Origin of the sequence: Rhizobium esperanzae (genome assembly GCF_014197615.1) — a bacterium.
In the GTDB taxonomy this organism is placed as follows: Bacteria; Pseudomonadota; Alphaproteobacteria; order Rhizobiales; family Rhizobiaceae; genus Rhizobium; species Rhizobium esperanzae_A.
This window is the reverse complement of record NZ_JACIFY010000008.1, coordinates 1-57671: the sequence shown is the minus strand read 5'-3', so window position 1 is coordinate 57671 and position 57671 is coordinate 1. Positions and strand designations below refer to the sequence as shown.

The window sequence follows — 57671 nt, the reverse complement described above, 5'->3', positions numbered from 1 at the left end:
AGGTTCTTGCCGAAGGCGGAACTGCGGCGCTCGGCCCGGGGGCAAGTGCCGCCGCTGCAGCCGGCATCGGCAACGACGGGTCGATTGGCCCGACGGGGCCGGGCTCTGACGATGGTACGCCCTTCGACGGAGCCGCGACGACTGCCGGTACGCTGAAGGTCTCCAATGGCGGAGCCAGCGACGACAGTTCGTCCTCGACGACGACGATCCTCAGTGTGAATGGGGCAGGACAGTCGTCTTCCGACACCGGTGGATCGACCAGTCCGAGCACGCCCGTCATACAATAGCTGGAATTGCCCTTAGATCTTAGCGCGCTTGACGCCTTTGTTGGAGATCGAAATTGCTATCGCCAGATAAACTTACGCCGCGTATCGACCCCTCCCGCGATACGGGAAACGAAGCTGATTTCATCGATTTCGACAAGCTCATCGCGATTGCCCGCCGACAGTGGCGAATGGTCGCGGCGAGCGCTTTCGCCTTCGCCATTCTCGGCATCGTCTATGTGGTGACATCGGTACCGGTCTATACCGCCGATACGAGCGTGCTGATCGATCGCAGCGACAATCAGGTGATCAACCAGTTGGCGGCTTTCGGCCAATTGGACGATGACGAAGGTACGGTCCTCAGCCAGGTCGAACTGTTGAAATCCGACACGATCGCCTATGCTGTCGTCGACAAGCTGAAGCTTGTCGACGATCCGGTGTTTAACGCACAGCAGAATTCGCTGTTTTCGGTCGCGACGTTGAAATCTCTGGTGAATTTCAAATCGTGGTTTGCCGATGACGCGGCCGTGGCGCCGGATCCGGACATGAAGCGGCGATACGCTGCCGAAACCGTCGCAGGCAATATCGATGTCGAACGCGTCGGCAAATCCTACGTTCTCGATGTCAGTTATACCTCGCAGTCGCCTGACATGGCGCGCCAGATCGCTGCCGCGATCGCCGACGTCTATATGGTCGACAAGCTCAATTCGAAATACGAGGCGACCCGCCGGGCCGGCCAATGGCTGCAGGAGCGTATCGAAGAACTGCGGCAGCAGGCGCTGGACACGGACCTTGCGGTTCAGAAATTCCGTAGCGAGCATGGGCTTGTCGAGGCCGGATCCGGGACGCTGCTCAGCGAACAGCAGCTTTCCGAGATAAACTCGCAATTGATCAACGCGCAGGCCGAGACGGCGAAGGCCGAGGCGAAATATGCGCGCGTCAAGTCGATCATCGACTCCAAGCAGACCGATGCGATCGTCACTGACGTGCTCGACAGCTCCATTTCGAACGATCTGCGCAAGAAATATCTGGAAGCTTCCAAGCTCGAAACTGAAATCGAGGCGCGACTCGGTCCCGACCACGTCCAGGCGGTCCGGCTTCGTGCGGAGATGGAAGAGTATAAGAGGCTCATGTTCGATGAGCTGAACCGCATCGCCGAGAGCTATCAGAGCGAGCTGCAGGTGGCAAAATCGCGGGAAAATTCGCTGCGCGACAGCGTGACGCAGGCGACGGGTGTTGCTGCCAGCGCCGGCGAAACGCAGGTGCAGCTTCGCGAACTCGAGCGCACGCGCGATACTTATAAGAATCTCTATCAGAGCTTCTTGACGCGCTACCAGGAAGCCATTCAGCAGCAAAGCTTTCCGATCACTGCCGCGCGTATCATCACGACGGCGGAGACTCCGACAAAGCCGAGTGCTCCGAAGAGAGCCCTCGTCGTCGCTTTTGCGATGTTCCTCGGATGTGCAGTCGGAAGCGGCATAGGAGCCTTCCGCGAATTCCGGGATCGGTTCTTCCGTACCGGCGACGATGTCCGGGAAGTACTCGATGTCGAGTCTCTCGGCGTCATGCCGCTGATTGAAAATAACGTCGACGATCCGGCGCTTGTTGATCCCAACAATCCGCGAAGCATCGCCAGAGGTGGGAAGACGACGACCTATGTCGAGGAACATCCCCTGTCGGCATTTGCGGAAACGCTTCGAAGCGCGAAAATCGCTATCGACATCAGCGCCGCCGATCAGCGCTGCAAGGTCATCGGCGTCGTATCGAGCCTGCCAGGAGAGGGCAAGTCGACGACATCCATCAATTTTGCCAAGCTTCTGGCAATGCAGGGTGCACGCTGCCTGCTGATCGACGGCGACATGCGCAATCCCGGTGCCACCCGGGCAATCGGCCGCCATGCCGAGGCGGGCTTGCTCGAGGCGATCGTCGACGGCCGTCCGCTCAAGGATCTGATCCTTCTCGATCCAAGGACAAAGCTTGCATTTCTGCCGACCGTGGCGCGGTATCGCGTTCCGCATTCGTCGGAGTTGCTGGCGTCACGCGGCATGGATCAGCTTCTTGAAACGGCGCGTCAAAGCTTCGATTATATTATCGTCGACCTGCCGCCCTTGGCGCCGGTTGTCGATGCGCGCGCCATCAATTCGAAGCTCGATGCGGTGGTGTTCGTTATCGAGTGGGGGAAGACATCGCGCAAGGTCGTGCAGTCGACCCTGCTGTCCGAACCGGAACTCTATGCAAAATGCGTCGGTGCCGTATTGACCAAGGTCGATCCGTCGCAGATGAAACTTTACCGGACATTCGGTTCGAGCGAATATTATTATAAGCGGTATTCGCGATACTATACCGAAAGCTGATGTTCGGCAGTCGTTCCGTTTCGGTTACCAGGGTCGTTTTTGTTGTCGTCACCGTCGCCTTCGCGGTGCTGGCTGGTCGGGAGCTATATGCGTCGATCAGAACGGCAAGCATCTCGATCGTCGCCGAAAGGATCGAGCGTGGCGGGACTGTCGCCGATGATGTCGTGGCTAAATATGCTTCGCGCAGTATCGAGGTTGTTGACGGGCATTATTGCCGATCCGACATTGTGGCGGCTGGCGTAACCCTCGTTCTGGCGCAACTCGATCGGCAGAACGTCAATGTCAACTATGACGCCTGGGCCGCTGCAGCATCGGGTGCGCGCCAATATCTTCGGTATGCGCTGTCGTGCATGCCGACGAATAGCAATTTTTGGCTTCGGCTTGCGGCCGTGCAGTCGACTATTGCGGAAGATCCGGTTTCGATTGCGGGAATGATGAAGCGCTCGGTGGTGCTGGCGCCCCACGACGAAATGATGGTTCTGACGCGGTTTTATTTCTGGAACGATTTCACCGATGCGACGCTTGCCGCGGCCAAGCGCGCGCTCGACAGCGATCTGACGACGATGCTGAAACTCGGCGATCGCTGCAGGGTCAACGCTGCGATAAAAGAGATCAGCCCTCAGCTTCGCCCAATCTTTGATCGAAGCTGGGCGAGCGTCGGAGACGGTGCGACAGCACGGTTTCGACAGCGTTGCAGCAGATAATTCGTCGACGCTTTGAAGGCTGGCGCAAAGCGGCACCGGGTTGCAGCCAAGCCGCTGTTCCGCTTTCTTTATCGAGCCCGAACCAAATATGAGAATGCCCGCCGTTTGCGCGGCGGGCATTGTCTGTTGATCGGCTATGGAACGATCAGACGCTGGCGCCCGAAACGAAATCCGTGCCGGTGATATTGAGCGTCAGAACGCCGACGTCCGTGTGGCCTTGGCCGTCCGAAATCTTGTAGTACTGGATGGTTTCCGTAACGTGATCGCCCGGGGCGATATCTGCTGCCAGATCATAGGTGAATGAGCCGTCCGACTTGACGTGGAACGTGCCGTAGGTGCCGGCGACGTCGGTTGTTGCGCTCGGATTGCCATTGACGCTCGTGGTGCCGAACTGACGGAGGAAGAGATGACCGTTGTCGCCGGGAATGTCGTTGTCGAGAGCGTTGCCGCCGATGGGGTTGCCTTCAATGAAGCTGTAGTGGTCGTCGACAGCGATCGGCTTGACCTGGGTTACACCCTGAATATTCAGAGTGAACAGGCCGACGTCGGTATGACCGCTACCGTCGGAGATCTTGTAGGAGACCTTCTCCTGAAGGAGTTCACCATTGGTGAAGTTGACCTTGGCAGCGGCGCTCAGAACATAGGTGTAGCTGCCGTCCGGCTTGACGAAGAAGGTGCCGTAGTCGCCCTGGATTTCGGTGACCTGGTTGTTGCCTTGCTTGGCGCCCACGCTCTGCTGATCGAAGGCGCGCAGGAACAGGTGGCCGTTGTCGGATGAATCGTTAGAAAGCAGATTCCCCGAGATGACGTCGGTTTCCAGGAATGTTGCAGTATCATCGGTTGCATGAATAGCCATTGAATTCTCTCCTTGAATTATTCTTCGCCGGCCGTCCCTGACCTTTGGCGAGCGGCCCGATTAAGGATTTCCTAATTCGGAGAGTCAAGAACATAATTAACAAAAAGTGAGCATTTCTGGGCGTAATGCTCAATATCGGCACACGTTAAATGTGCATAAGATAATGAAAGGTCTAGGTAATATTGCGTTAACAATAATTGAGAATGCGCGCTATGACATTTGCTTCCGTTTTTCTTCGAGCGACAAGAAATTTTATTGGCTGGCAATTTACAATAATACGGGATGTATCTTCTTCTGATTGTCATATTCCGGATAATCAGATTGAGCTATTGTTAAAATTTAAGTTTTTTATTGATTGTAGCATTATTGCAACTGAATTGTGCCTGGTGTTTGGTGCTGCGACTTCGGTGTCATCACCATTTACCAAGGAATTTAGGTATCGGCCTGAACTCCATTCTATCGAAATATCTTAGGTTGAGGGATGCGCTTGCGTTGCACGTATTACTGAGAGGTATACGTGAATTATGCGGTACAAATTTGCTGCGATGCAAAATATCTACCGTTGAAGCACGTCTTTTTCTTCAAAACCCAAGAATTATTGCAGGATGTCCGGCATTTTAGTGTTTCATTTTAGCTGGCGGAGAGAGGTCCACGCTTAAAAGATTTCCATTGGCGCGGGAGATCAGAGCATGACCGTCTACTACGTGAATTCAGCAACAGGGTCCGACCACAATAGCGGGACCGGCGAGAATTCAGCTTTTGCAACTTTGTCCGCTGTCGAAGCCTTGAAGCTCAATCCCGGCGACAGTGTGCTGCTGGCGGCCGGAAGCGTGTTCAACGAACAGCTCGACCTGAAATATTCGGGCAGTGTCTCCGCTCCCATCACGATCGGCAGCTATGGTGTCGGCGACGCACCGGTCATTCACAGCAGCAATGACGGTATTCACGGTTCCAAGGCGTCGAACATCGTCATCGAGAATATCAAGATTGCCGATACCGGGGCCAACGCGATCTATGCGGGGAATGTGTCGAACTGGACGGTGCGCAACGTCGAGGTGACAAATACCGGTCTTTCCGGAAAGGCCGGTTCAGTCAGCTTCCAAAGCAGCCAGAACATCACGATCGAGAACAGCACGCTGACCGGTGTGCATGCCGACGGCATCTGGATGGAAAAGGTCAACGGCGTCACTCTCATCAACAATACCGTCACCAACAGCCTCGGCAGCGCAGCCGACGCCATCCAGCTTAATGACAGCAGCAATATCCTGGTCAAGGACAATCATCTGGAGCAGACCGAGACCAATAGCGCCAAGGGCGTGCTGGTGCTGGTGCGCGCCACAAATGCGGTGGTCGAGGGTAATACGCTGGTCGGCGGCGGCTTTGGGTTGAGCGCTCAGGCGGGTACGAATATCTCGATCCACGACAACGATATTTCCGGATTTGGCGGCTACAAATGGTCCTACGGCATCGGCCTTGGTGATCAGGGCGATGCGAAGAACTACGACATCAGCGGAAACTATATTCACGACGGCGTGTGGGGCGTATCGATCAGTGCGGCGGGTTATCCAGATTATGTTCGCTCGAATATCGACGTCCATAACAATGTCTTTGACGATCTGACCTCGTCGGCGCTGAAGGTCGACAGGGCTGCAACCGGCTCTTTCCATGACAATATCGTCGACAGCCTGGTGTCGACGTCGACGATCGCTGCCGTCATTGCCGTCGCAAACACGTTCTCGGTCAGCGACACCAAGACGCTCGAACAAGCCCAGGCCGAGCTCGACAGCGCCGGCAATACATCGGGAAGTGTACAGACCCCCGCCACACCAGTTATCGAGCCGGTAATCGAAACGCACACGGCGCCCTCATCTCCGACCGTCGCTGCGAAAATTGTCGCGGTGCATGATACTCTGAAGATCTCGGCCGACACCGGCAGCGCCTATCATGGCAATCTTCTTGAAAACGATCATGCGGCTAACGGGATCGTGCTGCTTCGCCGCTTCGGTGATAGTGCGGTGGATAAACACGGTCTGACGCTGACCGGAAAATACGGTGTCATCCATATCGAGAGCGACGGCGACTATACCTACATGGTTGATGCGGCGAAAATCGCCGGCCTCAGCGGAAAGGTCAGCGAGTCCTTCCAGTACAAGATCTCCGATGGCGCTTCGCATATCGACACCGACAGCTTGAGCGTCGGCATCGATGTGGATGCATTCCATCACAGCCACATCTTGCTCTGAAGCAGACGGCTGCCGGGACGGCGTCAGCCGGCCCTTGCCGCCGACCGGTCCGTCTCGACATGTAAAGCGCGCCGCGATCGAGGATCTCTCCCCACGCTTCAGGTCCTGTTTGCGCATGTCGTTGCCGCAAAACCGCCACACAGTTTTCCGCGACATGCTTCAAACTCGGCGAAGCTGCCGTCGAAATCGACAGAGCGAAGGACGGCCAATGACAAAAATGTTCCGTCCCGCAAAAGCAAGAAAGATGTATGTTGAACCTATAGTTAATGCCCCAGTAGACATCGTGTCTATGCGCGGCCGGCGGCCAGCGCGTTGAGCCGTTATTGGGCGGTTTGGGATTTTCACTTGCTTAAACAGATATCTTTATCGTAGCGTTAAGCTAGAACCCCTAAACTGGCACGCAAAAATTGGAATTTTCGGCCATCTTTCGGTGCGATTCATATAATAAGTCGCGAGCTAGCAAGCGGAGACTCGGCGCCGATGCCGATGATCCAAATGCAACTATGTCATTGTCGGGCTTGATAGGCCCGTAACTGCGGAGCGCGCTGGCGTTTACCTGCGTGCGATGCGGTAAGAGAGGGATTACTTGGTGTTTCAGAGTTCAGCAGCGGACGTCAGCGAGCCATCCAAAGCCTTGCGAAAGTGCAAGGGAGGTCTTGTCTTCATTGGCATAGCCAGCGCGCTCATCAATATCCTCTATCTCACCAGTTCGTTTTTTATGCTTGAGGTGTATGACCGCGTCATTCCCGCCAAAAGCATACCGACGCTGGCTGCTCTGGCAATACTTGCGTTGGCCCTCTACGCTTTTCAGGGCGCGTTCGAAGTTCTCAGGAGCAGAATGCTCGTGCGCGTTGCCGGCTCGCTCGACGAGATGGTGAATGGACGCGTGTTCCGGGCGCTCATCAAGGCGCCGTTGAAGGTCAAGATCGGTGGGGACGGGCTGCAGCCGCTGCGCGACTTCGACCAGATCAGAACCTTCCTGTCCGGCATGGGGCCGACGGCGATGTTCGATCTGCCCTGGCTTCCCTTCTATGTCGTGATCTGTTTCCTGTTTCATCCGGCGATCGGATATATCGCGATCGGTGGATCGCTGGTTCTCGCCATCCTGACGTTCCTGACCAACCAGGGAACACGTACGCTGTCAAAACGGCAATCCGAAGCCGGCAATATGCGCAATGCCTTTGCGCAGACCTCGATCCGCAACTCCGAAGTCATTCACGCCATGGGCATGGCGGGCACCATGGCTGAAATCTGGGAACGCAAGAACGGCGAATACCGGAACATCACCCGGGAGGCATCGGATGTCGGGAACGGATATGCGACGCTGTCGAAGATTTTCCGTATTGCCCTGCAGTCCGGAACGCTGGCGACCGGTGCGATTCTGGTCATTCAAGGGCAGGCCTCCTCAGGCATTATCATCGCCGGCTCCATTCTGACGTCCCGCGCTCTGGCGCCTGTCGAAGCAGCGATCGGAAATTGGCGCGGTTTCGTTTCCGCCCAGCAAAGCTGGGCGCGGCTTGCGAATCTGTTGAAAACCATTCCGGAAATTCCGGCTCCGCTGGCGCTTGCTGCGCCCTCCAAGCAGGTGACGGTCGAGGGTTTGGCAAGTGGACCGCCCGCGGGCCAGCGTCTGGTCATTTCCGATGTCAGCTTCGGCTTGAGGGCAGGAAGCGCCCTCGGGGTTATCGGTTACAGCGCCTCGGGCAAGTCGTCACTGGCGCGGGCGATGATGGGTGTCTGGCCGACCGTCAGGGGATCCATTCGCCTCGATGGCGCAGCACTCGATCAGTGGGATGGCGACGCGCTTGGCCGGCATATCGGTTATCTCCCGCAGGATGTGGAGCTTTTCTCGGGAACCGTCGCGCAGAATATCTGCCGCTTCGCCAAGGAAATGTCGCCTGAGGCGGTAGTTGCCGCGGCGAGGGCAGCGCGTGTTCACGATCTCATTCTTCGTCTGCCGAACGGATACGAAACCGAAATCGGCGAAGGCGGGGCCGCGCTTTCGGCCGGCCAGAGACAGCGCATCGCGCTTGCAAGAGCGCTTTACGGCGAACCGTTCCTCGTGGTGCTCGACGAACCGAACTCCAATCTCGATGAAGAAGGCGAGCGGGCGCTCAGTGCTGCGATCATGAGCGTGCGCGCACGCGGCGGCATCGTTGTCGTCATCGCCCATCGATCCGGGGTTCTGGCAGTGTGCGATTTCGTGCTGATGATGCAGGACGGCCGGATGATCGCATTCGGTCCCAAGGAAGAAGTGCTGGCACGGGTCAGCCGACCCGAAGCGGCGCGGACGCCGATTGCTGATCGCGTCGCTCAGCTCAAAGTCGTCGTCGACGGCATGAATGCGGCCGAATAGGCCGAGGAGAAGATTGTGAGTAAAGTCATCAGCGAATCGAAACGCTCCCTCAATCGTCATGTCGCTATTGTCGGCGCGTTGTCTATCGCTCTCGTGTGCGGCATTGGCGGTTGGGCGGCAACGACGGAGCTTTCCAGCGCCGTCATCGGCGAAGGTGTGGTTGTCGTCAACGGCGACGTGAAGAAGGTCCAGCATCTGACCGGCGGCATCGTGTCGAAGCTGTTGGTTGCGGAAAACGACCATGTGACGGCTGGACAGGTTCTGATACAGCTCGATGGCACGACGACAAAGGCGCAACTCTCGATCGTCGAGAGCACGCTCGCCCAGCTTTACGCGCGCCGCGCCCGGCTGAAGGCCGAACGGATTGACGCCGAGTCATTCAATGTCGAGGAAAACATCAGCGATCTGACATCCAGCAGCGCGGCGCGGGATCTGTTGGACGGCGAGACGAAATTGTTCGACAGCCGCAGATCGGCACTGATCGGCATGAAGAGCCAGTTGGCGTCGCGCAAGGATCAGCTGGCCGAGCAGATCAAGGGGTTGGTCGTTCAGATCAATGCGACCAACGATTCGCTCGGCCTGATCGAACAGGAACTCGAGGGCGTCGATACGCTCTACAAGAAAGGGCTGGTGACGCTCCAGCGTTTGAATTCGCTGAAGCGCGCCCGCGCCGAACTCCAGGGTAACAGCGGCCAGGAAATCGCGGCAAAGGCAGAGGCTGAGGGCAAGTCAATCGAGCTCGATCGCCAGACAATCCAGCTGGACGAGGACCGTCGTTCGGAGATCGCGAAGGAACTGACCGACGTCGAGGCGAAGATCGCCGAAAATGAAGAACGTCGCGGAACCGCGATCGATCAGCTTCGCCGCCTCGACATTACCGCGCCGCTCAGTGGGCGCGTTCACGAACTCTCTATTCACACGGTCAATGGCGTCATCAATCCCGGCGAGACGCTGATGCTCGTCGTTCCCGAGAACGAAGACCTGACGGTTGAGGCGAAAGTCGCCACCCGCGACATCGACCAGGTCCATGTCGGCCAGTCCGTCGATGTGCGTTTCAGTGCCTTCGATCAGCGTACGACGCCTGACGTGCGCGGCGAGATCACCTCGATTGCGCCTGACATCGTCAAGGATGAGCGGACGGGCATCAGCTATTACCCCCTTCGCGTCAAGCCGGAGGCTGCAAGCATCGCCAAGCTGAAGTCAATAAAGCTCTATCCGGGCATGCCGGCGGAAGTCTTTATCAAGATCGGCGACAGGAACGTTATCTCTTATCTTACCAAGCCGCTGACCGATCAGATGCAGCACGTATTTCGTGAGGAGTGATTGGCGGCGTACCGCGTCGCCAACGCTTCAAAGAAGCCGTTGTCATCGATCTCGCTCTTCTGCATAATTTCTGAAATCGGAACCGATTGAGAAATATGCAGTGATTCAAAGCGTTCCAGCATCTTTCAGGCCTCTGAAAAGAAGCGCGGTTCTGTGGTGAGCGATGTGTCACGATCGAACAGCGATGCGCGGCCGTTTCGCGAAATGGTCCCCAGCCTGCTGCAAGGTCTCCTCATGATCGGTTTGCGGCTTTGGCGAGCAATGCCAATGGCGAGACGACCGGCTTATGGGCTGGTTTTGCTTTTTACCTGTTGCGCGATGTTTTCGGTGACTGGGAATAGTAATGCCGAGGGCCTTCCGCCGTTGAAAATAGTAGCTTTCGGCACATCCTTGACGGCTCGCGGGGGATGGCAGCCTGCTCTCGAGACGGAGCTTGCAGCCTGCCTGCAACGACCTGTGAACGTCGAGAGCGTTGCAAAGAGCGGCGAGACGACGCTATGGGCTCTCACCCAGCTTGACCGCGTCGTTGCCGGGCAGCCGGATATCGTTCTGATCGAGCTTTATGCCAACGATGCAGCCTTGCAGCGGTTCGTGTCGCTTGCGCAAAGCCGCAAGAATATCGGCGACATCCTCGACCAGCTTCGGCAGCGCCTGCCGCGGGCGCGGATCATCGTCATGGCGATGAACCCGTTTTCGGGAATGCGTGGCCTGATCCGTCCCTTTGTCGGAAGTTACATCGCGGCCCATCAGGCCGAGGCTGAGGTACGGGGTCTGGAGTTTGTCGACCACCAGCCCAACTGGCAGCGTCTGACGCCGGGGGACCTGGCTGCAGCCATCCCCGATGGCGCCCATCCTCTGCCTGACATCGCTTCCAAAATCATCGTGCCGGAACTTGTCAAACAGATTGCCGGCGGCAATTGCAAAGAATGACAGATCCGCGGGGGCTTGGGTTCAGACCGCCGCGAGATAGCCTTTGAGGTATTTGACCAGCGAAGTCCGCCCGGCCTCGGACGGGTCCTCGTGAGAGGGACTGTCCAGATCATCGAGAAGATAGTTTTTGAGATCCTCGTCGCTATGCGCGACATAGATGCCGGGCCGGCCGGCGAGCTGGCCTACCGTGGCGAGCTGATGATCGTTGCGATGCTCGCCAAGGGACGCCTGCCGGGGAACGAGAATGATCGGTTTTCCAAAACGTTTTGCGGTCAGCACCGTGCCAATTCCCGCATGAGAAACGATAACGCTCGCATCGAAAAAGACCCTGTCGAAGTCCGCGGGCTCGATATTCTTGATCCATTTCATGTTCTGGGGCGTGTAGGTGCCCTTGCCGATCTGCGCCAGAACCGGCCTCGACAGATCCTTTGCAAAAGTGTCGACAGCCTTGACGAGGCGATCGAACGGCAGCTGCGTTCCGACGGTGACAAGGATCAAAGCACAGCTCCTGCGTAGTGGGGACCATCCGGCCGTGACAAATGTTGCCACTGCGTCAGCCAGAGCGTCGCGATACGGCCAGCCAGTTTCCCTGACAGGGACAGCTTCTCGACATTGGCGACGCTGTCGATCCAGATCGTCCGCTTGCCCGTCAATTTGCCGGCAAGCAGGCAAAAAAGTCCGGGCGCGGCACCGGTGGAGATGATGACATCAGGCCTGTGTCTGATGACGATGGAGAAGGCGCTGAAAAAGCAGCGGATCGACATCGTAATCGAGTCGCGGCTGCAATCGGGAAGCACCAGACCGTCGCGAATGTCATATTTGGCAAGCAGACCCGGAATGGTCGTTGCAAAGACGATATCGCAGCCCTCGAACGCGCCGCGCATAGCCATCAGCTGCTCCCAATGGCCGCCTCCTGACGAGGCAGCGAGAACCTTTAATTTTTTCTCAGCCATAGACAGGCATCTCCTATATTTGACCGATGACATGTGTGAGGAACGGTTCTGTTCGAACAGCGGTCATGTCAAGATAGTTCCGCGGAACTGTACCATTTTTGGCCGGGTTGGTTGAAGCCTTGAAGTTCATGGGCGGCCAATCACACAGGATATGTCCGGTTGGAACGTCGAAAGCGTCAAAGCTCATCTGAACATGCTCCAAACAGTCTCAAAGAGCGGCATTGGGCTTATATTCCTGGTACGAATGTCCGAGAATGCCGTTGACCATGCCGGCGCCGCGCAGAACATGGGTGAGGGCGCGCATGCCCCAGTAGGGTGAAATCAAGATCGCCGGCAGCATGACCAGTCCAAGCAGCACTCGCGTGGCACCATAAGCGGCGCGATAAATCCGGCGCTTGAGATTGCCATGCAGAACCTCGCTGACGGCGAAGGTATTGCCGAGTCGGTACTGTCTTTGCAACACCCATTTCCAGGTCATCCGGTTCGCAGGAACGATGTCATAGACCAGCGCCTTGTCAGCCCAGAAAATCTGCATGCCGCGGCGGACGGCCTGATTGAAGAAAAGATAGTCCGTGCCGCCGGTGAAGCGCATCTTCTCCTCAAAACGAAGGTTCCATGAGCGGATCAGGGGATAGTCGAACATGACATTGTTCGAAGCCGCATAACCGATACGCTGGCCGTCCATGTTCTTCTTGCGCTCGAATACCCTGGCCTTGATGAAATATTCCGGCGGGTTTTCGGGATAGACCGGCTGGACGGGGCCGTAGACGCAATCGGCGCTGCTTTTCTCGCGGGTCTCCAGCATTGCATCAAGCCAGCCGTCGACCGGCCATTCGTCGTCGTCGAGAAAGCAGAAGAGATCGGTGCCGGGAGGTGCCGAATCCAGCGCGCGGTTGCGCGCAAAGGGTATGCCCTGGTTCTGTTCGACGACGTAGATCAGATCGTAGGCGCCGGTCTGGCCAAACCCCTCCACCGTTGCCTTCGCGCTGCCGGCCGCATCATTGTCGACGATCACCATGGTGAGATGATAGGGGCGAGCCTCGTGCCTGATCTGGCGCGTCATGACGTCGAGCAGCTTGGCGATCCCGTCCAGGCGCCGATAGGTCAGCACGCCGACGGCGATCTTCAATGGCGCGGTGCGCGCTGCAGTATCGGCGGATGAAGGCGGGAGAGTTTCTTGCTGGTTCATGCCTGTCCTCTCCGCAGCATATTTCCCAAACGCTTGCGCGCCGCCATCAGGGCCACTTCGGTTGCGGCAGTATCGCCGAACGGGCCGCCGGCGACCGTATTGCGCGCTTCGCTCCTGAGCTTCAGCAGTGACGTCGTTTCGGCAATGCCGCCGGCCACCAGGCTCTTGCCGAGCGCCTGCAGCCCATCATAACGACGCGCCAGCTCCAGCCCTGTGGCGATCATGATGCGCGGGCGCAATGTTTTTGCCCTGCTCGTGCCGGTATAGCGGTTCGACGCATGAATGCGCTGGAAGGTCAGCGGTGTTTCGACGATGGCGCCGCGGCCGAGATAGGCTGCGGCAAACTTGATATAGTTGTCGCTGAGGACGACGTCTGTCGCAACCGACATCGGCAGGATCTGCGACAGCAGGCTGCGTCGGAAACTCAGGCCCGATGTCGGAACCGGAAGCGAGGGAAAGCCGCCGTTGCGAAGCGTATCCCGCTTGTCGAAGAGCGTCGCCTGCAGTTGCGCCGGAGGCTGGTCGCCTTCATCGGTCGTCACCCGATCGAAACACCAGTCGATCTCGTTGCGATCGTAGATCTCGGCGATCCCGGCGAGTTTACCGGGCAGAAACGCATCATCGGCATCGAGGAGAAACAGGATATCGCCGCTCGCGGCCGCAAAACCCGCATTGAAGCTCGAGGCCTGGCCGCCGTTTTCCTTCAACACCGGCAGGATCTTCTCGCCATAGGAGGCGAGAATCTGCCTGGAATCATCCGTCGAGCCGTCGTCGACGACGATCACTTCAAAGTCGGGATAGGCTTGCGACAGAACACTGTCGATGCATGGGCGCAAAAAGCGCCCATAGTTGAAATTATTGATCAGCACCGAGAGTTTCAAAATTACCGCCTCCTGGGCCAATCGATCACTGCGCCAGCGTCGCGGGCGCATACCTGCGAATTCCGGCACGATATCCACGCATGTAGTAATATTTCCAAATCGCCCAAAAACGCTTCTTGGATCGTGGCAACGGATAAAGCAGAGCTGCTCGTAACGCCCAGTTGGCGCTTTCCACCCACGTTCGGAGTGGAACACCTGCTATCCGCGAGCCGGAAGGAACGTCCAGCGGAAAGAGCGCCGGAACCCCGTAGCCCAACCGTTCCCCACGCTTCTGAACCCATTCTTCGCGAACGCTCGACGCAGCAATCCAGTGATGAACAACCGCCTCCGCACAGCGGTATGCCTTCACGCCGCGTGAGGCCAATCGCATGATGATATCCTGGTCTTCGCCCATTGCGAAAAGTCCGCCGGGAACCGGTCCGATATCTTCCCTGTAACGGGTATCTTTCAAAGCTTCGCGTCTTACAGCCGTGTTAGGACCCCACACTTTCGTCGCCTCACATGGGCCACTGACCGCATCATCGACAATTGCAAATGTGGAACCCATAGGGATCCAATCCAGGAAGGGTTCACCTTTGGGGCTATGCTCCCACTCCGGCAGGATCCGGCCCCCGAAAACCCCGTAATCGGGATTGGTGGCCGCACAGTCCAGAATCGCAGAGAGCCAGTCGGGTTCGGCGCATATATCGTCGTCTGTCAGAACGACGATATCGCCCTTCGCGTGCTCCAGTGCAAGATTCATTGCGCCGGACTTTCCCGCTTTTCTTTGTTCAAGTATGGTTATTGGAAGCTTTTCTCGATACTCGTTAAATACTTCCTTGGTCCTGTCGCTGCTATTGTTGTCGACTGCAATGATTTCCCATTGAGTTTGGGGCAATTTCTGCCTCGTCAGCGACTCCAACATTTGCCTAAGGCGACGTTTCTCGCCATTGTAAGAGGAAAAAACTACGCTGATCAGGGGCAATGTCCAGCTCCTTCTATGGGATATATTGCGTCTATTGGGGCGTATTTCTGGAGTATTTGAGGTATCCAAAAAATCCGTGCAATTCCCAGTAAAATGAACCGCGGTCCTTAAAGGCTGTGCGAATGCGCCAACTGACCATTTGGCGCGCAAGCTTAAATGCCTTTTCGGTGAATATCAGCTTGGCAAAAACCGCGCCACGGCCCAGCGAATATCCCTTCAGCAGTTTTGCTACGTCTTCTTCTTTTCGCCCGTGATGGTGCCGCACATGCGCTTCCGGCCAGTAAATTCCATACCAACCCGCATTCAGTGTGCGCAGCACGGCATCGAAATCTTCTGCTGGGAAGTGGGCGCCGGCGCCGAAGATGGGGTCGAAATTGTGAATGGATTGCAGGACCTCTTTGCGGAACGCCATGCAGGCACCTTGGATATGGCCGGGCGGCACGAAAGTAAGTTTGAAATAGGTCATCGGCCGCTCGTCGTAACGTACGGTCATCAGCGCATCCGTTTCATCGAAGAGTGTGATGCGACCGCCTACAAAACCGATATCCTTCCACTTGAAAGGCAGGGTTATTTCGGTGAGAAAATTTGGGTCAACGTAACAATCGTCGTCGGTGAAAACGAATATATCGCCTTTGCCCGCGTTAACTCCGGCATTGCGAGCGTTGGCAAGGCCCGGGGTCCGTTCGACAACCTCATGGACTGGAAAAGTCGCTTTCGCTGCAAAATCCGCGATGACTTCCGAAGTGTTATCCTTGGAGCCGTTGTTGACGATGATAATCTCGAAGTTTCCATCATAAATCAAACCATGAAAGTACTCGAGAGCTTGTGCAAGCTGATTTGCCCTGTCGCGGGTGGAAAGAACGATAGAAATCATGCACGCGAGTCCCTGTTTAGTTCAGCGGAAATGAAGCGAAAGGCATCTTCGGGGGTCTTCATCGTGAAAACGCCTTCTGTATTGGCTGTCCAAGCCTCGATAAAGCTGCTGAGCTTTCCGTAGCTATTGTCGAGCACGACATGATTGAGACCGAGGAGCGTTGAAAGGATGTGAGCGTGAAGCCGGTCGGTCAAGACCCAGCGCCCGGAGGAGAGCATGGCAAGTCCTCGGTCGAGCCGATCGGTGGCCATCAGATGGAAACCGAAATTTCGATAGTTGCTGCGACGCAGCGCTCCCCATCGGGCAGCTTTCAACCGTGTTAGATGATCAGGGTGGCGTAAGCGTTCGATCTTTGCCGCATCTTCCTGCAGCCAGTCCGAACTTTCGTAGCGCAAATTTCCGCTGCTTCCAGTTGACGCGGCATCATAGCCTATCTTTTCGTCGTCTGTTCGCATCAGGCAGAAAATATCAACCTTTTCCCTCACAGGCCTTTCTATAGGGCCAAGGATGAAGGCCATATCCGGGCATAGTTCGACACGGCAATCGAAGTGCTGTTTGGCAAATTCCAGGCTTTTATGATCGCGAACCAGCATGGAGAAATTGCCGTGTTCGGCAATGGCGCGGGCTGTTTGGGCCATCCGGCCCATGTCCTTGAAGTAAAGTGATTGCGGTAACTGAATAACCTGATGGCCTTTGGTTCGGCGCAGAAGTTCTTCTCGCCAGGCATGGTGCTCGGGATAGACATCGCCGAAGTTGCCTCCGCCATGAAGGAAAATCGGGCCGTCCGGCAGGTTGCGGACAGTATCGTCAATTGAGTGCCGCGTGATGGCGGTCACGAGTGATGGGTGTTTCCCATGCTGCTCCAAGAAGTATTTCGTCTCACCCAGCCAAATCGCGCTGTCGCCGACGTTGGGATGGTCGGGAAAGTCCAGCAGAGAAAAGCTGTCGAATTTCGGAATGAAATCTGCCAGGACCTTTTCGATCGTCCGCTTCAGTAACGTAACTCTCTCGTGTTTGGTTTGCGTTTTGCTCATATTTTCATTGAGAGTCATGTCTTATCGCTCCCTTTAGAGAGTTCACATTTTCAATCAGCCACCGTCGACCAATTGCGAAGATCGAGAGAAAATAAACTAGTGCGCCCGTGAAGATCAGAAGAACAACTTCGATCGGATTGGGATCCAAATATTTCTTTCCGACGAGTAGCACGACAACCATTATTCCAGAGCATATGATTGGATAGGATAGCTCCTTCATTACTGCGAGTGGTTCAATACCGGAAAACTTTTGTAGCAGCCTGAGCTGAAGCGGTAAGGTAAGATATGCCCTGATGACATATGCAAGCGCCACATATTCGAGGCCGAATTGGGCGCCAACCACCGAGAATACCGTGGTGAGAGCGAGTTGAAGCAGAGCTAGTCTGGACATCGCGACGGATGCGCCGAGCGCTTGCAACGCCGGCCCCACAAGAAAGTTCAGGCAGAATGGGATAGCCAGCCAGCCTAGAATTTGGGCGGCAGGTCCTGCGTATGCCCACTTATGGCCGAAAGTCAGGGTGATAATCTCGGGACCGAGGGCGGCAAACCCGGCGATCGCCGGCATGGTGAGAAACGATGCGAGGCCTTGGAGGCGAAGATAGGCTCTCCTAAAGGCAACCTTATCATTCTGGAGGCGAGAAAGCGTTACGCTTGTGACCCCTCCGATAGGTCCGAACGTTGTTTGCACTATCACATCGATAAGGCGCCAGGAAACGCGATAGCTAGCTGCTGCTGCAAGACCGAGGAAGCGCGAGACTACCACGTCCTGCACACGCACCAGCAAAAGCCAGGAGATTTGCGTTGCGGTGACACCCATACCGAACGAAAAGATTGGCCAAAGGCGCGTGAGCGAGACTTTGAATGTCGGGCGCCACGCCACGGATGTCCACCAGAAGAACAAGCCCAGCAACTCGGCGACGGCGATTTGGATGAACAGGCTCCACGTCCCCATACCCTCAAATGCAGCTGCCACCCCGGAAACGCCGCCGATCGTCGTTGTGATGACCGTTCTCAACGCCAGCGCCTTATGGCCGAACTCGCGCGTCTTTATGCTGAGGTGCACCACGCTAAGCGAACCAACTATCATGACGCCGGAGAGCGCCTGGAGGAGCGGCACGACCTCGGGTGCGCGGATTATCATAGAATATGGAATCGACAATGCTGCGAGAGCTGCCGCGCCGATAGTTGAGAAGGCTAGGGCTCCCCAGAAAACGGTATCCAGTAGCTCAGAGTCAACCGTCGGAGCGCGCACAATAGCCTCACCCAGACCCGCGCCGGCGATCATACGCACAATCTGATACATCACAGCCGCAACGGAAAAGGTGCCGAACTGGGCTGGTTCCAACATCCGCGCTAAAATAACGAAAAAGACAAACTGCGCAAAATTGACATAGCCCAGGCGGATGAAATTCCAAAAAGTAGAATAAAGCGTCTTCTTTTTCAGGGCGTGAGGCCTAATGCCTTCACTTGATGATGACTCAAAATTCATTCAAGCTCCGATATGAAGATAGTTGCGTTGGATTCTGAGTATTTGGATGGCTTCCCGATCCTGGGCTCATGCGTCCGTATCGGCTGATAATTTCTATGTCGCTGCGGATGATCTTTGCCGGATTGCCGGCCACCAGCGAACGCGGCGGAACGCTCTTGGTCACCACCGAGCCGGAACCGATGACGCATTCGTCACCGATTTCGACGCCGGGCAAGATGATGCTGCGGGCGCCGATGAAGCAGCGTTTGCCGATTCTCGTATGAAGATAGAGCCCGCGCGTGAGATCGTGGGTGAGGATCGCCGCCTCGAAGGCGACATAGGTTTCAGCACCGATATGCAATCCCTTCGGATTGGTCTTGTCGAACCGCACGCTCAGCGAAAAGCTGGCGGTCGGATCGATGTCCATTCCCCAGAACTTCGTATAATAGAGCCATTTGACGGTCACAATTCCGTTCCGCAGCGGCCGAAATACGTTCAGTCCCCACTTCGGCTTTTTTCCTTTATGCACCATCAAGTCCGACCCCGGCTGGAAAATTCGTCTAGCACGGAACTGTAATAGTCCTCGAGCATCCCCGTCTGACGACGTAAGTCGAAGCGCTCGGCCACCAGAAGCGGTGCCCGCGCGCTGAAGGCTGTCCACAGAGCCTGGTCGTTGAGCAGTCTTCCGACCGCTTCCGCCATTCCTGCGACATCCCGCTCCTCCACGAGATAACCAGTTTTCCCCTCTTCGATCGCTTCGCCCACGCCTCCCGAGCGAAATGCGACGACCGGAGTCCCGACGGCTTCCGCCTCCAGATTGGCGAGGCCAAAAGCTTCCGCGTGACCATTGTCGAGGGTCACGCTTCCATGGAGATAAAGCTCTGCACTGGCCAGCAGATCCCTTATCTCAGTCTGCGACAGATTTTCATGGATCGTGACGCTTGGCAAGGAACGACGCGCCAGTGCTTCGATTTCCTCTTTCAACGGACCCTGGCCGACCATGACGAATTCAACCGGAGTGCCCGCAGCCGCCACGCGGGACAGCGCGTCGATCATGAATCGATGGCCCTTGTAGTCGACGAATCGAGCAATTGAAACCACCAATCCCTTTTTTCGGGGCCGGGGCTCCATTTTGAAGAGATCGAGATCGATGCCGATATGATGGCGAAAGACCCGGTCGGCGCGAAAGCCGAGCGCCAGCAACCGGTCGCGGATGAAGTCGGAAACGGCGATGTTCCAGCTGTTCCAGCCGGCCATCTCGCTGCGGCCCTTGGCGAAGAAGCGCACCTGATTGAAGCCGCCGGGCTTTTTCGGGTCGCCGCCATAGGTAGCGTCGAAACCGTGGAAAGTCGTGACCAGCGGCTTGCCGGCGGCACGAGCCAAGGGCCCGATGACATAACCGTTCTTGCCGAAATGGGCGTGAACGAGATCGGCTTTGTCGATCGCCGGAAAGAGGAAGGGCAGGCCGATCTGCGGGATTTTCAGAAGCAGTTCACCGGCCCGCGCAACGGGAGACCGACGGATGTCATGAACCGGAACCGTGGATTTTTTGGTATGGGCGGAAGAGATTCGCGAGCCGGCAAGAATTTCAGCTTCGAACGAACGAAAGGCCACCGCCTGGTTGAGAACAAAAGCCTGGCTGGCAGGCAAAAACTTTTCCACGTAAATGACGGCTTTTCTCATGAATCTATCGACGTCTCCGTTGTCGTCTTGCGCATCACATCGCCTCTATTGCCCGTCGGATGCCATCAACCGCACTTCTCGGCGTATTGCTTTCGTCGTAAAGATTAACGCGCTTCGTGCACGCCGCATCCGGATCGGCGCCCTTCTCATCGGGCTCGCCGTATCTTTCCGACATGCCCCATACCGTCACGCCTTTCAAGTCGCCACGCTCGGCCGCCACAGCGATCACGTCACCGAAAATATCGGCGTATGACGCCGGCGAAAAGCCTTTGTCGCGGTTCAGGAAGTGGCAGGACGCATCGAGCTCGGTGATGAAAACGCCGATCCCCATGTCCTTCAGGGCCACGCAGAACCGCCCCATTCCTTCCGGGTCGATCCGGTCGAGGCCGGGGCGGAAATGCGCCTGCAGCCCCACTGCGTTGATCGGCGTTTTCCGGGCGACGAGATCCTCGACGATTTTCAGGATGCGCCCCCGCTTCTGTTCGAACACGTCGGATTTCTTCTCCAGATGCGTTTCGTTGAGCACCAGCGTCGCACCGGGATTGGCCTGATGTGCCATGTCGAAACTCATACGTATATAATCGTCGCCAAGAAGGCGGCGGAAAACACAATCCCGCAGATCCGGCGCATCATACTCCAACGGCTCGTTCACCACATCCCAAGCGTCGATCGAGTTCTTATAGCGAGTGACAACCTGTTTTATATGACGGTTCATCGCCGCCTGAATGGTCTTCGCGTCGGTGATATCGGACACCCATTCGGGGACGCGATACCAGATCAGCGTATGGCCATAAACCTTCATGTTGTTTTTTCGAGCAAATGCAACTATCCGATCGGCGCTTGCGAAGCTGAAAACACCCGGCCTCTTTTCCGTCGCAGTCCATTTCAGCTCGTTTCGCGGCGTTATCGAATTGACGTTGCGGATGTAGATCTCGGAAGCGATCGGATCGCTGATGTTCTGCAGGTCGATTGCCGATCCGAATCGGAATGCCTTGCTGTCGGCGAGGGCGCGCAGCCCTTTTTCCGGAGGCATCTGCGCCAGGGCCTGGCCTGCGCGGACATACAACAGGGCGAGCGGAACCGAGGCGAGGAAACGTCTTCTCTTCATTCTATCTCTCAACTGTTGGCTTTTTTCATGTCTGCGGCGGAATTTCAAAGGGCCGGGCTCGCCAAACGGTCGATCGCGAAGTTCGCGTTCAATTCGGCAGAGTAATGCAACCTCGAATATAGTTTCGCCATGGGGGATATTGTCAGTCTCTGCTAGACGTGCCGGCCTGCTCCAAGATATGAATCGTTTTGGAGGGCGCTCGTGATGGAAGAGTGGACTAGCTACCTGCTAAGCTGTTTTCATATTGCATTGCAAAATGCCGTTTTTTTTATGGCGGCGGTTCGAAACGACCTGGCTTTTCTCGCTGATTGGCAGTTCGCAGCCCTTGTTCTCGGCGTCATCGGCATCATTGTCCTCCTGATTGCCGCGCTCGTCAGAATGTCCCGGCGGTTACGCCGATCGGAGATCGTCATCCGGTCGCTGAACGACGATCTTGCGCAGGCCAAGCAGGATCTCAATGTCGAGCGGGTCTGGCGCCTGGCGGGCGGGGACAGCACCGAACGGCCGAGCGCGGACAGTCTGCAAGAGCTTTACAAGATTTTGGCGAGACATCACGACGATGCAAGTTCTATGGCGTGATAAGTCGGCGCACGGCGTGCGGCCGAAAACCGAAAGCGCGTCGCATCGAACTTGATTCATGCATTGCGCTTCAGCTTGCTGTTCGCTGTCCCGGAGCTGCTGCACACGGCATCAATGCCGAGATTGCGGGTGTTCTGCCGGCGCCCCGGCATCGGCGGGCGTCGATATTGATTCCGGTTGCGGGCTGCCGGCCTCGGCTGTCGGGTCAGGCGATGGTAGCCATATTCTGCTGGCGAAATAATTTCTCGTTCTTTTCTGCGGTCCCGAGGCCGCATCCAGCGACAGCGTGAAATTATAGCGCCCGGCGTTGAGCACCTCATGGGTGAAGCTGATGCTGGCTCCGAAGCCGTCTTCCTTGACGTCCTTCAGATTTTTGATCGCATTCAGCGTCTCGTGAATATCGAGCCATTGCGGTTGCCGCAGCATGGTTTCGAAAATTCGCAGAATGCCGGGATCGAGCTGGCCATTCTGATCCGTCTCGGGATTGATGATTTTCACCCGCATATTGTTGATCGTGCCGGCGGCATCGCCACGAACGATGACGAAGACGGAGTTCGGAAGCTGATCCTTCTCCCGCTTGCCGCTATGTTCGAAAAAGCATTCGAACGTATCGGCGTTGAAGCTCGCCGGCGCCCAATCGCTGGTTTGAACGCCGGCAGTGCGCAGCGCCGCACACATTGCCGGCCCGGATATCCGCCATGTCCGCAGAAAAGTCGACGCGGTCTGTGCCATCGGCGGCTCGATGATGTGCGCAGGAAGCGTGAAGGCGGCCGGCGGCGACGGGCGGGGAGGGGCTTTGGGCGGCGGCGGCTTGACTTCAGGGGGAAAGAGATCGAAGCCAAAATAATGGCCGACCGTCTTCAAGTGTTTCATATCGTTGGAAAGAAGCACCGTCCCCATGACTAGCGAGAGGGAGATCGTCAGCAGCAGCCAGAAGACCAGGGGAATCTTCGGTTTTCCCACCGGCTGTTTGGAATTTGCGGACGATGAATTCTCGGGCAAGCTTGTCTTCTCCGGTGCGAGAAGGGTTTCGATCGGGCTGTCTGAATCCAGCAGTATACATTTATCCGTTAAATATCTTTGGCTTCGTGTCGGCAATTGGGCACCTTTGTGCCTGCCAATCCGGACGGGGACGATAGATTTCGCTGGAGGCGCTGCATGCTATCTCCGTCGGGAATCGATGACGCTGCAGGCTTTTTCGTGTGATGGTTTTATTTATTTATAATAAAATCAAAGATTTATATTTGTAGCGTCATTGGAATTCGGTGCATTCAACCAGATTTTCGACGTATTTTTTGATAGGTTTGCCGCGCAATCGCCGAGGGAGAGGGGAAATGTCCGTCGAGCCTGATGCAACGACCTATGTTCACGCCAAACCGACAACCGCGCATTCCTACATCCTGCCTGCGGTGCTCGATGTGCTGGAGAACCATTTCGACGGTTCTGCGGAACGCGACGTCTTCGATTTGGGATGCGGCACCGGCGGAGCCGCCGCCGCTCTTGCGGGGAGGGGTTATTACGTCGTCGGTGTCGATCCTTCCAGCGATGGTATCGCCAAGGCCAATATCAGTTATCCCGAACTGCCGCTGAATGTCGGCTCGGCCTATGACGATCTTTCCCGGGAGTACGGCACATTCAATGCCGTCATCAGCCTTGAAGTGATCGAGCATGTCTACGATCCCAGGGCCTTCACCTCGACGATGTACGATCTCGTCAAGCCGGGCGGCGTCGCCGTGATGTCGACGCCCTATCATGGTTATCTGAAGAACCTTGTGCTGGCTGTGATGGGAAAAATGGATGATCACTTCATGCCATTGAAGGATCATGGGCATATCAAGTTCTGGTCGAAGAGCACACTGAGCACGCTGTTGCTCGAAGCCGGCTTCGACAATGTGCGTTTTGGATATGTCGGGCGGATCCCCGTTTTGGCCAAGTCGATGATCGCCGTCGCTCGAAAGCCTCGTTAGAGACTGCGTTGGAGCGGCGCGGGTTTCGACAGCATTCAACGAGCAATGCGGTGCGCGTTCCTTCGGGGCATCCCACGTAATAATCCACAGGTTGTCTTTTACTCCGCGTAACGCTGAAAAAATTCCTTACGAAATATTTACTTTTAGTTGCATTCTTGCTTAAACTCTCCATTATACGGCTGAGCATGCTGATAAAGTGGGAGACTTATTCACATGAAGGCTAAATCCCCGAATTCGATCGACGTCTATGTCGGCAACCGTGTGAGAGTTCGGCGAAAGACGCTCGGGATGACCCAGCACGGTCTGGCCGAGCTTCTGGGCATTACCTTCCAGCAGATCCAGAAATATGAAAAAGGAGCGAACCGAATAGGCGCCAGCCGTCTGCAGAAGATATCCGAGATTCTGCGCGTGCCGATCGGTTTTTTCTTCGAGAACGGCGGTTCCGGACCGATCGAAGGCGAGACCAGCGAATTGAACAAGTTTTTGTCCTCGAAGGAGGGTCTGGCGCTCAACAAGGCATTTATCGCCATCGAGGATCCGAATATCAGGCAAAAACTGGTAGCCTTGGCCAAAAGTCTGGCGGTCACGGGATTGTCGGAGATCGACGGTGAGTTGCAGGATCCGGTTATCGGCGGCTGAGGACGGATTGTCTCCGTCTGCAGGCATTTGGCGATCTGCGGTTGATCGAGACGAAGGGCGGGCGGCGGAAACGCTCTGTCATCGGCACCATGCCGAAAGCGCCAAAGCCGGTTTTCGACGCAGGGAAGTGATCGCCACCGTTCCCGGCCGGAATATTTCGATAAAGACTTTAAAGGGAAGGCCTATTGAAGGCCGGGTTTTGAACAATTAGGGCATTCCTTGGCGAGGGCCGTCATCTGACCCACCACGCTCCATATTCCGACAGGATCATGTCGCCGGGGGAAACTCTTTCCCGCGTCGAACCTTTTTTGGCCAGGTTCGGCATTACCAGAGTGGCGCGGCATACAGGATTGGACGACATCGGAATCCCTGTCTGGTGCGCATATACACCGAATTCGCGGTCGATCGTGATCGCTCAGGGAAAGGGCCTGACCGATCTGGACGCTAAGACGTCCACTGTCATGGAAGCCCTCGAACGGGCGGTTGCCGGCGAGCCTTTCGTCAAGCGCGTCCACAATTCCTCGTCCCGGCTGCAGGCGATGGGCTGCACGGTCGACAGGTTGAGCTGCCTGACCGCCGTCCATAAAGCCGATCTCGGGCCGGATGAGGTGACCGAATGGGTTGCCGGCGTCAATATCCTCAGTGGCGACGAAATCCACATTCCCTTCGAAGCGGTGTTGCTCGACCGGACGCGTGACGCGCGATACTGGATGTCGTCGGATGGCCTGGCTTCTGGAAACAGTGTCGAGGAGGCGATTTTTCATGGCGTTCTGGAGCGGATCGAGCGTGATGCGCATGTGCTGTGGCAGGTGGGCCGGCAAGCCGATCTTTATGCCGGCTGCGTCGATCCCCGCGGCTTCGAGGACAGCGCCCTCACCGGGCTGATCGACAAGATCGAAAGATCGGGATTGGCGCTCAAGCTGTTCGATATCACCAGCGATATCGGCGTCCCCTGTTTCACCGCCATGCTGGGTCCCGGGGAGACTATCCCTGGCACCGGGGATCTTCAGGGTCAGAAGGACATCCGCCTCGTCGAGGTGACCGGCGGCAGCGGGGCGCATCCGGTTCCCGTGCGTGCGGCCATTCGGGCGGTGACGGAAGCCGTGCAATCCCGCCTGACCTATATCAGCGGCGCCAGGGACGATATTTCGCCCGCAACTTTCTTGCGATCCCTGCCGCCGCAGATGCGGCGGGCCTTCGATGCGGTTGCCGCACCGCCTGCTGCAGACCTTTGCCGTGGTGGCGGGGCAGGATGTCGGCATCAGGATCTGGCGCAGCTGTTGCAACATGTGCTTGACGCCCTGCGCGACAATGGGATCGCTTCGGTCATCGCGGTGCGCCTCAGCGAGGACACGCTTCCCTTCAGCGTCGTCAAGGTCATTATTCCCGAGCTCGAAAATCCGGAAGGGGAGCGCGCCCGGCGATTTGGAGCAAGGGCGCTGGCCAAGGGGATGGGGTTTTGAAGGTCATTTTCGCAGGTCCCAGTCTTCCCGATGCGGCGTCGCTTGCCGGCGGGGCGATCCGCGTCCTGCCGCCCGCCATGCAAGGCGATGTCCTGGCTCAGCTGGAGCAGGGCGCCAATGTCATCGGCTTGATCGACGGTGGTTTCGAATATGCCGCACCGGTCTGGCACAAGGAAATTCTCCAGGCTCTCTCGCTAGGCGTCACCGTTTTCGGGGCCGCCAGCATGGGCGCCCTGCGGGCGGCGGAATGTCACCCGTTCGGGATGGTCGGGATCGGCCGCATTTTCGAGGACTATCGCTCCGGTCGGCTGATCGACGATGCCGCTGTCGCACTCATGCATGCGCCGACGGCACTCGGCAGCAAGCCGTTGACGATACCGCTCGTCAACGTCAGCGCCACGCTCGATGCGATGGAGGATTGCGGGCTGCTGGCAGAGGGGGTGCGCCAGGCGCTCGAAGATGCGGCGAACGCGATATTTTTCAAGAAGCGGACATGGCGGGCGATCGTCGAGCAATGCGCAGGGATAGACGAGCCGGCTCGTCCGCAGCTGCTGGCGGCACTTGCCTCGCATTCCGTCGATCAAAAACGTATCGATGCGCTGGAATTGCTGAAAGCCGTGCAGGAAGCCCACGACATCCGCTCGAACGTCGATCTGCCTTGGAAGCTGCATGAAACCTTGTTCCGGACGCGACCTACGCTTTGAATCGGTGACGGCAATGTCACCGGGAGTTGTGTCACGCTTTTTTCACGGGCTCGATCATGTCTGCGCGCGTATCATTCCTTCCATTGAGGGAGAAATGGGCATGGGCATGACATTGATTGCCAAGATGGATGCAGACTGCGGGGCGGAAGACGGTCGGGACGAACTCATCGCACTGGCGCGCATGATCGCCTATGCGCGACATGTCGCTCAAGATGTCAAACTGGAGTTCGCGACGAATTGCCTCGATCTGGCGCTCGAGGCCGTGAAGCAGCAGGTGGGGGACGGTTTGACCAGGGAACTGGGCGAATTGAGTTCTCCGGTGCCGCAAGTGAGTGTGAGAAGTCATTAGTACGGCGCGTCCGATCGGACGCGGCGAGAACGCTCCGGCGCTTCAAACCCGCGCATGGCCCCGAAAGTCAGCTTCGATTTTCGGGGCTATTGCATGCGCCTACCTGGGCCGGGCAGTCAATCAAGCTGTGGCCATCTGCTTTCTCATCGGAGATCACGGGCTGAAACGGACGCCCGACGTGTGTGCCCATGCTTCGGCGTTTCATTTTCGGGCTGGCGTGAATTTGCAGGTTGAGCAAATCCGTTCGTCGCCGGGCGCCTTTCCGAAGCTGCTCGACATTCCATCCCAGTGATGGTTTCGATGCGGGGTAAACGGTCTCGCCGACGTTGCTTCCGGGCAGGGAAGCGGCGGCGATACTACGTTTCGGATCGCTTCCGGATGACCGGTCGATCGCTGATCTCAGTGGGTCAAATTGCGTTTCTGCGCCAGCAGTAAAATGTAATCGTCGGCAATGTCTGCGATGGCCATTGCGACTTCGGCCGGATCGCATCCCTCGACCTTCGTATTTGCAATGAACTGATAGACCGCCTTCTCGATCTGCTTCCGGCAGATCATTACGCGTTCATCATAACCAAATTCCGGAATCTGCGATGCTAGATCACTCATCAGCTCAGCTCCCTCACTACTTACAGTGACCATGACACAAATTATAAGTTGAGCAAGCAAATGCTTTATGAACGGTTAATTCGCTGAGGGAGTGCGACCATTTCGACACAGATGGAAACCTTGAGGCAGGCCTTCCGGCGTGTTGAAATAGGACCGTGCCAGCTGGCCGCGCATATAAGTTGTTTCGTATCGGAAGGCTTGCGAACGAAGACTGCGCATGCCTGCGCCTCAGGCTTTCAGCCGGAGGGGCGAAACTGGAGGCCGAGTTGAAACGGCAGGCAGGATGCGACCGGCGGCATTGTTGGCCGAGGTCGTGGGGAACAGGAAAATGTGAAGATCTATCAGTACATTACGGCTAGCGTATTTTCGCGGCCGTCATCGCGCTATCGAATTGCATGCCGGCTTCTTGATGCATGAACAACCGAGGATCGCTAGGCGATCGGTTGAAAGGCCTCATCAGTGAGGCGAGGTGGCGAGAGGCCAAGCCGGAAATGGCTCCGAATAGTTTTTCTTTTTCCGTCCCGAAGGTAAGTCCGATGTTTTACCGAGCACCAGCTCAGAATAAACTGCGACAGGTATTCATGTGTATTGCTTAAAAATTTATCAAAAGGTAAATATATGAAATTCAGATAAAGGTTGTATTTAAGTTTTAATTATAACATTGCTGGAATTCCTATAGATATTAATGGAAATATGTATTTCTGGCGAATGGTTGTGCCGATGTTGGCGAGTGTTTTTCGAATAATAATATCGAATTCATGTCGATTGCTTGTTTGTGGTAATTTCCTTGCTGATCCCTGTTTCATGGATCAGTGAAAGTGGCGTCGAAATGTCGAGCGGGAAGAACCGGCGCTGCGAACCTCGCTTGCCAATGATATCGGCTTTTCTTATCAAAGCCGATCCCGACGACAATATCGCCTTCCGCAACAGGATTTGCTTGTGCCGACGCAGCGATAACAGCGATTGTATTTCGGCAACCTGCCTTAAGCAGGTCGAGGACCCGCCGGGGTGATGGCGGGTCCTCCGGTAGGGATGCTTGCACAGTGCCCAGGTATGGTTACAGTAAAAACTATGATTGTCACAGGTCATTATTGGGTGGTTATTTCTTGTCGTGACTTAATCGTCTTTTTCTGGTTGATATTCTATTTAATCGGTGCTTTTCGTCCTGAAAATATTGAGGATTTATAGTGTCCGCTCAGAATTCGAGGTGCGGCGGGGGAACTGCGCCTGAGCGTTCCGATCGGCTATATCGCGCACTGCGATTACGGGCTGGGGCTTGATCCTATAGCGCGGCAATCAGGGTGAGACGCTCATCTTCTTCGCCGCTACGCTACAGATCAGCTTCCTCACAGGTAGAGGGTAACCGTCTTTTTGGCAGCGCGCTTGGCTTTTTGGTGTACCTTATTTGCGATGGTGCAGACGTCGGAGTTGAGAGCTTGAAGAAATCCGCAGGAAGTGACGTAACTGTTGCTGTTGTAATCCCCGCCTATAACGCGGAACAAACTCTGACTGAAACAATCAGCAGCGTTCGCAATCAAACACATCAGGCGCTCGATATCGTCGTGGTGGACGACGGTTCCAAGGACCATACCCTGGCTGTTGCGCAAGCAGTCGCTGAAATAGATCCGCGCGTGCGAGTATTGAAGCAAAGAAATTCCGGCGTCGCTGCTGCTCGAAATACGGGTTGGCGCTCTACGTCGGCCGACTTCGTAGCATTCCTCGATGCTGACGACCTTTGGTCGCCTGATAAAATTGAGCGGCAATTGGCGGCATTGGAGGCAGGTGGTCCTCAAGTCGGGCTGGTCTACACTTGGTATGCGATGATTGACCACAAGAATTACGTCATTTACCGGAGCAATGAAATTTCCATCGAGGGAGATGTGCTCGACGAGGTACTTGCCGATAACTTCATTGGAAATGGAAGCTCGCCACTCGTCCGGCGGCATGTCCTCGACGCGACGGGAGGATTTGACTCCTCACTCCAACAGCGCAAGGCGCAGGGATGTGAAGATTATCTCTTCTACTGCCTGGCCGCTGAACTCTCGCATTTTGCAGTGGTGCCGGATCATCTTGTCGGCTATCGCCAAACCCCCGACAACATGTCAGCCAATCTGGCGCGAATGCTTCGGTCCTGGATTCTGGTCGCGGATGAAATGCTGAAGAGACACCCCGAAAAGGGTCTTGCAATCCGGGCCGGCCTACGCCGCTGTGGCCGGTGGCTCGCCCAGAAGGCAGTTGAACAGGGCCGATACCGCGCGCTCATCGGACTTGTGGCTACCATGTCGCGACATGACAAGCCGATTGCTGTCGAGATGCTTGTGGTCGACGCGAGATCAAAGGCAATGAGGAACCTCAAAAGAAAGGCCCGATCATGGCTGAAGCAGGAACCTAATTTCTCTCCAAATCCCAATCATCGCTTTGCTCTGGGAACAAAGTACGATGCGGGTTGGACGGCGGAACCTCCCATTCTTGTCTCAGCCGAATAGCAGATTTTCGAACTGTGACTGGGTGATCCCGCGAAAAACCTCCTGTCTTTTCAATGCGAGCTTATCTGCGTCCGCCCGCACCGTGCCACCGACGCAGCTTAACCCGATCCGGTAACCGCACTGTTCGGCGATGTCCCGGATAGCGGGGTCGAAGTCGCCGTACGGATATGCGACCGCCAGCACTTCCCGACCAAGGCATTTTTCAAGCATAGCTTTGGAGCCGGCAAGCTCTCGCAACAGGCTCTCGGGTGCCAGGGCAGATAAACGAACGTGCCGGACACCGTGGGCGCCCAGCGTCACGTCGCTCTTCGCGACTGCCGCAAGTTCCTCCCACGTTAGCAGTGGAGCCGGTGATCCATAGGCCGAATCCCATATTGCAGAGCCGCCGACCCTGCCGGTTGGAACAAAGAGTGAGGATGGGAAGCCGTATCGATGTAGTAGCGGGAGGGCATGCGTCATGAAATCGCGTGTAGCGTCGTCGAAGGTTAGAACCAATGTCTTTTCGGGCGGTTTGGCCCCTTCATCGAAACAAGCAAGCAGCCGATCCAAAGTCATGCCGCGCCACCCGGTGTCGCGCAGAAAGGCCAGTTGAGCTTCGAAAGCCTCGGGAGACTGGCGGTATCGAGCAAGCTGGTCCGCGCCGTCGTCCGAAACCTGATGATACATCAGGATCGGGACATCGTTCCAGCTGGCGGCCGCTTCTACAGCTTGCCCCCCTCTCCAGCGGACCTGGCTTGCGACCTGAAGAGGCAAAGGCTGCGCGGTGTTGACTTCCACGCGTTTCGGTTCAAGAAAGCCCCCGTGCTCTACCTTCTCGAACCTTTGGATTCTATAGAGCGGACTCCTGGCTTCAACCGAGAGAGTTAAATCCGGATGCTGGTCAAACATCTCACCGATGCCGACCGCACCGAATTCATGCGGCCACCCAAATCCCGTCTCATTCGGCATATCAACCAGGAGGTTGGCGTGGGCTGTCACGAACCAACCACCAGGGCGAAGGCTGCCCGCAATCTTGTCGACGATCTGCCGGAGTTTTTCTCTGTTCTCGAAATAGTACAGAACTTCACTGCAGACGATGAGATCGTAAGGCCCTTCCAGTTCGTCGCGCAAAAGATCCAGCTGCCGATAGGCTACCGCGGCATCGTCGTCCTGAAGCGAGGCCGCTCGCGCGACTGCCGACGCCGAAATGTCGGTTGCCAGCAGGTTGTCGACGCGGGAGGCCAGCATCCGTGTAAAGGTTCCTTCTGCGCAGGCCAGCTCAAGGCCGTTCGAAAAGCGCCGATCGTCCAACAACTGGAGTGTTTGAAGATATTTCACAGTCTCATAGTTGTTTCGGTAGTCCCAAGGATCGACCTGCGAAAACAGCTCCTCCCAATAGGCCTCCGTATCGTATCTCGGCACCTCATCGCCAGCCGGGCCGGTTTTTTTCGACGGCGTCTCCTTTGACATCTGCGCTGAGGCTGCAAGCGCCCGCTGACTTTCCTCTTCAACGATTCGATCGAATTCGGCGCGCCCGGCAAGCGCGACGCCCGATATCGCGTCGACAGGTGTTGGTGCCGGCTCCTGCTCGCTCCACCAACCCGCTGCTGTCTTGGCTTCGGCCCAATATGATAGTTTCGCTATGAGCTTCAGCACCCGATCAGCTACGCCCCGGTGGCTTGGCGCTGCCATGTCGGCGGCGCGCTCTTCATCGTGATCAGGACGATTGACGAAGTCATCCTCTACCACCGCCGTTGGGTCCGTCAGATCGTCGAACTCCAGGCCGAACACCGTCCTAAGTCGATCTTGTATGACATCCGCTTCGATTGCTCCGAAGACAACAAACTCCAGTTGCCCTAAAAGCGTCGGACCTTGCCAGATGCAACAGCGCAGCCGCTCGATGCCTGGCAAGATAAGGTCGACGATCGGTCGATCCAAATCGATTGGCTGTATCCTTGTCGTTCCGATCGTGGCGGGCACGTCGGTCGGCAGTTGGTCGGCGACCTTTCGCTCCAGTGAACGAACCAACAGGGAGCCAAAAGCCTCTTGGGGACCATGCCGATCAAACCAGGCCTCCAGATCGGGAAGCTTGTCCTGGATCTTCGACCATAGTCCGGGCCAAATCGGCTCGCCCGGGAAGGCGCCGACCACAATCCCGTCTACCATGATTGCGCTGAGCGTATAGGCATCGGCGTCAGGCGGAAGTGGCTCTGCCACCCGGTCAAGCAGTTCGCCAGGATTGTCGCCCTGACCGATTGTGGCGCCGACGAGCCAGGTCGCGAGATACCAGCACGCTGTTCCCAACGCCGCTTGTGTTATTCCCTGGGCGAGCGCCGGCACCGGATAGGCAATGCGCGGATCGGAATGGTGGCCGCGCCGGATCACCTTAAGACCAAAATCGAGATGCTTGATCCTGTTCGACGACAGCGAGCCGGCCGCCACGCTGACGTCAGCCATCAGGCCTTCGACCGGCGCAAACTCGGCGCCCACTCGCGCGAGGCGCTGCCACAGGTCCCAGTCCTCGCACATTGTCATCTCCGGATCGAAGCCGCCGATTTCTGCAAGCCGGGACCGGCGCAGCAAGGCGGCATGGATCGCGAAGGGGCAATAGCGCGCTGTTTCGGCAAACGGATTGTCCATTTTTACCGCGGGGTGAGACCGCCACCAGGGAGCACCATCTTTCAGGCGGCGCCAACCGCAATGCAGAATGTCGGCCTGCGGCAAAGTTCGCGTGTGATTGAGCATGATTTCGAGATGGGCCGATGCCAGCGCGTCGTCTGCGTCGAGAAAGACGACCCAGTCGCCTTTCGCCTGTGCCAGCCCCGCATTGCGCGCAGCTGAAACGCCGCTCTGCTCCTGCCGCAGCACACGGAAGCGCGTATCCCGGGCCGCGAAACGGTCCGCGATCTCTGCGGTCCGATCGGTTGAACCATCATCAATAATGACACATTCCCAGTCAGCATGCGTTTGCGCTATCAAGCTCTGCAACGTCGAGGAAAGTGTTGTTTCCGCTCCATGCGCCGGTGTAATAATGGAAACCATCGGCATAATTATTGCTTCCTGCAATCGAGATCACGCTGGAGTTATCGTGTCACTTCGCCAGTATGATGATCTTTACTACTTTGAGGCAAGGTGTATTTAATCGGTGGCAAAAGTGAGCCGAAATGCCTGAACATCTCAAGGATCATGCGCTTGATCGCGCGAAGCGGCGGGACCAGTACTGGCGTCGTGATCAGTGGAGGCCCTTGATCCACATCTGTCTGCAATGGAACGATCTGCTGTTGGCACTTCTGGCACGCGATCTGAAGATGAGATATCAACGGTCCGCAATTGGCCTTGGCTGGTCCTTGATGCGGCCATTAAGCCAACTGCTGGTTTTTTCGCTGATCTTCCGTCACGTCCTTCCCCTCGATATTCCCCATTACACCACTTTCGTCTTTTCCGGCGTGTTGGCCTGGGGTTGGCTCAGCACTGCGGTACCCGCAGCGACGACGTCCATAACCGGCAGCAGCGAATTGGTGCGCCGGCCGGGCTTTCCGATCGGAGTCCTTCCTGTTGTCGCAGTCATCACGCAGGCCGTGCATTTTCTGCTCGCTCTGCCGCTCCTCTTCATCATTTCATATATCGAGACCGGCGGCCTGACTTCAAGCGTCGTGGCGCTTCCACTCGTCTTCCTGGCGCAGGCGCTGTTCATGATGGGTCTGTCCTATCTTGTTGCGATTGCGCATGTTCACTTCCGGGATACTCAACATCTGGTGGGCGTGGTTTTGATGCTGGGTTTCTACCTGACACCCGTGTTCTACAGCCCGCTTAAGGCGAGTGAGCCGATGGCGTTAATTCACACCTGGAACCCGATGGCCTGGATTCTCGAGGGCTACCGCGCCATTTTCGTCGAACACGCGTGGCCTCCCGCTGCGATCTATTGGAAGACTGCGCTGGTTTCTTTGCCGATGCTGTTTGCCGGCATTTGGCTGGTCGAGCGTGGCAGCGCACGCCTGGTGGACGAGGTATGAGACGAGGCGCCATCACCGTCCACGATGTCGGCAAGCGCTACCGTGCGCAAGGGGGGGCGCGCTCCACCACCTTGAAGGGTTATCTTTTGTCCGGACGGTCCGTGGGACAGTCGCAAAGCTTTTGGGGTCTGCGCCATATCAGCTTTGCGGTTGCGCCAGGGCAAGCTGTCGGCGTGGTCGGGCTAAACGGGGCCGGGAAGTCCACTTTGCTGCGCCTGATCGGCGGCGTTGGCCGTCCCGACGAAGGACAGATCAAGGTGGTGGGTCGAATTGGCGCCTTGCTCGACATCGGGGCGGGCCTGACCGACGATTTGACGGGGCGCGAGAACATCTTCCTGCTGGGTGTTATCGCGGGAATGCGGCGGATCGAGGTTGCCGAGCGGTTTGACGAGATTGTCGCCTTCGCCGAGCTGGAGGCGGCCGTCGAGAACCCGGTTCGCAGTTATAGCACTGGGATGCGCATGCGCCTGGCATTCGCCGTGGCGGTCCATGTGCGCCCGGACGTCTTGCTTATCGATGAGGCGCTGGCCGTAGGCGACCAAGCCTTCCAGCAGAAGTGCATTGCAAGAGTGAAGGAGATACTGGACGACGGCGCCACTATCTTCTTCGTGTCACACGACATCTCGCAGGTAAGAGACATCTGCGATCACGTGCTGTTCCTGAGTGGCGGCCGCGTCGTGGGCTACGGGCCGATCGACGAAATGCTCCCGCTTTATACCTCGGCTGTCGAGGCCAAGGTCGCCAGCGTCCAGCACGAACCGTTCGCCGTGACAAAACAGCCGGTCGATCTGGTGCCGCAGGTCAGCCGGTTCGGCAATGGTGAACTGCAGATCACAGCCGTCGCATTGCTGAACGAGCAAGGCGCGCCGACAAGCACCATCTTTGCCGGCGACCGGCTGTCGGTTTCACTGACCTATGTTGGGGCCACCAGAGATCGCAACGCCATTATCGTCATCGGCGTCTACGCGGCGGACGATACGTGCTGCTTCGAGACCGACAGCAAGTTGGCCGAATTCGCCCCTCTCGTCGACTCGGACATGGTGCGCATCGAAACAACACTCGATCGCATCGACCTGGCGCCAGGCGACTATCGCGTTACGGTGGGGCTTTTTTCGGCAGACTGGCAGCAGGTTTACGATTATCACGCTGAAGTCTATCCTCTCGCCGTGACCGGGCCCGGCCCAAGAAAGGGTATGCTGAACCCCCCGACACAGTGGCAGCAGGTGCAGTCACGCCCCACCGCGACCTCGCCGGACCGCGGCTCATCGGGTCAGCAGAGCCTGGATCAGAGCTCCTGATGCGCCTTGCGGTTCGAGATATCGACATTCTTGACCTTCCGCCAGATTTTGAGCCGACGGGTGATTATCACGGCGCACTTGTGCTGATCCGGGTCGCCGGTCGTCCGTGCGGCCAAGCGGTGATCGCCTTCGACACCGAAGGCGACAAGACGCCAATCAAGGAGCGGATTCTGTCTGCGGCCGGTTCGTCGGTGTTCGAGGCCTGGTTGAGGCATCGGCTGGCCCTCCCTGATCCGTCGCCCGCTCCAAGTCAGCTGCCGAAAGCTTCCGTCGTGATCTGCACGCGCGATCGTACCGAAGATCTGGAGCGCTGCCTCACCGGGCTTTTGGCGATGCCCGATAAGGCCGATATTCTGGTCGTCGACAATGCCCCGTCGAACGAGGCCACGCGAGATTTGGTCGGCCGCTTCGACACTGTGAGATATCTGCGCGAACCCCGACCTGGCCTTGACGTCGCGCGCAATACTGCCCTTCGCAACGTGGAAGCAGACGTCGTCGCCTTCATCGACGACGATGCGGTCCCCGACCCACTCTGGCTGAGAACCTTGCTTCGCAATTTCGAGGACCCGCTGGTACTGGCCGTCACCGGCCTCGCGATGGCGGTAGAGCTGGAAACGGACGCGCAGATCGCCTTTCAACATTTTGGCGGTTTTTGCCGCGGTTTCAGGCGTCAGGTCTATGACGCCCACAACCTGGACCCATTCACCGGATGGCATGCGGGTGCCGGCGTCAATATGGCATTGCGCCGAACGATCGTCGACGCGGTCGGGTGGTTCGACGAGGCCCTCGACGCCGGAACGCTCAGCCTGGCTGGTGGCGACACAGACATGTTCCGGCGTGTCCTCGAAGCCGGGTATCGGATCATCTACGATCCCGAGGCTCTGAACTGGCACCGCCATCGTCGCTCGAGCAAGGAACTGCAGCAGCAGATGTATGGCTACGAGGCTGCATCGTTCGCCATCTTGACGAAGGCCCTGCTGTTCGAGAAAAACCCGCGTGCGCTGCCTCGCATGGTTCGTTCCTACATCAGGCTTCTTCGGCGCGTCTTTCAACCTCGACAGACAGACCAATTCAGCCTGCCTTACAACGACGCCTTAACCCAGTTCAGAGGGGCTGCGAGCGGCCCGCTTCGTTATCTCAGCGCGCGGGCGCGGGCAGGGAAGGCAGGGCACAATGGCGGTTGACATCAGCGTTATCATACCAACGCATAATCGTTCCGCCATGCTGAGATCGCTTCTGGGCAAGCTCGACGCCCAGCGAGAGGGCACCTCGGCGTTCGAAGTGCTGGTTGTGGCGGACGGGTGTGAGGACGACACGTTGGCAATGCTCGCATCGCTTCGGACCCGCGTTCCGCTTCGGACCCTGTCGTTGCCGGGCGTCGGTCCTGCACTTGCCCGCAATGCGGGCTCGCGGGTCGCCAGCGGCCGGTTACTGATCTTCCTCGATGACGATATTGAACCCGGGGAAAACTTCGTCGGGGCGCATGTCGGTGAACATCAGCGCCACCCCGGGGGCGTGGTCATGGGGCCTTACCCGCCGCTTCCGCACATTGCAAGGGACCGCTTCCGCCTCAACGCGCGCGCATGGTGGACGAGGCACTTCGCGCGCGTGTCCCGCCCTGGGCATCGGTTCGCCTTTACCGATGTGCTGACGGGAAACCTGTCGCTGGATGCGGAACTATTTCACGCAATGGGCGGGCTCGATCCGCAATTCGCCCGTGCACGGGAAGACTTCGAATTTGGTCTACGCCTGATCAAAAAGGGAGTTCCAATTCGTTTTGCTCCTGACGCATTGGGCTATCATCTCGAACATCAGACGACGACACTCGCCGGAAAGATGGTGCGCAGGCATCAGGAGGGACGCTCCGATGCGTTGATGGCTCGCAAGCACCCCGACATACAACGGCTGCTCGAGATCCATCGGTTTGCCGGGAAAAAGGGGCGGAAGAGACGTCTGCAAAGGACCGTCGCTACCCGTGCGGGTTCTGTCCTTGCCCCCCTCGTCAAGGCCGGCCCCCGCGTCCTCCAAATGTTGGAAAAGGCTGGCCTTCGCAGGCTCTATGAGAAGCTAGAGCGACAGCTGAATGGATATCATTATCTTCGCGGCGCCGCCGAAGTCCTGGGTGCGGATTGGCGGCTTCCGACGGATCCGTCAGCGTCTACCGACGACATCGAGGTGCTCGAGATCAATCTGGAGCAAGGCCTTGAGGCAGCCGAAGCCATGCTGGCGCAACGCCGACCGCTGGCTGCCCGTATCGTGAATGGGACGGTCCCCGTCGGCGAGATGTCTCACCAGATCGGCGCCGAACCGTGGGATGCACGGCACTTCCGTCCGTGGCTGAACCGCCGGGCAATACACGGATATCTTCCCGTGGCGCTTGCCGAATGGCTGGGTCAGCCGGCCAACGTCCCCGCGCTTTTGTCCGACTTCACATTGAACATCCTCAATAATCCCAGTTTCCGCGCGCATACATTCGAACAACACGTCCAGTGGATGCAGGCGAAATTGCCTTCGGCACTCTATGACGATACGAATAAATCGTAGCGGCGGGCACTGCTACAGCCGAGCGCCAGGTCAGACGTCCTGCCGCGCCCGTGCTGATATGCCGGCCCTGGGGGCCGTCCGGATGTCGTGGAGAAGCAGGCTGTGATGCTTATTCCGCCGCGCCCGCCGTCATTTTCTGCCTGAACCAGTCGAGCGTCATCGCCACACCCTGTTCGTAGGAGATCTTGCACGACCACTCGGGCATGACGTAATGCGCATTGGTCAGGTCCGGTCGCCGGTTCGTCGGATCTTGCGGCGGCGACGGCTCGAAGACGATCGGCACGCCGCCGGCGAGCTTGGAAACATATCGCGCCACCTCGAGAACCGAAATCTCACGATCGTTGCCGATGTTCAGGGGTCCCTTGTAGTCGGTTTCGTTGATCCAGAAATAGCGGGCGAAGCCATCGACGATATCGTCGACATAACCCCAGCTGCGGGACTGAAGCCCATCGCCGAACACGGTGATCGGGCGGCCGGAAAGCGCCTGGGTGAGAAAGTTGGAGACCGCGCGGCCGTCGTCGGCGCGGGTTCGGGGTCCATAAATATTGAAGGGACGGATGACCTTGACGTTGAGCCCGCGGGTGCGCTGCATCTCGAACAGCAGCGACTCCGTGCACCGCTTGCTCTCGTCATAGGACGAGCGCGGCCCGGTACAGTCGACCTGACCCTTGTAGGATTCCGGCTGCGGTGAAACCAGGGGGTCGCCATAGACTTCGGAGGACGAGGTGAAGCCGAAACGACCACCCTTCTTCAACAGCTCCAGCAGCCGGAACGCGCCGATAAGGTTGGCCGAAATCGTCCTCTGCGGTTCCTTCATGTACCAGGGCGGCGATGCCGGGGAGGCAAGATGGTAGATTTCGTCGAATTTTTCGGAACTCTGAAACGTTTCGACGTCCGATTTCACGAAGTGAAAACGCGGGTCCCTGATGTGGGAGATGTTTTCGAAAAGTCCGGTCCAGAGATTGTCAACAACGACCAGTTTCTGGATGTCATTTCTAAGCAAAAGCTTGTCACACAAATGCGATCCGATAAACCCGGCTCCGCCAGATACCAATACACTTTTCATTTGGTTCGCCTCGTGACTTCAGGAAAAGGTGATTTGTTTATTAGCATCACCTGTAACGTGTGGCAATTACCTAGAAAACCTCCAAGAAATACTCGCTTATTAATCTTAATTATTAATTCGCTTACTTATGGTCGTATTCAGTGCTTTGTCGAACGACAAGGCGGGTGTGGAACCTGGCCATGCCCGCTCAATTTCTGCGTCCCTTCGCTGATGGGAATAACGCCCAAAGAAGCCCACACTATGTCCCTCAAACTCAAACGAGTTTGTACCATGCGGGCGCTGGCTGCCGCATCGGGCCAAAGTCCGACCGTCGTCTCAAAGTGAACGGCATTCCTTGTGCGTCTCACCAGCCGGGTCCCGCGTCGTCGCAGAGAAGCCGATTCCGCTCAGTCGGCCGAGAGTGCGGTCAGGATTTGATAGGCTGCGGCAACGCGTTTCTCGTTAGGGTAGCTTTTATTCGCCAGGATGACGACGCCGAGATGCTCTTTGGGAATGAAGGCGACATAGGCGCCGAAGCCGTTGGTCGAGCCGGTTTTGTTGATCCAGACGTCGTCGCGCGGTTTCATCGGCGGCTTCAACGCCGAGACCGGGATGGTCTTCAGCATCGCCGGCAAATTGCCGTCGAGCAGGCTGTTCAGGGCCGCGGGATAGGCATATTGCTCCCAGATGAGATCCTGGGTCATCGCCCCGACGCCGAAATAGCCGATATGGGTATTGGCGATCGCCTGCTGCAGGTTTTCGTCGAGCTTGATCATGCCCATATTGGCACCGACGAAGCGGATCATGTCGCCTGCCGTGGATTTGACGCCATAGGCTTCGGATGAAAGCATGGCCGGGCTCATGCGGGCGGGCTCGCCGTTCCGCTTATAGCCTTGGGCATAGTCGGCGAGCCGCGATTTCGGCACGTTGATAAAGCTGTTTTTCAATCCGAGCGCGGCAAACAGCTTTTCCTCCATCAGGGTAGCGAAATCGCCGCCCATGCTTTTCGCGGTGATATAGCCGAGCATGCCGATGCTGGGATTGGCGTAACTCCTCTGCGTCCCGGCCGCGTAGGAAGGGTGCCAGGCCGCGAAGTAACCGAGCAGCTGTTTTTCGGTCTTGATCTCATCGGGAAGCTGCAGCGGAAATCCGCCTGCCGTATGAGTGGCCAAATTCATCAAGATCACATCGCCGAACGGCTTTTTCTGCATCGAAGGAAGATATCGGCTGACCTTGTCGGACAGCGAAAGCTCTCCATTCATTTCCGCCTGGGCTGCCAGCGTCACCGTGAAGGTCTTGCTGATCGAGCCGAGCTCGAACAGCGTGCTCGGCGCCACCGGCCTGCCGGTCTCCTTCGATTCGACGCCGTAGGTGAAGATATGGTCCTGCCCGTCGACGGTAATGGCGACGGCCACGCCGGGAATGGCATATGTCTCCATGAGCGGCTTTATCGCCGCGTCGGCAATCGCCCTGACTTTCGTCTCGTCGGCGGCAAAGCCGTTTGTGCAAGCGCATGCCGAGATCAAGGCGGCCGATAAAATTTTTAGTCCAAGACTCGTCATTTCATCATCCTCCGGCTCAATCGTGGCGGTCGTCATCCGCATAAACATCCAACAGCGCTTACTGGCTGTTGACGATCGAGGTCAGCCCTCCGGCGACGACGCAAACCGGCTGGCATCGAACAGCTCTGCGGCGGCGACCGGAGCAATCTCTTTCCCTGACGCGGCGACATCGACCCGACGATGAACCGTGCGCGGCGAAAGGTGCGGCGCGCTCAAGTCGAACGCCTTACCGGGAGAATGCAGCGCCCATTTCATCAGCGCCGCGTCGGAGGTCGATCCGAGGAAATTTTCTTCTTCCCAGGAAGCGGTCATGGGCAGCGAGGCGATCATATCGGCGCCCTGTTTGGAGCTCTCACGTGCAACGAGAGGTTCAAAGCGGGCGTGCGCCGGCAAAACCGGCGCCGGTCTCTCGGCAAGCGCGGCAATCGGGCCGATCGATGCCGTCGCCAGTGTGGCGTCGGCCTCTGCGTCACGCGCCGGGGTGGCCGGGCGTATCGCCGGTATCGGAACCGGCGGGGACGAAAGCTCCGGAGCGGAACCTTTGTCATCCCGCTCGGCCGTGCCGGTCTGCAGCGCCAGCGCATTCAATGCCCGGCTTTTCGGCGCCGGCAGAAGCGCCGTCATGAGCCTATTGTCTGCGGTCTCGCCGACGGGGCTGCTCGAGGAGCCACCTTCCTCGTCGTCTCCAGCGCTGGCGATCTCTATCGAGGCGGCGGCGCCACGCTTCCTGGCGTTGGCAACGGCCTGATTATATCCCGGCAGCGGCCGGCCATCGGCCGGCAGATGCATCGTCTGCCCATTCGGGAATATGCGCGCGAGTTCCTGGCGTGACATGCGCGGCCAGGCCCTGACATTGCCGACGTCGAGATGCACGAAGGGCGATCCCGAGGTCGGATAATATCCGACACCGCCGACCTGCATCTGCATGGCCGTTGCCCGCAGCGTCGCAAGCTTCACGCCGGGCACGTAGAAATCCATCGCCTTGCCCAGCATATGCTGGCTCTTCTTGGCGACACCGGTGCTGCGCGAGCGGTTGCGCAGCATGTTGTTGGTCGCTGGCGATCGATAGGCCGAGACGATATGGATATAGTCCTTGCCGCCGCTCTTCTTATACACCTCCCAGACCAGATCGAGCAGCCGCGGATCCATTCGCGTCGGCTCGTTCCGTCGCCAGTCGCGCAGAAACCGATTGATCTGGGCAAGGCCCTTGGGATCGAACTTTCCATCCCGTTTGTAGGTAATGGTCGCCCTCTCGCCGGTGTGGGTAAAGAACAGCTTGAGCGCCCGGTCTTCCGCCGAGGCAAGGGATGCGGAACCGATCAGGGCCGGCAGCGCAAACAGCGCCGGCAGAATGGTCTGCGATGCGAAGAGCTCCGCACGCGACAGGAGGTTCGCAATTCCGCCCCATAATCCTTGCACCGGATACGTCAACACCAACAACCCCGCCACACCAAACACTCGACGACGGGGCGGGAACTCCGCATCCATCCGGCTCAGTAAAGCCAGCTTATGGTCAACAAATCCCTAACAAGCGGATGTGGAAGCTTGGGTGCGTTGCGCATGAGGGCAGTTCGAGGCGCAAGTGCGCCCATTCGTCGAAACCCTGGTTTGGCATCCCCACCGGTGAAACGCTGATCGCGTCGGTGGTCCCGGCGGCGCAAGGGCACCGCCGGGAAGGGCCGGGCCGGGTTAAGCCTCGAGGATGTAGACAATCGTCAAAGCATCGGGATCGACGATGACGATCCGGCCGTCTGCGAGGATGAAGAAGCGGTAGCCTTCGTACTCCGGAACGATCTTGACGATGCGCGTCGGCAGCCGCTCCAGCCGGACCTTCTTCGGAATGGTCGTGCCGACGGAAACCGTGAAGTTCACGTCCTTGACAGGCGCAACATGCACCTCCTTCACCACTGTCCGAATTTCGGTCTGCTGCTCGACTGTTATGTTGACGTTGGTCTTGGTGTTCGTCTGGTTGTTCGTCGTCGTGTTGTTGTTGACGTTGGTTTCGGTCGAACTCTTGTTTGTCGTCGTCGCGTTCTGATCGGTCGATTGCTTCGAGGCATCGCCGCTTTGCGTGGGGCTGCCGCTGGCCTTGCCTTCTGCAGGCTTGGCATTTTCGGTGCTGCTCTTCGTGCCTGAGGTGGCCGCGCCGCTGCTGTCGGTGGTGGCGGACTTGGCGGCGGGCTTCTGTTCGGCCGAGGTGCTGCCGCTTGCATCCTGCGATCCGGACTTGGTTTCCGTCGAAGCCTTGCCGGCAGCACTTCCGCTCGTCGACGTGTCGTTCGAAGGCTGCTCGGCGCTCTTCTTCGTGTCGGAGCCCTGGCCGGATTTCTGCTGCGTCGTCTGGCCCGTGGTTGTCCGGCCCTTGGTTGACTGGTCCTTGCCCTGTGGGCAGGCGCCCGAAGCGTCGGGAGTGCAGTCGGTGGCGGTCTTGCCGGCACCGGATTGCGCGCCGGCATCCGCGCCCGTCTGAGAGCCGGACTGAGCCTGGCCGCCGCTCTTGGTGGCGTCCTGCTGGGCTGCGGCCGGCAGCGTGGCAAGCGGCGATACGCTGAGGGACAGCGCGGCCACGAGCATGGCGAGATGGTTGCTTTTCATGATCAATCTCCGAGGGTTTCAGACACAGACTGCCGCCCGCATTCCCATGCGGTGCATGCGTGCCCTGATTGCTGGAATGGCGGTCAGAGCCGCCTGTCGGTCACTCGATGACCTGGATGACCTTCCGGGAGGAAGGTTCGACGATCACACGCTGATCGTTGACGATTGCGTAGGCATATTTCGGATCGTCGGGAATTGGCGTCACGACGATGGTCTCCGGCAGGGGCTGCCCGACGACGACCTTTTCCTGCACCACGACGCGCTCAGCCGGGGCGGGGGCCTGCTGAACATAGGTCACCACCTTCTGAGGCGGCGGATCGATGACGCTGCCGGCCACGCCGCCGACAATGCCGCCGACAGCCGCACCCACGGGACCGCCGACAATCGCGCCCGTCGCCGCGCCACCCACCGCGCCCGTGACCGTCGATGACTGCGCAAAGGCAGACGTCGAAGCCAACAGAATGCCGGCTGCAATTCCTACTGCTTTGATATGCATTTATTTTTCCTCCTTCGATGCGGTTCGTTCCGCTGCAGGGCCAAACCGGAAGATGGAGGAAGGGTTCCCGGGCAGGGACTTCATACCGGGGCACACTCAGACTTTAGTCCTAACCCGGTCGGGGGCGTCCTTTACTGCGTGGGGAAGTGGCTCAGCATCCGGTCCTGGACGTGCTCCAGGCCGACGATCATCGCCGCAAGCGAGATGGCTTTTTCGCGGTCGGCGGCCTTGGTGATATAGCCTTCCAGCAGCACGACAGGGCCGAGCATCCGGATCTCGATGGCGCTGCTGTCGATGTCAGGATCGGCGGAAAGGGCTGCCGATATCGTCGCGATGGTCGCTGCAGCGCTATGGCCTTCCGAACAGCATTCTTCATGGCTGTGGTTGTTGGGGCCGAATGTCATATTCTCCTCCTGTTCCGCCCCTCCACGGACCTTCATATTGCCTCGAGGCTATATATGAGCAGCGGCCACCGAGGTCGCCAGTCGGACTTAGGTCCGGCTTTCCCTCGGCGCCATCCGGCTTAGATTCTCCTGATCCTTGTCGAAAGGACACCAGGGAGGTTCTAGCGATGTTGCTGAACTCCAGTCAGAACCTCCCTGGTGAAGCGCCCGTTGCCGATCAGCGCCGGGCGTCGCTTCGTGCGAGGAAAAGGCGGCTATCGATGCAAAGACTCGGCATGGCGGATTGGCACGGGAGCGAAGACTTCGCGCCTCTGATGCTCGTCATGAGCGGCAAGGAAAAGCCCAGGCTGGTTCGATCGCTCCGCGAGATTGCCGATACGCTGATCACCGCCTGGCCGGCAGATGATGGCGAGGAATATATCGCGGCCGTCAAAACATGCCTGGATGCCATCCAGGGCGACATCCCGGCCAAGGCAGCGCGCGCTGCACTCATTCGCGCCGCCGAGGAAGCCGGCATTCCGGTCATCGCCGTCGCTCACTGAGATTTCTATGGTTTCCGATGCCGACGGCATGGCAAACCTGCATTTCCAGCGTCTGGCCGCCTAATTTGATGGAGAAGCGGAAGACGCGGGACCACCGTTCGGCTGAGAACTTGCCGTTCGTTCGGCTTGTCCGGCCTGCGGCGGGATCAGGAAATCGAGGAGACCATCGCTCCGCAGGTCGGCGGTTCTCTTTTCCAGAATGTCACCGATCAAGGTCGTCAGAAATTCTGCCGTCATATGGTTCCAGTCCAAGATGAACGGAACGCCCTTGCTGCTGGTCAGGCATTTCTCCTTGTCGTAATCGCAGTGAAGCTTGACGATATCGACGTAGGTGAACGGAAGACCGGACGGGAAAAACGGTAGTTGCTCCAAAGGCTGGTTGGCCGGCGGATAGCTGGCCTCCCGCAGGCATATGGAGGCATCGGATTTTCTCTGAAACATCAGCCCCAGGCACGAGTGCAATTCGTCGAGCTGGAAATAATTTCCGAACACGAAAACGCGCGCGTTATCCGAATGGCTTTTCATCCAGGAAATAAGCTCGAACCTGAACGGGTTGACGGTGTATTCGAAAGGCCGAAGGCTGGTGAGGAAGATTGCTTTGGTTCGGCGGAGCAATGATTTGTCGTTGATATATTTTTCAAAGGGAATGCAGTATTTGTCGTAAATGCTGGCGCGAGAGGGTGCCGTGACCACATCGTTCTTGATCTCGACGATGCAGTTCAAGTAGCTGAGTGCAACGATCTGATATCGGTCGGTATCGATGTAATTTTTCAGCGCGATCGACCAGTTTCTGGCGTGCGAGTCCCCAATGATGAAGATAATGGGTTTTTCAGGCTGAATGTTGTCGTTCAGGCTTAGAAAAGTGCTTTCGAGGCGCGCCTCGTTCGCCTGCGCGACAGGTGAATAGACGTCATCCAATCTGTGGGGAAAGCCGGCCATGGTGATTGCTGAGAGGACAGCAGCCGCGATGGTGACAACCGATGAGCTCAGGGTGATCCAGAGAGCGCGGCTTCTCCTGGTGTGGCGCAGCGGCTTTTCGATGATGACGAAGCTGACGACCGAAACCAGCACCGTCGCCGCGATGGCAAGAAACTTGTCACCGTTGTCGAAATGCAAGCTTGTCAGCCGCGAGAAGGCGAAGATCGGATAATGCCACAGATATAAAGAGTAGGACACCAGTCCGGTGAGCGCCGCAGGCCGGGAAGCCAAGAGGCGCCCGACGGCGTTCTCACGGCTGGCGAATGCGAGCACCAGGCAGGTCCCGAAGACCGGGATCACCGTGACCAGGGCGGGATGAACCGTGCCCTTCTTAAACAGGATGAGTGAACCGAGAACGAGGATAAGCCCGGCCGCCGCGAGCAGCGGCTGAGGGCGAGGCCGTCCTCGCCTCAGCTCGTAATAGGCGAGCAGTGTTCCGGCCAGCAGTTCCCAGGCCCGGGTGAGCGGGGAATAGAAAGCCTGCTGCGGATCGTGCCGTACGGTGATGAAGCAGAATACGAAGCTGAGAGCCGCCGCTGCCAACACGCATGGCAAAAACCTCGATTTCAGGTATCGGCGCACGATCAGCAACAAGACCGGAAAGGCGATATAAAACTGCTCTTCGACGCTCAACGACCAGGTATGCAGAAAAGGCTTGAGAAGGGTATTGGGCTCTCCGTACTGGGCCGCCGTAAAATAAAAATAGATATTCGATCCAAAGAGCAGCGAAGAACCTACGGAGTTCGCGTAATCCGTGAGTTCCAACGGCAATAAAAGATAATAGGCGAAGGGCATCGTCGCGAAAATGACTGCGAACAATGCAGGCAGAATTCGCCGCGCACGCCGGGCATAGAATTTGAGGAAATCGATACGTCCGGTCGCTTCGATTTCCGTCAGCAGAATCTGGGAAATCAGGAAGCCGCTGATCACAAAAAATACATCGACGCCGATATATCCACCGGAAAGCAGCGTGTGGCCGGCAACCGTGAACTCGGCGTGGTAAAGAATAACCGCGATCACCGATATGGCCCTTAGGCCATCAATCTCTGGTCTGTAAACCTTCAATGCCCGCGGCCTTCATATCGAGAGCGTACTTGGTTGCGCGCAAGATTGGCGCTTTTGGGGCTGCCTAACACAGAGATCCTGGAGGGAGAACCGTACGGCCCGATAAAAGATTTGCGGGCGGGGCCGATTTCAATCTTTATTTTGGGCGCTGTTGTAAATCAGCATTCTGGAAACCTCGCTGGTTTGAATTTGTTTTCCCGGTCGCCGACCAATTTTGTCTATGGTCGTCCCGGAGGCGAGAAAGACGCCGGTCCGACTTAGATTTAGCTTTTCCCCGGCGCGGTGAAGCGCCGTCACCAGGTTTCGGCGGAGGTTCTCAGCCTCTGCCGCTGATGGACCAGACGATCCGCAGTTGCGTCTCCTTCCCTGTCGTCTCATAGTGCGGCGATGAAATCGGCAGAGCTATTTTACAGTCGTGAATTTCCTGAAACGCCAATAAGCGGTTGGGCCGGAGCGCGACTATATGGATGGGTGCGAGAAAAGACGCCCTCTGGGCAGATCAAGCGCCCACGACGTGTCGTGCATCCTTTTCCATCTCAACGAAAGCTATGGTGCCTGCTGGCGGTTCATTTTGATGGCGTCGATTTGATCTTTGCCACTCCTCTGGAACTGGATCAGTTCCTTGCCGTCATGTCCCAAAATCCGTTGCCTTCGGGTTGGGCGCTCGTTCCCGGCCACTTGGTGGGGCGTCCCAAAAGACATTGGTTGTCGCGTCTGCCCAAAGCAGCGAAAAGCTGGAAGTTTCGGCAGTCGATTTGCAGATTTCTGCGCCAGGCAGGCATCGTGCAGGAATTCAGGGACTTTTATGCAGGGGAGCCTTTGAAGCTGGAATTTGATGGCGTGTACAACAACTACTATGACGCCTGGAGCCGACCGGTGTTGAACACATAGGCCATGTTGACGGCGATGCGCACCTGAGCTTTTGCGCCGCTCGACTGTCTTTCCCCGTGCAGGAAGCCGCAGCACTTACATTGGAAGCGCGCGTAACCTCGTCCCCTTGTTGATCGGCACCTCATGCATCGAGGCGGCGCAAGCAAACGAGTGATCTGCAGCATCTCAGGCCATCGCCAGACGAGGACCGAGGCAACTTGGTTCATTGGCGTTTTCTGATAGGCAGGCGCCAATATGAACCCATGCAGCCCCGCTGATCTTAGCGCCGCCCGTTCGGCGGGGTTCCTGAGGACGCGGCCATCGCCGGAAACGAACATCCATTCGTCATTGGAGCGGCGTAAGAAATCGATCCACTCCATATCCTTCGAATGACGGCCATTCGGGAGGCCGGACAGATCGCGGACGTGAATTGCGTTATGGCCGTCGTGATGAATGAACCCGTGCAGGGTGCTGGCAAAAATCGGAGACGTGCAGTTGTCGAAGAAGACGTTCACGCCGCTAGCCGCTGCTCCATCATGGCTTCGAATTCCACCGCATGCCGAACGGAAGCCTCGCTGACGTCGTATGCCTTCGCCGCACCACGGATACCACCCTCTTGTTCCGCAGCCGCTGCGAGCACAGCGGTTGGCACACTCGATGCAGCATCGATCGGCTGCCCGAACGAGCGCGCCGGATCTACGATGACGTTGAGCCGCCGTCCGCCCGGCCACCAGGTAAGCGGGTTGCCATCGGAGCCGAAATCGACAGTTTTCAGAACAGGATCAAGAATGCCGTTGAATACGAACTGGCGCCGAAAGAGGTTCAGCAGATGCTCGCGCTCTTGGCCGTCCTCATCTTTCTCGACGATCTGAAGGAAGATTTCACGGCCATCCGTGCGAAAACGGTTTGTCGATAGCGGCCGAGCCTCGCCAATCACGTCCTTGGCTGTGTCGATCGCCGCCCGCACCTTGATTGCCGATACGCCGGCTGCGATGAAAGCGTCGGCAACGCGGGCCTCTATAAGATCACGAAAACCAAGGAAAATGCGCTCGTCTCCGAGCGAGATTTCCGGTGTCCATAAAGGCGGATAGAACTTGTTTCCAATGCGGTGGCCGCGCAGCCACCGTGAGAGCTTGCCGGGTGATATGCGCAGCAGCCTGCCTGCTTCCGCAGGGGGGTAGAGGCCGACACCGATCAAGTTCTCTGTTTCCATGGCGCTATAGTCCATTCAGTTGATTCCCTGTCAACGCCTTCAGAGACGATGTCGTTTAATTTGGTTGTATGGGTTGCGTTTCATCGTTGCCGCGACTTTCGTTGCTGGAACGTGCCGCTGCCGACACCAATGGCAGCGGCTCCTGATAATTTATTTGCTAGTCGGCAACCACGAAGTTCACGAGTCGCCCGGGGACGACAATTTCCTTCAGCACCGTCTTCCCCACCAGCTTCGCCTCAACTTCAGCGTCCCTCGCAGCCAGTGCTACAAGTTCGACATCGCTGATCATCGAAGCCGCGTGAACCCTTCCCCGGAGCTTACCGTTCACCTGTACGATAATTTCGCGGATATCATCGTCGGCAAGAGCGGGGTCGTATGTCGGCCAGGGGTCATGCGACAGACTTTTCGGATGACCCAGCAATTTCCAGAGTTCCTCGGCAATGTGCGGCGCGAACGGTGCCAGCAGCAGAACGAAGGACTCGACTGTTGACCGTGGCCTGGTGTCCAGCCCCGTCAATGCGTTCGACAACTCCATCAGTTTGGAGATCGCTGTGTTGAAGCGCAGGGCCTCGATGTCATCGCCGACAGACTTGATCGTCTTGTGCAGAATTCGCGCGATCTCCGGGGACGGCTCCGCATCCGTAATTTTGCTCGACAACATGCCATCCTCTCCAACTGCGATGCGCCATACGCGATGCAGGAAGCGGCTGACCCCGGCCACACCGGACATTTGCCACGGCTTGGCAACATCAAGCGGTCCCATGAAGAGTTCGTACAGACGCATGGCGTCGGCGCCGTATTGCTCGACCACCTCATCAGGATTGACGACGTTGAACTTCGACTTCGACATCTTTTCGACCTGACGTTCGACCTCGATTTCCCCGACATGCCAGCGACCGTCGCGTTCGGCCGCGTCCTCCGGGCGATAGTACCTCCCAGCCGCATCCTTGTAGCTGTAGGCCAGGATCATTCCCTGGTTAAACAGCTTGCGGAACGGCTCTTTGGATGTCACCACGCCGATGTCGAACAGGACTTTGTGCCAGAAGCGCGCGTACAGCAGATGCAGCACCGCATGCTCGGCTCCTCCCACGTAGAGATCGACGGGCAGCCAGTACTTCTCCTTTTCGGGATCGATCGGGGCGGTCACGTTCCGAGGATCAGCAAAACGCAGGTAATACCAGCACGATCCCGCCCATTGCGGCATCGTGTTGGTTTCCCGCAGAGCTTCCATGCCGGACTTCGGATCGACCGTCCGAACCCAATCGCCCGCCCGTGCCAGCGGCGGCTCTCCGTCTGGCGTTGGCCTATATTCGTCCAGTTCGGGAGGCAGCAGCGGCAGGGCGTCTTCCGGCAATGGCACGATGCTGCCGTCGGCGGCATGCAGGATAGGAAAGGGTTCTCCCCAGTATCTCTGCCGCGAGAACAGCCAGTCGCGCAGCTTGTACTCGATGCGCTCCACCCCAACGCCTTGCTCGGTCATCCATGAGATCGCTTCCGTTCTCGCGGTCTTCGTCTCCATTCCATCCAGGAACCCGGAGTTGATCATCGAGCCTTCGCCAGTCCACGCAGCGGGCGGCACCTCGCCCGAGGGAAAGCCAGATGCCGACACGACTTCGACGATCGGCAGCCCGAACTCCTCAGCGAAATCACGGTCGCGGTCGTCATGGGCGGGAACGGCCATGATTGTTCCGGTGCCGTAGCTCATCAGTACGTAGTCAGCGACCCATACCGGAATCCGCGAACCATTTGCCGGGTTGATCGCATACGCTCCGGTGAAGACGCCGCTTTTGGACTGGGCTTGCGACTTCTCTATCGCACTCATTGCCGCCGCGCGGGTGCGGTAGGCGTCGACCTCTTCGCGTTGGCCGACGGAAGCGATGGCATCGATAGCCGGATGCTCAGGGGCGAGCACGACGAACGTCGCGCCGAAGATCGTTTCCGGACGCGTGGTGTAAACTGTCAGGGAACTCTCTCTGTCCTCGACGGTAAAAGTCACTTCAGCGCCTTCCGATCTGCCAATCCAGTTGCGCTGCATCGCCTTGATGCCTTCCGGCCAGTCCAGTTCATCCAGATCCGCGAGCAGGCGGTCGGCATAGGCAGTGATTTTCAGCATCCACTGGCGCATCGTGCGACGTTCCACCGGGTCTCCGGTTTCCACGTAGCGGCCGTCCTTCACTTCCTCATTGGCCAGCACCGTGCCTTGTGCTGGGCACCAGTTGACGGCAACGTCTGCCTGATAGGCCAAGCCGGCCTTGTACATTTGCAGGAAGATCCATTGCGTCCACCGTACGAACTCGGGATCGGTGGTCGAAATCTCCCGACTCCAATCGTAGGAAAAGCCCAGACGGCGGACCTGCTGCCTGAAATTCGAGATGTTGCTCCGCGTGGTGATCGCGGGGTGAACGCCCGTCCGCACGGCGTATCGCTCGGCGGGCAGCCCGTAGGCATCCCACCCCATGGGATGCAGGACATTAAAGCCCATCATGCGCTTGTAGCGAGCCACCACGTCGGTCGCGGTATAGCCTTCGGGATGCCCTACATGCAGGCCGTCGCCTGACGGATAGGGAAACATGTCCAGGACATAATACTTCGGCCGGCTTTGGCCGTCCTCGGTCCGGAACGTTTGGTTTTCCTCCCAGTATCGTTGCCATCGCGGCTCGATTGTCTTGGGGTCATAGGGCATTGCGAATTCCCTTCTGTCTATTCGAACGGGTCCGGGCGGCCGGAAGCTGAATTTCTGACCGAAGAGGAATGGCAACAAAAAACCCGCCTCTTCGGCGGGTTGCTGCATCTTAGAAACGCAAGCGCGTGCTAACCCACCATCGGAATGATGGCGAGTAGGAGATGTGAGTTGGTGCGCGCGGTGTTCATGTCTTTTTTGATGCCACGGAACCGCTTTGATGTCCAGACGCTGGCGGCGCGGTCAGTTTGACAATATGTCAATGGATTACGTCGAGCGGGTTCCTCACGACTTCTTTCGCCATGAAGGCACGATGCCGGGCGAGGACGCCTCTGAACGCCTTTTCAGGGGCCGTCACGATCGTGGGAGGCATCGTCCTCGTAGTCGAAGTCGTCTTCGATCTCGACGCCTGGCGGGCGTTGCCGCCCGTGCCTCATCTTGAGGATGACGACCTCCTCTTCGCCGACCTCATAGTCGACAAGGTAAGAACCCATGACGAAACGCAGCATGCCCGGAATGGGCATCTCGTCGGTCTGCCTGCCCATTTCCGGGAAACGAGACAGTGCCTGACGGAGCCTTTTCACGTCGTCCAAGAACTGCCGCGCCGCTCCCGGATGCTGCGCCCTGAGATATCTGCCTTCTGTCGTGATATATTCTCGTGCGTCGGGAGAGACCGTAACCTTCACGCCGCCGCGCCTTTGACGATACCTTCAAGCTCGTCGATGACGTCGTCGAGATCATGTCCGTTGCCAGCTTTGACGTCTCGCCGGGCGCGGTCGATTTCGATGATCTCCCTTCCTTCGGCGGCGAGATACGATTTCAGCGCCCGGACGAACACCCAGCTTCGGGTGCGGCCGCAGATTTTCGCAATTTCTTCCATCTCCGCAAGGACATCGGTTGGAAGGCGCATGGTGATCGGATCCGAAAGCTCTCGATTTGCCACGTCTTTTCACTCCTTTTGTAATACGAGAGTAAGCCATCGGGCGTCGGTCGTCAAACTTGTTCCAGCTCTCCAGATCCACGCGGAGTCCAGCGCGCGTCGAAGCTACAGCGATCATATCGCGAATTTGCGAAACCACGCTTATGTAGCGATGCAGAGTGAGGGGAAATGGCGCACCCGACAGGATTCGAACCTGTGACCTTTGGAATCGGAATCCAACACTCTATCCAGCTGAGCTACGGGTGCATGCCTGAGGCGGTTTGAATCGCCTGTCCGATGGGTGGTTCTTAGCCTAGCTTGCGGCCGGCTTCAATCGCGAAATTCTCGGAAATACCGATGCTTGCGATTTGGCGGGCGTTTTTATCCGTCAGCCTGGGAAATGCCACATAAAAACTCCGCCGGCCTTGCGGGCGGCGGAGCTTGGTTGTCCGGGGCAGGGCGCCGGTGGCGTCAGATCTGCATGGCGCCGGGGCCGGGGATGGCTTTCGGCGGCACCTTGCCGAGGATGATCATGCCGAGCACTTCGTCCTTGGTCACATCCTCGGTGCGGGCGTGGCCCACCACCTGGCCGTTCTTCATCACCGAGACGCGGTCGGCGAGGTCGAAGACGTCGTGGATGTCGTGACTGATGAGGAAGATGCCGATGCCTTCCTTCTTCAGCTGCTTGATCAGCTCGCCCACCTGCGCCGTCTCCTGCGGGCCGAGGGCCGCCGTCGGCTCGTCCATGATCAGGATGCGGGCGTTGAAGAGGATGGCGCGGGCGATCGCCACCGATTGCCGCTGGCCGCCCGAAAGCGCCTTCACCGGCTCCTTGAAGCGCTTGAAGTTGGGGTTGAGGCGCCCCATCACCTCGCGCGCCGAGGCTTCCATCGCCACGTCGTCGAGCGTGCCCCAGCGGGTCTTCAGCTCGCGGCCGAGATAGAGGTTGGCGGCGGCGTCGACATTGTCGGCCACGGCAAGCGTCTGGTAGATCGTCTCGATGCCGTATTTCTTGGCATCGCGCGGGTTGCGGATCTCGGCCGGCTCACCATTGATCAGGATCTCGCCGCCATCGCGCTTGTAGGCGCCGGAGAGGATCTTGATCAGCGTCGATTTGCCGGCGCCGTTGTGGCCGAGCAGGGCCACCACTTCGCCGGGGTAGAGATCCACCGAGGCGTTATCGACGGCGTGAATGCCGCCGAAGGAGATCGAGATGTTTTTCAGTTCCACGAGGGGAGTGCGTTGATCAGCCATATCTGGAGCTCCTCTCACTTGGCACGGGCGCGGTAGACGGTGTCGAGCCAGACCGCCACGACAAGGACGGTGCCGACGACGACGCTCTGCAGCGGCGTGTCGACATGCGCCAGCACCATGCCCGATTGCAGAGACTGCATGACGAGCGCGCCGAGCATGGCGCCGGCGATGGTGCCGGTGCCGCCTGCCAGCGACGTCCCGCCGATAACGGCGGCGGCGATGGTGTAGAGCTCGTCGAGCGTGCCCTGCGAGTTCGTCGCGGCGTTGAGGCGGGCGGTGGAAATCGCCGCCGCAATGGCGGCCAGCACGCCCATCAGCGCGAAGATGCGCACCGTCACCCAGCGGGTCTTGATGCCGGCAAGCTCTGCCGCCTCGGGGTTGCCGCCGATCGCGAAGACATAGCGGCCGAAGCGCAGGCGGGTGGCGATGAAGGTCATGATGATGCCGACGACGATGGCGATCAGCACCGGCACGGCGATGCCGTAGGGAATATCCAGGCCGGTTTCCGGCCAGGGAATATTGTTGGTCTCGGCATATTTCTTGGCGATATTGATCGGCCAGTAATAGCTGTTGGCAATCGAGACGGCGCCGAGGATCAGCACGCAGCTCAAGGTCGCGAGGAAATATTCCGCCCAGATCGGCCGGCGCGGAAAGCCGAAGCGGCGACGCTGATGGCGCGAGCCGATGATGCTGGCGATGACGAAGAGGCAGGCGGCGATGCCGACGACCCAGCTCCAGGTGGCGCCGATCGAGCCTTCGGCGCCGCCGCCCATGATGCGGAAGGTCTGGTCCATCGGGGCAACCGTCTGGCCGCTGGTGACGAGCCAGGTCGCGCCGCGCCAGACGAGCAGGCCGCCGAGAGTGACGATGAATGAGGGAACGTTGAGGAAGGCGATGATCATGCCCTGGAAGGTGCCGATCAGCCCCCCGGCGATGATGCCGATCAGCAGCGTGATCACCCAGGTGAAGGGGCTGTCGAAGCCGATATATTCAGGCAGGATTTTCGCCTGCGTCACGCCCATGATCATGCCGCAGAGGCCGAGCACGGAACCGACCGAAAGGTCGATGTTGCGGGTGACGATGATCAGCACCATGCCCGTCGTCATGATCGCGATGTCGGTCGTCTGGACCGAGAGGTTCCAGAGATTGCGCGGGGTCAGGAACAGGCCGCCGGTGATGATGTGGAAACCGATCCAGATGATGACGAGCGCGCCGATCATGCCGAGCAGGCGCGTGTCGATCTCGGTGGCGCGGAAGAAGCGGGTCACCGCATTGGCTTCCGCCGTTCGCGGCCCGCTTGATGTTGTGGATTTTACCATTTCGGCCATGGGTTTGCCGTTCCCCCATTCTTGGTTCGATAGATGCGCGGGCGTGCGAAAGGCTGCCTTCGGCGTCATCTATCTGTTCTTCAACTGACCATCGCGATGCTTCCGGAACCCGGTCGCGTGGCGTCGCGACACCCTTCCGGCAGGGAATAAGTCCGCGCTGGTGCGGCGAGGCGGAGGAACTGCATCATTGGAGTTCTCGTCCGCATCCGGCGCCGCAGCGGTCTTTTTCCGCTGCGGCGCCGGCCGTTCAGTGCAGGAGCTGCTTACTTGCAGGCGGCGACGGTGCCGGCCTTGACGCCCTGGCAGGCTTCAGCCTTGGAAATCCAGCCGGCGTCGATGACGACGTTCAGATTGTCCTTGGTGATAGCAAGCGGCTTCAGGAAGACAGACTGCATTTCCACGCCCTTCGGGCCGCCCTTGAAAGCCTGGGCGCCGTCGATCTTGCTCATGTCCTTGCCGCCGGCGAGGTCGAGAGCGATTTCAGCGGCGCGCTTGCCGAGTTCGCGGCTGTCCTTCCAGACGGAAACCGTCTGCGTGCCGAGCGCGATGCGGTTCAGAGCCGCCTTGTCGCCGTCTTGGCCGGAAACCGGAACGGAGCCGGCGAGGCCCTGGGCATCGAGCGCAGCGATTGCGCCGCCGGCCGTGCCGTCGTTGGAGGCGACGACGGCGTCAACCTTGTTGTTGTTGGCGGTCAGGAACTGCTCCATGTTGCGCTGAGCGTTCTCCGGCAGCCAGCCGTCGGTATAGGCTTCGCCGACATTCTTGATCTTGCCGGCGTCGATCGCTGCCTTCAGCACTTCCTGCTGGCCCGAGAACAGGAAGTCGGCGTTCGGGTCGGAAGACGAGCCCTTGATGAAGACGTAATTGCCTTCCGGCTTTGCCTTGAAGACGCCCTCGGCCTGCAGGCGGCCGACTTCCTTGTTGTCGAAGGTGATGTAGAAGGCAGCCGGATTTTCGATCAGGCGGTCGTAGCCGACGACCGGGATGCCTTCGGCAGCGGCCTTTTCGATCGCCGGGCCGATGGCGTCGGAGTCCTGGGCGAGAATGATCAGCGCGTTGGCGCCCTGCGAGATCAGCGATTCGACGTCGGTCAGCTGCTTGGCGGCCGAGGACTGCGCGTCAGCGGAAATATACTTGGCGCCCTTGGCTTCCAGAGCCTTCTTGATGGCGGCTTCGTCGGTCTTCCAGCGTTCTTCCTGGAAGTTCGACCAGGAAACGCCGACGACGAGGTCTTTAGCCATGGCAGCGGTATGAACGGAAACGAGGATGGCTGCACCCGCCATCAATTTCAAAATAGACTTCATAAATGTCCTCCCGAGTGAGTTGCGACCGGCCCAGCCCATGCTTCCTCCGGCCACCGCGTAAAGCTGTCGAGGAAAGTTCGGATTATTTTCTCGACAGTCGAGAAATTTGATGTCAGAGATTTTTTCAGCTGTCAACACTGGACTGCCGGCTTAATTTTCTTGCACAGCAGCGGCCGGAGATGCAGTGGAAAGCAAGGACGAATAAGCGGGAGGAGAGGGCGGCTTCATGCTGACCAAGTCGAGCACGGAGCTGGTCCGGCAGAGAAACAGCGTGCTCGTGCTGTCCGTGCTGCGTCGTCACGGTCAGCTGGCGCATACCGAGATATCGGATTTCACCGGCCTTTCCTCCGCCACCATTTCGGCGATCACGGCCGATCTGGAAAAGGCCCAGATCATCGAAAAATCCGAGCAGCAGGCGGCCAGCGGCCGCGGCCGGCCGCGCGTGCTTCTGCGCCAGCGGCGCGATTGCGGCTATCTCATCGTCGTCATCATCTCTTCGGATGCGGTGCAATATTCGCTGGTGGATTATGCCGGCAAGCTGATCGACCGCTTCAGCGAGGAGCGCTCGCATGATCCGGCGGGTGCGGCCCGATTCGTGGAAGGGGTGCGCGCCGGTCTTTCGCGTATTCTCGATCGTTCGAAAATCAGCCAGGAAAAAGTGCTGCTGATTTCGATCAGCAGCAAGGGGCTGGTGAATTCCACCGAGCCGGTGCTTCTCTGGTCGCCGATCTTCGGCAGCGACCAGATCGATTTCGAATCGGCGCTGCGGCCGCAATGGCAGGCCAAGGTCATCCTCGACAATGAGACGCTGCTCGTCGCCGCCGCCCTCGGCGCCCGCGAGGAGATCGTCAAGGGCGCCGATTTCCGCTCGCTCGCCGCGCTGTCGCTTGGCCATAGCATCGGCCTCGGCATCGTCCGGCGCGGCAATGAGACCGGCCAGGAGATCTCGGCCCCCAATTTCGGCCACATGCTGCACATGGCGGGTGGCGGCCTCTGTCGCTGCGGCACCCGCGGCTGCATCGAGGCCTATGCCGGCTTCTACGCCATCCTGCGCAGCGCCTTCGAAGTGCCGCTCGATACCATCCCGGCCAAATTCGTGCCCGTCGCCGAGCTCGATAAAATCGCCGTCCGCGCCCGCCAGGGCCACCGCACCTCAGCCTTCGCCTTCCGCCAAGCCGGCCTCGCGCTCGGCAACGGCCTCTCACGCATGCTCAGCCTCACCGAACGCATGCCCATCGCCATCACCGGCCCCGGCACCCGCTATTACGACCTGCTGCGCCAGGGCATCGAAGAAGGCCTCGGCCAATCCCATATCGTCCGCATGGAAGGCATGCCCGAAATCCGCGTCGTCCCCGACGAACCCATCCTCGTCTTCGAGGGCCACCTCAACCGGGCGCTCTCGGTGATCGATCAGGATATCGTGCTGTCAGGCGGGCAGGGCGGGGATTGAGAATCGCGTCTTACCGGCACTCCGACGGACGAAAACCCCTCCCCAACCCCTCCCCACAAGGGCAGGGGAATCGCATATGGCGAGTAAGCAGTTGTTTTATTGCGTCAAATAGATTCAAGGACTCTCCGTTGATTTGGAGGTTGCGATGGATCGATT

Annotated in this window: 51 protein-coding genes and 1 tRNA gene (1 of these 52 running past the window's edge); 21 read left to right on the top strand and 31 right to left on the bottom strand. The window is 58.1% G+C overall.

Features of this window, described 5'->3' with window-relative positions; translation table 11 throughout:
* The 3 genes in view from GGD57_RS12565 to GGD57_RS12555 are tightly spaced (at most 53 nt apart) and all read left to right on the top strand, a layout consistent with a single transcriptional unit that may run on beyond the window.
* Positions 1 to 287 carry the 3' portion of a sugar transporter gene (locus tag GGD57_RS12565; protein WP_184470134.1) on the top strand. 418 nt of this gene lie to the left of the window's left edge, so 287 of the gene's 705 nt are visible here — the last part of the coding sequence; its start codon lies off the left edge, out of view; it ends in the stop codon at positions 285 to 287.
* A gap of 53 nt (positions 288 to 340) precedes the next feature.
* The gene (locus GGD57_RS12560) at positions 341 to 2617 is read left to right on the top strand and encodes a polysaccharide biosynthesis tyrosine autokinase (protein WP_184470132.1); all 2277 of its coding nucleotides are present in this window, start codon (positions 341 to 343) and stop codon (positions 2615 to 2617) included.
* Positions 2617 to 3321 carry a hypothetical protein gene (locus GGD57_RS12555; RefSeq protein WP_184470130.1) on the top strand — a complete coding sequence of 235 codons (705 nt, stop codon included), beginning with the start codon at positions 2617 to 2619 and terminating at the stop codon, positions 3319 to 3321. Before GGD57_RS12560 ends, GGD57_RS12555 begins: the two co-directional genes overlap by 1 nt.
* 145 nt (positions 3322 to 3466) lie before the next feature.
* Here GGD57_RS12555 and GGD57_RS12550 read toward each other — a convergent pair whose 3' ends face one another.
* A complete protein-coding gene (locus tag GGD57_RS12550; RefSeq protein WP_348645976.1) occupies positions 3467 to 4195 on the bottom strand; it encodes an Ig-like domain-containing protein in 729 nt (242 codons plus the stop codon).
* A gap of 671 nt (positions 4196 to 4866) precedes the next feature.
* Between GGD57_RS12550 and GGD57_RS12545 the strand changes: the two genes are divergently transcribed.
* From GGD57_RS12545 to GGD57_RS12530, 4 genes are all read left to right on the top strand, one after another.
* Complete coding sequence (locus GGD57_RS12545) at positions 4867 to 6420, top strand: right-handed parallel beta-helix repeat-containing protein (RefSeq protein WP_184470127.1); 1554 nt, start codon at positions 4867 to 4869, stop codon at positions 6418 to 6420.
* A gap of 589 nt (positions 6421 to 7009) precedes the next feature.
* Positions 7010 to 8776 carry a type I secretion system permease/ATPase gene (locus GGD57_RS12540; RefSeq protein WP_184470125.1) on the top strand — a complete coding sequence of 589 codons (1767 nt, stop codon included), beginning with the start codon at positions 7010 to 7012 and terminating at the stop codon, positions 8774 to 8776.
* A gap of 15 nt (positions 8777 to 8791) precedes the next feature.
* On the top strand, positions 8792 to 10099 hold the full coding sequence (locus GGD57_RS12535; RefSeq protein ID WP_184470123.1) for an HlyD family type I secretion periplasmic adaptor subunit: 1308 nt from the start codon (positions 8792 to 8794) through the stop codon (positions 10097 to 10099).
* 234 nt (positions 10100 to 10333) lie between these two features.
* Entirely contained in the window at positions 10334 to 11029 is a 696-nt protein-coding gene (locus tag GGD57_RS12530) for an SGNH/GDSL hydrolase family protein (RefSeq protein WP_184470421.1), read from the top strand.
* A 21-nt stretch (positions 11030 to 11050) separates the two neighbouring features.
* Here the strand turns inward: GGD57_RS12530 and GGD57_RS12525 are convergent, their stop codons facing one another.
* From GGD57_RS12525 to GGD57_RS12475, 11 genes are all read right to left on the bottom strand, one after another.
* Positions 11051 to 11527, bottom strand: a complete 477-nt coding sequence (locus tag GGD57_RS12525) for a glycosyltransferase (RefSeq protein WP_184470121.1) — start codon at positions 11525 to 11527, stop codon at positions 11051 to 11053.
* Positions 11524 to 11982 carry a glucuronosyltransferase gene (locus tag GGD57_RS12520; protein ID WP_085738073.1) on the bottom strand — a complete coding sequence of 153 codons (459 nt, stop codon included), beginning with the start codon at positions 11980 to 11982 and terminating at the stop codon, positions 11524 to 11526. The genes GGD57_RS12525 and GGD57_RS12520 overlap by 4 nt, the downstream gene beginning before the upstream one ends.
* 208 nt (positions 11983 to 12190) lie before the next feature.
* Positions 12191 to 13171, bottom strand: coding sequence for a glycosyltransferase family 2 protein (locus GGD57_RS12515; RefSeq protein ID WP_184470119.1), 981 nt, complete (start codon positions 13169 to 13171; stop codon positions 12191 to 12193).
* Positions 13168 to 14052, bottom strand: coding sequence for a glycosyltransferase family 2 protein (locus GGD57_RS12510; RefSeq protein WP_184470117.1), 885 nt, complete (start codon positions 14050 to 14052; stop codon positions 13168 to 13170). Before GGD57_RS12510 ends, GGD57_RS12515 begins: the two co-directional genes overlap by 4 nt.
* Positions 14053 to 14077: 25 nt before the next feature.
* On the bottom strand, positions 14078 to 14956 hold the full coding sequence (locus tag GGD57_RS12505) for a glycosyltransferase (protein WP_246713645.1): 879 nt from the start codon (positions 14954 to 14956) through the stop codon (positions 14078 to 14080).
* Between the two features lie 91 nt (positions 14957 to 15047).
* On the bottom strand, positions 15048 to 15890 hold the full coding sequence (locus GGD57_RS12500) for a glycosyltransferase (RefSeq protein WP_184470113.1): 843 nt from the start codon (positions 15888 to 15890) through the stop codon (positions 15048 to 15050).
* The gene (locus GGD57_RS12495; protein ID WP_184470111.1) at positions 15887 to 16942 is read right to left on the bottom strand and encodes a polysaccharide pyruvyl transferase family protein; all 1056 of its coding nucleotides are present in this window, start codon (positions 16940 to 16942) and stop codon (positions 15887 to 15889) included. The genes GGD57_RS12500 and GGD57_RS12495 overlap by 4 nt, the downstream gene beginning before the upstream one ends.
* Entirely contained in the window at positions 16929 to 18413 is a 1485-nt protein-coding gene (locus GGD57_RS12490; protein ID WP_184470109.1) for a lipopolysaccharide biosynthesis protein, read from the bottom strand. The genes GGD57_RS12495 and GGD57_RS12490 overlap by 14 nt, the downstream gene beginning before the upstream one ends.
* Positions 18403 to 18924, bottom strand: coding sequence for an acyltransferase (locus GGD57_RS12485; RefSeq protein ID WP_246713644.1), 522 nt, complete (start codon positions 18922 to 18924; stop codon positions 18403 to 18405). Before GGD57_RS12485 ends, GGD57_RS12490 begins: the two co-directional genes overlap by 11 nt.
* Complete coding sequence (locus GGD57_RS12480; protein WP_184470107.1) at positions 18924 to 20075, bottom strand: glycosyltransferase; 1152 nt, start codon at positions 20073 to 20075, stop codon at positions 18924 to 18926. The genes GGD57_RS12485 and GGD57_RS12480 overlap by 1 nt, the downstream gene beginning before the upstream one ends.
* A gap of 34 nt (positions 20076 to 20109) precedes the next feature.
* Complete coding sequence (locus GGD57_RS12475; RefSeq protein ID WP_184470419.1) at positions 20110 to 21183, bottom strand: endo-1,4-beta-xylanase; 1074 nt, start codon at positions 21181 to 21183, stop codon at positions 20110 to 20112.
* Between the two features lie 204 nt (positions 21184 to 21387).
* Here GGD57_RS12475 and GGD57_RS12470 point away from each other — a divergent pair, with 204 nt between their 5' ends.
* On the top strand, positions 21388 to 21762 hold the full coding sequence (locus GGD57_RS12470; RefSeq protein WP_184470105.1) for a hypothetical protein: 375 nt from the start codon (positions 21388 to 21390) through the stop codon (positions 21760 to 21762).
* A 111-nt stretch (positions 21763 to 21873) separates the two neighbouring features.
* On the opposite strand, the gene GGD57_RS12465 is transcribed toward GGD57_RS12470, so the two are convergent.
* The gene (locus GGD57_RS12465) at positions 21874 to 22764 is read right to left on the bottom strand and encodes a DUF6030 family protein (protein WP_184470103.1); all 891 of its coding nucleotides are present in this window, start codon (positions 22762 to 22764) and stop codon (positions 21874 to 21876) included.
* Positions 22765 to 23096: 332 nt separating this feature from the next.
* Here GGD57_RS12465 and GGD57_RS12460 point away from each other — a divergent pair, with 332 nt between their 5' ends.
* The 5 genes from GGD57_RS12460 to GGD57_RS12440 all read left to right on the top strand — a co-directional run bounded on the left by GGD57_RS12460 (position 23097) and on the right by GGD57_RS12440 (position 26884).
* Positions 23097 to 23729, top strand: a complete 633-nt coding sequence (locus tag GGD57_RS12460; protein WP_184470101.1) for a class I SAM-dependent methyltransferase — start codon at positions 23097 to 23099, stop codon at positions 23727 to 23729.
* A gap of 213 nt (positions 23730 to 23942) precedes the next feature.
* Entirely contained in the window at positions 23943 to 24368 is a 426-nt protein-coding gene (locus GGD57_RS12455) for a helix-turn-helix domain-containing protein (protein ID WP_184470099.1), read from the top strand.
* Between the two features lie 269 nt (positions 24369 to 24637).
* Positions 24638 to 25831 carry a YcaO-like family protein gene (locus GGD57_RS12450; protein WP_184470097.1) on the top strand — a complete coding sequence of 398 codons (1194 nt, stop codon included), beginning with the start codon at positions 24638 to 24640 and terminating at the stop codon, positions 25829 to 25831.
* The gene (locus tag GGD57_RS12445; RefSeq protein WP_184470095.1) at positions 25828 to 26535 is read left to right on the top strand and encodes a TfuA-like protein; all 708 of its coding nucleotides are present in this window, start codon (positions 25828 to 25830) and stop codon (positions 26533 to 26535) included. Before GGD57_RS12450 ends, GGD57_RS12445 begins: the two co-directional genes overlap by 4 nt.
* A 100-nt stretch (positions 26536 to 26635) precedes the next feature.
* Positions 26636 to 26884, top strand: coding sequence for a hypothetical protein (locus tag GGD57_RS12440; protein ID WP_184470093.1), 249 nt, complete (start codon positions 26636 to 26638; stop codon positions 26882 to 26884).
* Between the two features lie 399 nt (positions 26885 to 27283).
* Here the strand turns inward: GGD57_RS12440 and GGD57_RS12435 are convergent, their stop codons facing one another.
* A complete protein-coding gene (locus GGD57_RS12435; RefSeq protein WP_085738057.1) occupies positions 27284 to 27490 on the bottom strand; it encodes a hypothetical protein in 207 nt (68 codons plus the stop codon).
* Positions 27491 to 28926: 1436 nt separating this feature from the next.
* Between GGD57_RS12435 and GGD57_RS12430 the strand changes: the two genes are divergently transcribed.
* Positions 28927 to 29976, top strand: coding sequence for a glycosyltransferase family 2 protein (locus GGD57_RS12430; protein ID WP_184470091.1), 1050 nt, complete (start codon positions 28927 to 28929; stop codon positions 29974 to 29976).
* On the opposite strand, the gene GGD57_RS12425 is transcribed toward GGD57_RS12430, so the two are convergent.
* Positions 29965 to 33003, bottom strand: a complete 3039-nt coding sequence (locus GGD57_RS12425) for a trifunctional glycosyltransferase/class I SAM-dependent methyltransferase/polysaccharide deacetylase (protein ID WP_184470089.1) — start codon at positions 33001 to 33003, stop codon at positions 29965 to 29967. The two genes, GGD57_RS12430 and GGD57_RS12425, sit on opposite strands and share 12 nt — an antisense overlap.
* Before the next feature lie 116 nt (positions 33004 to 33119).
* On the opposite strand from GGD57_RS12425, the gene GGD57_RS12420 reads away from it, so the two are divergent.
* Genes GGD57_RS12420 through GGD57_RS12405 form a run of 4 tightly spaced genes read left to right on the top strand, consistent with a single transcriptional unit; the run spans position 33120 to position 37810 of the window.
* Positions 33120 to 33968, top strand: a complete 849-nt coding sequence (locus GGD57_RS12420; protein WP_184470087.1) for an ABC transporter permease — start codon at positions 33120 to 33122, stop codon at positions 33966 to 33968.
* On the top strand, positions 33965 to 35266 hold the full coding sequence (locus GGD57_RS12415; RefSeq protein ID WP_184470085.1) for an ABC transporter ATP-binding protein: 1302 nt from the start codon (positions 33965 to 33967) through the stop codon (positions 35264 to 35266). The genes GGD57_RS12420 and GGD57_RS12415 overlap by 4 nt, the downstream gene beginning before the upstream one ends.
* Positions 35266 to 36450 carry a glycosyltransferase family 2 protein gene (locus tag GGD57_RS12410; RefSeq protein WP_184470082.1) on the top strand — a complete coding sequence of 395 codons (1185 nt, stop codon included), beginning with the start codon at positions 35266 to 35268 and terminating at the stop codon, positions 36448 to 36450. The genes GGD57_RS12415 and GGD57_RS12410 overlap by 1 nt, the downstream gene beginning before the upstream one ends.
* Positions 36440 to 37810, top strand: a complete 1371-nt coding sequence (locus tag GGD57_RS12405) for a glycosyltransferase family 2 protein (protein WP_184470080.1) — start codon at positions 36440 to 36442, stop codon at positions 37808 to 37810. The genes GGD57_RS12410 and GGD57_RS12405 overlap by 11 nt, the downstream gene beginning before the upstream one ends.
* A 109-nt stretch (positions 37811 to 37919) precedes the next feature.
* On the opposite strand, the gene GGD57_RS12400 is transcribed toward GGD57_RS12405, so the two are convergent.
* From GGD57_RS12400 to GGD57_RS12375, 6 genes are all read right to left on the bottom strand, one after another.
* A complete protein-coding gene (locus tag GGD57_RS12400) occupies positions 37920 to 38876 on the bottom strand; it encodes an NAD-dependent epimerase/dehydratase family protein (protein WP_184470078.1) in 957 nt (318 codons plus the stop codon).
* Between the two features lie 386 nt (positions 38877 to 39262).
* Positions 39263 to 40417, bottom strand: a complete 1155-nt coding sequence (ampC, locus tag GGD57_RS12395; RefSeq protein ID WP_184470076.1) for a class C beta-lactamase — start codon at positions 40415 to 40417, stop codon at positions 39263 to 39265.
* 81 nt (positions 40418 to 40498) lie between these two features.
* Positions 40499 to 41905, bottom strand: coding sequence for a DUF882 domain-containing protein (locus tag GGD57_RS12390; RefSeq protein ID WP_184470074.1), 1407 nt, complete (start codon positions 41903 to 41905; stop codon positions 40499 to 40501).
* A gap of 201 nt (positions 41906 to 42106) precedes the next feature.
* Positions 42107 to 43012, bottom strand: a complete 906-nt coding sequence (locus tag GGD57_RS12385) for a DUF1236 domain-containing protein (RefSeq protein ID WP_184470072.1) — start codon at positions 43010 to 43012, stop codon at positions 42107 to 42109.
* Positions 43013 to 43112: 100 nt separating this feature from the next.
* Complete coding sequence (locus GGD57_RS12380; RefSeq protein ID WP_184470070.1) at positions 43113 to 43508, bottom strand: DUF1236 domain-containing protein; 396 nt, start codon at positions 43506 to 43508, stop codon at positions 43113 to 43115.
* Between the two features lie 131 nt (positions 43509 to 43639).
* A complete protein-coding gene (locus GGD57_RS12375) occupies positions 43640 to 43912 on the bottom strand; it encodes a BON domain-containing protein (RefSeq protein WP_184470069.1) in 273 nt (90 codons plus the stop codon).
* Positions 43913 to 44172: 260 nt separating this feature from the next.
* Between GGD57_RS12375 and GGD57_RS12370 the strand changes: the two genes are divergently transcribed.
* Complete coding sequence (locus GGD57_RS12370; protein ID WP_184470067.1) at positions 44173 to 44454, top strand: DUF982 domain-containing protein; 282 nt, start codon at positions 44173 to 44175, stop codon at positions 44452 to 44454.
* Between the two features lie 60 nt (positions 44455 to 44514).
* Here GGD57_RS12370 and GGD57_RS12365 read toward each other — a convergent pair whose 3' ends face one another.
* Positions 44515 to 46497, bottom strand: coding sequence for an acyltransferase family protein (locus GGD57_RS12365; RefSeq protein WP_184470065.1), 1983 nt, complete (start codon positions 46495 to 46497; stop codon positions 44515 to 44517).
* 387 nt (positions 46498 to 46884) lie between these two features.
* Between GGD57_RS12365 and GGD57_RS12360 the strand changes: the two genes are divergently transcribed.
* Positions 46885 to 47388 carry a hypothetical protein gene (locus GGD57_RS12360; protein WP_184470063.1) on the top strand — a complete coding sequence of 168 codons (504 nt, stop codon included), beginning with the start codon at positions 46885 to 46887 and terminating at the stop codon, positions 47386 to 47388.
* Here the strand turns inward: GGD57_RS12360 and GGD57_RS12355 are convergent.
* From GGD57_RS12355 to xylF, 9 genes are all read right to left on the bottom strand, one after another.
* Positions 47352 to 47882, bottom strand: a complete 531-nt coding sequence (locus GGD57_RS12355) for a hypothetical protein (protein WP_348645975.1) — start codon at positions 47880 to 47882, stop codon at positions 47352 to 47354. The two genes, GGD57_RS12360 and GGD57_RS12355, sit on opposite strands and share 37 nt — an antisense overlap.
* The gene (locus GGD57_RS12350) at positions 47879 to 48595 is read right to left on the bottom strand and encodes a hypothetical protein (RefSeq protein WP_246713638.1); all 717 of its coding nucleotides are present in this window, start codon (positions 48593 to 48595) and stop codon (positions 47879 to 47881) included. Before GGD57_RS12350 ends, GGD57_RS12355 begins: the two co-directional genes overlap by 4 nt.
* 142 nt (positions 48596 to 48737) lie before the next feature.
* The gene (leuS, locus tag GGD57_RS12345) at positions 48738 to 51263 is read right to left on the bottom strand and encodes a leucine--tRNA ligase (protein ID WP_184470061.1); all 2526 of its coding nucleotides are present in this window, start codon (positions 51261 to 51263) and stop codon (positions 48738 to 48740) included.
* A gap of 341 nt (positions 51264 to 51604) precedes the next feature.
* Positions 51605 to 51946 (bottom strand): type II toxin-antitoxin system RelE/ParE family toxin, encoded by a 342-nt coding sequence (locus GGD57_RS12340; protein WP_184470059.1) that lies wholly within the window; start codon positions 51944 to 51946, stop codon positions 51605 to 51607.
* Positions 51943 to 52170 carry a CopG family ribbon-helix-helix protein gene (locus GGD57_RS12335; protein ID WP_184470415.1) on the bottom strand — a complete coding sequence of 76 codons (228 nt, stop codon included), beginning with the start codon at positions 52168 to 52170 and terminating at the stop codon, positions 51943 to 51945. The genes GGD57_RS12340 and GGD57_RS12335 overlap by 4 nt, the downstream gene beginning before the upstream one ends.
* 199 nt (positions 52171 to 52369) lie before the next feature.
* Positions 52370 to 52446, bottom strand: a tRNA-Arg gene (locus GGD57_RS12330).
* 204 nt (positions 52447 to 52650) lie between these two features.
* Entirely contained in the window at positions 52651 to 53433 is a 783-nt protein-coding gene (locus GGD57_RS12325; RefSeq protein WP_085738045.1) for an ATP-binding cassette domain-containing protein, read from the bottom strand.
* Positions 53434 to 53447: 14 nt separating this feature from the next.
* A complete protein-coding gene (locus GGD57_RS12320; protein WP_126908459.1) occupies positions 53448 to 54761 on the bottom strand; it encodes a sugar ABC transporter permease in 1314 nt (437 codons plus the stop codon).
* Positions 54762 to 55024: 263 nt separating this feature from the next.
* On the bottom strand, positions 55025 to 56065 hold the full coding sequence (gene xylF / locus GGD57_RS12315; protein ID WP_184470057.1) for a D-xylose ABC transporter substrate-binding protein: 1041 nt from the start codon (positions 56063 to 56065) through the stop codon (positions 55025 to 55027).
* Positions 56066 to 56291: 226 nt separating this feature from the next.
* Here xylF and GGD57_RS12310 point away from each other — a divergent pair, with 226 nt between their 5' ends.
* Positions 56292 to 57515: an ROK family transcriptional regulator gene (locus tag GGD57_RS12310; protein WP_184470055.1), complete on the top strand. Its 1224-nt coding sequence runs from the start codon at positions 56292 to 56294 to the stop codon at positions 57513 to 57515.
* The last annotated feature ends 156 nt before the right edge of the window (positions 57516 to 57671 follow it).

What these genes read in the sequence shown, in the direction of transcription:
- GGD57_RS12555 (WP_184470130.1), top strand. Translation starts at nt 2,617, where the DNA reads ATGTTCGGCAGTCGTTCCGTTTCGGTTACCAGGGTCGTTTTTGTTGTC.
- GGD57_RS12545 (WP_184470127.1), top strand. Translation starts at nt 4,867, where the DNA reads ATGACCGTCTACTACGTGAATTCAGCAACAGGGTCCGACCACAATAGC.
- GGD57_RS12530 (WP_184470421.1), top strand. Translation starts at nt 10,334, where the DNA reads ATGATCGGTTTGCGGCTTTGGCGAGCAATGCCAATGGCGAGACGACCG.
- GGD57_RS12520 (WP_085738073.1), bottom strand. Translation starts at nt 11,982, where the DNA reads ATGGCTGAGAAAAAATTAAAGGTTCTCGCTGCCTCGTCAGGAGGCGGC.
- GGD57_RS12515 (WP_184470119.1), bottom strand. Translation starts at nt 13,171, where the DNA reads ATGAACCAGCAAGAAACTCTCCCGCCTTCATCCGCCGATACTGCAGCG.
- GGD57_RS12505 (WP_246713645.1), bottom strand. Translation starts at nt 14,956, where the DNA reads ATGTTGGAGTCGCTGACGAGGCAGAAATTGCCCCAAACTCAATGGGAA.
- GGD57_RS12500 (WP_184470113.1), bottom strand. Translation starts at nt 15,890, where the DNA reads ATGATTTCTATCGTTCTTTCCACCCGCGACAGGGCAAATCAGCTTGCA.
- GGD57_RS12495 (WP_184470111.1), bottom strand. Translation starts at nt 16,942, where the DNA reads ATGACTCTCAATGAAAATATGAGCAAAACGCAAACCAAACACGAGAGA.
- GGD57_RS12490 (WP_184470109.1), bottom strand. Translation starts at nt 18,413, where the DNA reads ATGAATTTTGAGTCATCATCAAGTGAAGGCATTAGGCCTCACGCCCTG.
- GGD57_RS12485 (WP_246713644.1), bottom strand. Translation starts at nt 18,924, where the DNA reads ATGGTGCATAAAGGAAAAAAGCCGAAGTGGGGACTGAACGTATTTCGG.
- GGD57_RS12480 (WP_184470107.1), bottom strand. Translation starts at nt 20,075, where the DNA reads ATGAGAAAAGCCGTCATTTACGTGGAAAAGTTTTTGCCTGCCAGCCAG.
- GGD57_RS12475 (WP_184470419.1), bottom strand. Translation starts at nt 21,183, where the DNA reads ATGAAGAGAAGACGTTTCCTCGCCTCGGTTCCGCTCGCCCTGTTGTAT.
- GGD57_RS12470 (WP_184470105.1), top strand. Translation starts at nt 21,388, where the DNA reads ATGGAAGAGTGGACTAGCTACCTGCTAAGCTGTTTTCATATTGCATTG.
- GGD57_RS12460 (WP_184470101.1), top strand. Translation starts at nt 23,097, where the DNA reads ATGTCCGTCGAGCCTGATGCAACGACCTATGTTCACGCCAAACCGACA.
- GGD57_RS12455 (WP_184470099.1), top strand. Translation starts at nt 23,943, where the DNA reads ATGAAGGCTAAATCCCCGAATTCGATCGACGTCTATGTCGGCAACCGT.
- GGD57_RS12450 (WP_184470097.1), top strand. Translation starts at nt 24,638, where the DNA reads ATGTCGCCGGGGGAAACTCTTTCCCGCGTCGAACCTTTTTTGGCCAGG.
- GGD57_RS12440 (WP_184470093.1), top strand. Translation starts at nt 26,636, where the DNA reads ATGGGCATGACATTGATTGCCAAGATGGATGCAGACTGCGGGGCGGAA.
- GGD57_RS12435 (WP_085738057.1), bottom strand. Translation starts at nt 27,490, where the DNA reads ATGAGTGATCTAGCATCGCAGATTCCGGAATTTGGTTATGATGAACGC.
- GGD57_RS12425 (WP_184470089.1), bottom strand. Translation starts at nt 33,003, where the DNA reads ATGCCGATGGTTTCCATTATTACACCGGCGCATGGAGCGGAAACAACA.
- GGD57_RS12420 (WP_184470087.1), top strand. Translation starts at nt 33,120, where the DNA reads ATGCCTGAACATCTCAAGGATCATGCGCTTGATCGCGCGAAGCGGCGG.
- GGD57_RS12415 (WP_184470085.1), top strand. Translation starts at nt 33,965, where the DNA reads ATGAGACGAGGCGCCATCACCGTCCACGATGTCGGCAAGCGCTACCGT.
- GGD57_RS12410 (WP_184470082.1), top strand. Translation starts at nt 35,266, where the DNA reads ATGCGCCTTGCGGTTCGAGATATCGACATTCTTGACCTTCCGCCAGAT.
- GGD57_RS12405 (WP_184470080.1), top strand. Translation starts at nt 36,440, where the DNA reads ATGGCGGTTGACATCAGCGTTATCATACCAACGCATAATCGTTCCGCC.
- GGD57_RS12400 (WP_184470078.1), bottom strand. Translation starts at nt 38,876, where the DNA reads ATGAAAAGTGTATTGGTATCTGGCGGAGCCGGGTTTATCGGATCGCAT.
- ampC (WP_184470076.1), bottom strand. Translation starts at nt 40,417, where the DNA reads ATGACGAGTCTTGGACTAAAAATTTTATCGGCCGCCTTGATCTCGGCA.
- GGD57_RS12390 (WP_184470074.1), bottom strand. Translation starts at nt 41,905, where the DNA reads ATGGATGCGGAGTTCCCGCCCCGTCGTCGAGTGTTTGGTGTGGCGGGG.
- GGD57_RS12385 (WP_184470072.1), bottom strand. Translation starts at nt 43,012, where the DNA reads ATGAAAAGCAACCATCTCGCCATGCTCGTGGCCGCGCTGTCCCTCAGC.
- GGD57_RS12380 (WP_184470070.1), bottom strand. Translation starts at nt 43,508, where the DNA reads ATGCATATCAAAGCAGTAGGAATTGCAGCCGGCATTCTGTTGGCTTCG.
- GGD57_RS12375 (WP_184470069.1), bottom strand. Translation starts at nt 43,912, where the DNA reads ATGACATTCGGCCCCAACAACCACAGCCATGAAGAATGCTGTTCGGAA.
- GGD57_RS12370 (WP_184470067.1), top strand. Translation starts at nt 44,173, where the DNA reads ATGCAAAGACTCGGCATGGCGGATTGGCACGGGAGCGAAGACTTCGCG.
- GGD57_RS12360 (WP_184470063.1), top strand. Translation starts at nt 46,885, where the DNA reads ATGAAATCGGCAGAGCTATTTTACAGTCGTGAATTTCCTGAAACGCCA.
- GGD57_RS12350 (WP_246713638.1), bottom strand. Translation starts at nt 48,595, where the DNA reads ATGGACTATAGCGCCATGGAAACAGAGAACTTGATCGGTGTCGGCCTC.
- leuS (WP_184470061.1), bottom strand. Translation starts at nt 51,263, where the DNA reads ATGCCCTATGACCCCAAGACAATCGAGCCGCGATGGCAACGATACTGG.
- GGD57_RS12335 (WP_184470415.1), bottom strand. Translation starts at nt 52,170, where the DNA reads ATGCGCCTTCCAACCGATGTCCTTGCGGAGATGGAAGAAATTGCGAAA.
- GGD57_RS12325 (WP_085738045.1), bottom strand. Translation starts at nt 53,433, where the DNA reads ATGGCTGATCAACGCACTCCCCTCGTGGAACTGAAAAACATCTCGATC.
- GGD57_RS12320 (WP_126908459.1), bottom strand. Translation starts at nt 54,761, where the DNA reads ATGGCCGAAATGGTAAAATCCACAACATCAAGCGGGCCGCGAACGGCG.
- xylF (WP_184470057.1), bottom strand. Translation starts at nt 56,065, where the DNA reads ATGAAGTCTATTTTGAAATTGATGGCGGGTGCAGCCATCCTCGTTTCC.
- GGD57_RS12310 (WP_184470055.1), top strand. Translation starts at nt 56,292, where the DNA reads ATGCTGACCAAGTCGAGCACGGAGCTGGTCCGGCAGAGAAACAGCGTG.